This window comes from Escherichia sp. KTE172 (assembly GCF_000408845.1).
Taxonomy (GTDB): domain Bacteria; phylum Pseudomonadota; class Gammaproteobacteria; order Enterobacterales; family Enterobacteriaceae; genus Escherichia; species Escherichia coli.
This window is the reverse complement of the sequence record NZ_KE137316.1, coordinates 4,289,570-4,347,240: the sequence shown is the minus strand read 5'-3', so window position 1 is coordinate 4,347,240 and position 57,671 is coordinate 4,289,570. Positions and strand designations below refer to the sequence as shown.

At 50.8% G+C, this 57,671-nt stretch carries 54 protein-coding genes (2 of these 54 running past the window's edge); 22 read left to right on the top strand and 32 right to left on the bottom strand.

Annotated elements, in window-relative coordinates:
• The 3 genes from G434_RS03750 to cof all read right to left on the bottom strand — a co-directional run.
• Positions 1 to 892 carry the 5' portion of a SmdA family multidrug ABC transporter permease/ATP-binding protein gene (locus G434_RS03750; protein ID WP_001235623.1) on the bottom strand. It extends 881 nt beyond the left edge of the window, so the window shows 892 of its 1,773 coding nt (coding positions 1–892); it begins with the start codon at positions 890 to 892; its stop codon lies beyond the left edge, outside the window.
• A gap of 29 nt (positions 893 to 921) precedes the next feature.
• A complete protein-coding gene (gene decR / locus G434_RS03755) occupies positions 922 to 1,380 on the bottom strand; it encodes a DNA-binding transcriptional regulator DecR (RefSeq protein WP_000884589.1) in 459 nt (152 codons plus the stop codon).
• 152 nt (positions 1,381 to 1,532) lie between these two features.
• Complete coding sequence (gene cof, locus G434_RS03760) at positions 1,533 to 2,351, bottom strand: HMP-PP phosphatase (RefSeq protein WP_001309304.1); 819 nt, start codon at positions 2,349 to 2,351, stop codon at positions 1,533 to 1,535.
• A gap of 99 nt (positions 2,352 to 2,450) precedes the next feature.
• Here cof and G434_RS03765 point away from each other — a divergent pair, with 99 nt between their 5' ends.
• Positions 2,451 to 4,151, top strand: coding sequence for an SgrR family transcriptional regulator (locus G434_RS03765; RefSeq protein ID WP_001238217.1), 1,701 nt, complete (start codon positions 2,451 to 2,453; stop codon positions 4,149 to 4,151).
• Positions 4,152 to 4,215: 64 nt separating this feature from the next.
• Entirely contained in the window at positions 4,216 to 4,911 is a 696-nt protein-coding gene (gene queC / locus G434_RS03770) for a 7-cyano-7-deazaguanine synthase QueC (protein ID WP_000817227.1), read from the top strand.
• A 51-nt stretch (positions 4,912 to 4,962) separates the two neighbouring features.
• Here the strand turns inward: queC and fadM are convergent, their stop codons facing one another.
• The 9 genes from fadM to bolA all read right to left on the bottom strand — a co-directional run bounded on the left by fadM (position 4,963) and on the right by bolA (position 15,291).
• Positions 4,963 to 5,361: a long-chain acyl-CoA thioesterase FadM gene (gene fadM, locus G434_RS03775; RefSeq protein WP_001194531.1), complete on the bottom strand. Its 399-nt coding sequence runs from the start codon at positions 5,359 to 5,361 to the stop codon at positions 4,963 to 4,965.
• A gap of 93 nt (positions 5,362 to 5,454) precedes the next feature.
• Positions 5,455 to 5,826 (bottom strand): helix-hairpin-helix domain-containing protein, encoded by a 372-nt coding sequence (locus G434_RS03780; RefSeq protein WP_000680291.1) that lies wholly within the window; start codon positions 5,824 to 5,826, stop codon positions 5,455 to 5,457.
• A gap of 150 nt (positions 5,827 to 5,976) precedes the next feature.
• Positions 5,977 to 7,848 carry a peptidylprolyl isomerase gene (gene ppiD, locus G434_RS03785; RefSeq protein ID WP_000969372.1) on the bottom strand — a complete coding sequence of 624 codons (1,872 nt, stop codon included), beginning with the start codon at positions 7,846 to 7,848 and terminating at the stop codon, positions 5,977 to 5,979.
• A 191-nt stretch (positions 7,849 to 8,039) separates the two neighbouring features.
• A complete protein-coding gene (hupB, locus tag G434_RS03790; protein WP_254892905.1) occupies positions 8,040 to 8,330 on the bottom strand; it encodes a nucleoid-associated protein HU-beta in 291 nt (96 codons plus the stop codon).
• A gap of 190 nt (positions 8,331 to 8,520) precedes the next feature.
• A complete protein-coding gene (gene lon, locus G434_RS03795) occupies positions 8,521 to 10,875 on the bottom strand; it encodes an endopeptidase La (protein ID WP_001295325.1) in 2,355 nt (784 codons plus the stop codon).
• A gap of 187 nt (positions 10,876 to 11,062) precedes the next feature.
• The gene (gene clpX / locus G434_RS03800) at positions 11,063 to 12,337 is read right to left on the bottom strand and encodes an ATP-dependent protease ATP-binding subunit ClpX (protein ID WP_000130305.1); all 1,275 of its coding nucleotides are present in this window, start codon (positions 12,335 to 12,337) and stop codon (positions 11,063 to 11,065) included.
• Positions 12,338 to 12,462: 125 nt separating this feature from the next.
• Positions 12,463 to 13,086, bottom strand: coding sequence for an ATP-dependent Clp endopeptidase proteolytic subunit ClpP (gene clpP / locus G434_RS03805; RefSeq protein ID WP_000122253.1), 624 nt, complete (start codon positions 13,084 to 13,086; stop codon positions 12,463 to 12,465).
• Positions 13,087 to 13,331: 245 nt separating this feature from the next.
• Complete coding sequence (tig, locus tag G434_RS03810; protein WP_001198386.1) at positions 13,332 to 14,630, bottom strand: trigger factor; 1,299 nt, start codon at positions 14,628 to 14,630, stop codon at positions 13,332 to 13,334.
• Positions 14,631 to 14,973: 343 nt separating this feature from the next.
• Entirely contained in the window at positions 14,974 to 15,291 is a 318-nt protein-coding gene (gene bolA, locus G434_RS03815) for a transcriptional regulator BolA (RefSeq protein WP_000973448.1), read from the bottom strand.
• Positions 15,292 to 15,595: 304 nt separating this feature from the next.
• Between bolA and G434_RS03820 the strand changes: the two genes are divergently transcribed.
• The 8 genes from G434_RS03820 (at position 15,596) to G434_RS03855 (ending at position 24,461) form a co-directional block, all read left to right on the top strand.
• Positions 15,596 to 16,174, top strand: coding sequence for a lipoprotein (locus G434_RS03820; RefSeq protein WP_000473501.1), 579 nt, complete (start codon positions 15,596 to 15,598; stop codon positions 16,172 to 16,174).
• A 43-nt stretch (positions 16,175 to 16,217) separates the two neighbouring features.
• On the top strand, positions 16,218 to 17,693 hold the full coding sequence (ampG, locus tag G434_RS03825) for a muropeptide MFS transporter AmpG (protein ID WP_000098456.1): 1,476 nt from the start codon (positions 16,218 to 16,220) through the stop codon (positions 17,691 to 17,693).
• A 459-nt stretch (positions 17,694 to 18,152) separates the two neighbouring features.
• Positions 18,153 to 19,100 (top strand): cytochrome o ubiquinol oxidase subunit II, encoded by a 948-nt coding sequence (gene cyoA, locus G434_RS03830; protein WP_001239436.1) that lies wholly within the window; start codon positions 18,153 to 18,155, stop codon positions 19,098 to 19,100.
• Positions 19,101 to 19,121: 21 nt separating this feature from the next.
• Positions 19,122 to 21,113 carry a cytochrome o ubiquinol oxidase subunit I gene (gene cyoB, locus G434_RS03835; protein WP_000467180.1) on the top strand — a complete coding sequence of 664 codons (1,992 nt, stop codon included), beginning with the start codon at positions 19,122 to 19,124 and terminating at the stop codon, positions 21,111 to 21,113.
• A complete protein-coding gene (locus tag G434_RS03840) occupies positions 21,103 to 21,717 on the top strand; it encodes a cytochrome o ubiquinol oxidase subunit III (protein WP_000179819.1) in 615 nt (204 codons plus the stop codon). Before cyoB ends, G434_RS03840 begins: the two co-directional genes overlap by 11 nt.
• Positions 21,717 to 22,046, top strand: a complete 330-nt coding sequence (locus tag G434_RS03845; RefSeq protein WP_000019869.1) for a cytochrome o ubiquinol oxidase subunit IV — start codon at positions 21,717 to 21,719, stop codon at positions 22,044 to 22,046. Before G434_RS03840 ends, G434_RS03845 begins: the two co-directional genes overlap by 1 nt.
• An 11-nt stretch (positions 22,047 to 22,057) precedes the next feature.
• The gene (cyoE, locus tag G434_RS03850) at positions 22,058 to 22,948 is read left to right on the top strand and encodes a heme o synthase (protein ID WP_000971326.1); all 891 of its coding nucleotides are present in this window, start codon (positions 22,058 to 22,060) and stop codon (positions 22,946 to 22,948) included.
• A 148-nt stretch (positions 22,949 to 23,096) separates the two neighbouring features.
• Positions 23,097 to 24,461, top strand: a complete 1,365-nt coding sequence (locus G434_RS03855) for an MFS transporter (protein WP_001000990.1) — start codon at positions 23,097 to 23,099, stop codon at positions 24,459 to 24,461.
• 127 nt (positions 24,462 to 24,588) lie between these two features.
• Here G434_RS03855 and yajQ read toward each other — a convergent pair whose 3' ends face one another.
• Positions 24,589 to 25,080: a nucleotide binding protein YajQ gene (yajQ, locus tag G434_RS03860; RefSeq protein WP_001138904.1), complete on the bottom strand. Its 492-nt coding sequence runs from the start codon at positions 25,078 to 25,080 to the stop codon at positions 24,589 to 24,591.
• Positions 25,081 to 25,247: 167 nt separating this feature from the next.
• Here yajQ and panE point away from each other — a divergent pair, with 167 nt between their 5' ends.
• The gene (panE, locus tag G434_RS03865; RefSeq protein ID WP_000705865.1) at positions 25,248 to 26,159 is read left to right on the top strand and encodes a 2-dehydropantoate 2-reductase; all 912 of its coding nucleotides are present in this window, start codon (positions 25,248 to 25,250) and stop codon (positions 26,157 to 26,159) included.
• Positions 26,122 to 26,712, top strand: a complete 591-nt coding sequence (gene yajL / locus G434_RS03870; RefSeq protein ID WP_001276309.1) for a protein deglycase YajL — start codon at positions 26,122 to 26,124, stop codon at positions 26,710 to 26,712. The genes panE and yajL overlap by 38 nt, the downstream gene beginning before the upstream one ends.
• A gap of 53 nt (positions 26,713 to 26,765) precedes the next feature.
• Here yajL and G434_RS03875 read toward each other — a convergent pair whose 3' ends face one another.
• Complete coding sequence (locus tag G434_RS03875) at positions 26,766 to 28,214, bottom strand: tRNA 4-thiouridine(8) synthase ThiI (RefSeq protein WP_000668662.1); 1,449 nt, start codon at positions 28,212 to 28,214, stop codon at positions 26,766 to 26,768.
• A 205-nt stretch (positions 28,215 to 28,419) separates the two neighbouring features.
• Here G434_RS03875 and xseB point away from each other — a divergent pair, with 205 nt between their 5' ends.
• The 5 genes from xseB to G434_RS03900 all read left to right on the top strand — a co-directional run bounded on the left by xseB (position 28,420) and on the right by G434_RS03900 (position 34,279).
• Positions 28,420 to 28,662 carry an exodeoxyribonuclease VII small subunit gene (gene xseB / locus G434_RS03880; RefSeq protein ID WP_001124935.1) on the top strand — a complete coding sequence of 81 codons (243 nt, stop codon included), beginning with the start codon at positions 28,420 to 28,422 and terminating at the stop codon, positions 28,660 to 28,662.
• Positions 28,662 to 29,561 (top strand): (2E,6E)-farnesyl diphosphate synthase, encoded by a 900-nt coding sequence (gene ispA / locus G434_RS03885; protein WP_000347217.1) that lies wholly within the window; start codon positions 28,662 to 28,664, stop codon positions 29,559 to 29,561. Before xseB ends, ispA begins: the two co-directional genes overlap by 1 nt.
• A gap of 24 nt (positions 29,562 to 29,585) precedes the next feature.
• The gene (dxs, locus tag G434_RS03890) at positions 29,586 to 31,448 is read left to right on the top strand and encodes a 1-deoxy-D-xylulose-5-phosphate synthase (protein ID WP_000006832.1); all 1,863 of its coding nucleotides are present in this window, start codon (positions 29,586 to 29,588) and stop codon (positions 31,446 to 31,448) included.
• A 54-nt stretch (positions 31,449 to 31,502) separates the two neighbouring features.
• Positions 31,503 to 32,477, top strand: a complete 975-nt coding sequence (yajO, locus tag G434_RS03895) for a 1-deoxyxylulose-5-phosphate synthase YajO (RefSeq protein ID WP_001199801.1) — start codon at positions 31,503 to 31,505, stop codon at positions 32,475 to 32,477.
• A 230-nt stretch (positions 32,478 to 32,707) separates the two neighbouring features.
• Complete coding sequence (locus G434_RS03900; protein WP_000978309.1) at positions 32,708 to 34,279, top strand: pentapeptide repeat-containing protein; 1,572 nt, start codon at positions 32,708 to 32,710, stop codon at positions 34,277 to 34,279.
• 176 nt (positions 34,280 to 34,455) lie between these two features.
• On the opposite strand, the gene pgpA is transcribed toward G434_RS03900, so the two are convergent.
• From pgpA to nrdR, 6 genes are all read right to left on the bottom strand, one after another.
• On the bottom strand, positions 34,456 to 34,971 hold the full coding sequence (gene pgpA, locus G434_RS03905) for a phosphatidylglycerophosphatase A (RefSeq protein WP_000154043.1): 516 nt from the start codon (positions 34,969 to 34,971) through the stop codon (positions 34,456 to 34,458).
• Positions 34,949 to 35,926, bottom strand: coding sequence for a thiamine-phosphate kinase (gene thiL / locus G434_RS03910; protein ID WP_000742099.1), 978 nt, complete (start codon positions 35,924 to 35,926; stop codon positions 34,949 to 34,951). Before thiL ends, pgpA begins: the two co-directional genes overlap by 23 nt.
• Positions 35,927 to 36,003: 77 nt before the next feature.
• Positions 36,004 to 36,423 carry a transcription antitermination factor NusB gene (gene nusB / locus G434_RS03915; protein WP_000801125.1) on the bottom strand — a complete coding sequence of 140 codons (420 nt, stop codon included), beginning with the start codon at positions 36,421 to 36,423 and terminating at the stop codon, positions 36,004 to 36,006.
• 19 nt (positions 36,424 to 36,442) lie between these two features.
• Positions 36,443 to 36,913 (bottom strand): 6,7-dimethyl-8-ribityllumazine synthase, encoded by a 471-nt coding sequence (gene ribE / locus G434_RS03920; protein WP_001021161.1) that lies wholly within the window; start codon positions 36,911 to 36,913, stop codon positions 36,443 to 36,445.
• Positions 36,914 to 37,001: 88 nt separating this feature from the next.
• On the bottom strand, positions 37,002 to 38,105 hold the full coding sequence (gene ribD / locus G434_RS03925; RefSeq protein WP_001150417.1) for a bifunctional diaminohydroxyphosphoribosylaminopyrimidine deaminase/5-amino-6-(5-phosphoribosylamino)uracil reductase RibD: 1,104 nt from the start codon (positions 38,103 to 38,105) through the stop codon (positions 37,002 to 37,004).
• A 3-nt stretch (positions 38,106 to 38,108) separates the two neighbouring features.
• On the bottom strand, positions 38,109 to 38,558 hold the full coding sequence (nrdR, locus tag G434_RS03930; protein ID WP_000543535.1) for a transcriptional regulator NrdR: 450 nt from the start codon (positions 38,556 to 38,558) through the stop codon (positions 38,109 to 38,111).
• 150 nt (positions 38,559 to 38,708) lie between these two features.
• Here nrdR and G434_RS03935 point away from each other — a divergent pair, with 150 nt between their 5' ends.
• Together G434_RS03935 and tsx are read left to right on the top strand one after the other, a co-directional pair.
• Positions 38,709 to 39,248: a SadB/YajI family lipoprotein gene (locus G434_RS03935; RefSeq protein WP_001309302.1), complete on the top strand. Its 540-nt coding sequence runs from the start codon at positions 38,709 to 38,711 to the stop codon at positions 39,246 to 39,248.
• A 298-nt stretch (positions 39,249 to 39,546) separates the two neighbouring features.
• Positions 39,547 to 40,431 (top strand): nucleoside-specific channel-forming protein Tsx, encoded by an 885-nt coding sequence (gene tsx / locus G434_RS03940; protein WP_001295328.1) that lies wholly within the window; start codon positions 39,547 to 39,549, stop codon positions 40,429 to 40,431.
• Positions 40,432 to 40,468: 37 nt separating this feature from the next.
• Here the strand turns inward: tsx and yajD are convergent, their stop codons facing one another.
• The 6 genes from yajD to queA all read right to left on the bottom strand — a co-directional run bounded on the left by yajD (position 40,469) and on the right by queA (position 46,410).
• Positions 40,469 to 40,816 (bottom strand): HNH nuclease YajD, encoded by a 348-nt coding sequence (gene yajD / locus G434_RS03945; RefSeq protein WP_000974813.1) that lies wholly within the window; start codon positions 40,814 to 40,816, stop codon positions 40,469 to 40,471.
• A 128-nt stretch (positions 40,817 to 40,944) separates the two neighbouring features.
• Positions 40,945 to 41,916 (bottom strand): protein translocase subunit SecF, encoded by a 972-nt coding sequence (gene secF / locus G434_RS03950; RefSeq protein WP_000046637.1) that lies wholly within the window; start codon positions 41,914 to 41,916, stop codon positions 40,945 to 40,947.
• Between the two features lie 10 nt (positions 41,917 to 41,926).
• On the bottom strand, positions 41,927 to 43,774 hold the full coding sequence (secD, locus tag G434_RS03955) for a protein translocase subunit SecD (protein ID WP_000934822.1): 1,848 nt from the start codon (positions 43,772 to 43,774) through the stop codon (positions 41,927 to 41,929).
• Positions 43,775 to 43,801: 27 nt separating this feature from the next.
• Positions 43,802 to 44,134, bottom strand: a complete 333-nt coding sequence (yajC, locus tag G434_RS03960; protein WP_000007629.1) for a preprotein translocase subunit YajC — start codon at positions 44,132 to 44,134, stop codon at positions 43,802 to 43,804.
• A 22-nt stretch (positions 44,135 to 44,156) separates the two neighbouring features.
• Entirely contained in the window at positions 44,157 to 45,284 is a 1,128-nt protein-coding gene (tgt, locus tag G434_RS03965; RefSeq protein WP_000667319.1) for a tRNA guanosine(34) transglycosylase Tgt, read from the bottom strand.
• A gap of 55 nt (positions 45,285 to 45,339) precedes the next feature.
• Positions 45,340 to 46,410 carry a tRNA preQ1(34) S-adenosylmethionine ribosyltransferase-isomerase QueA gene (queA, locus tag G434_RS03970; RefSeq protein ID WP_001266492.1) on the bottom strand — a complete coding sequence of 357 codons (1,071 nt, stop codon included), beginning with the start codon at positions 46,408 to 46,410 and terminating at the stop codon, positions 45,340 to 45,342.
• Positions 46,411 to 46,628: 218 nt separating this feature from the next.
• On the opposite strand from queA, the gene acpH reads away from it, so the two are divergent.
• Positions 46,629 to 47,210 (top strand): ACP phosphodiesterase, encoded by a 582-nt coding sequence (gene acpH / locus G434_RS03975; protein ID WP_001009885.1) that lies wholly within the window; start codon positions 46,629 to 46,631, stop codon positions 47,208 to 47,210.
• Between the two features lie 20 nt (positions 47,211 to 47,230).
• On the opposite strand, the gene G434_RS03980 is transcribed toward acpH, so the two are convergent.
• The 6 genes from G434_RS03980 to phoB form a co-directional block, all read right to left on the bottom strand.
• Positions 47,231 to 48,700 carry a hypothetical protein gene (locus tag G434_RS03980; protein ID WP_000155935.1) on the bottom strand — a complete coding sequence of 490 codons (1,470 nt, stop codon included), beginning with the start codon at positions 48,698 to 48,700 and terminating at the stop codon, positions 47,231 to 47,233.
• Between the two features lie 188 nt (positions 48,701 to 48,888).
• Entirely contained in the window at positions 48,889 to 50,706 is a 1,818-nt protein-coding gene (gene malZ, locus G434_RS03985; protein ID WP_001305478.1) for a maltodextrin glucosidase, read from the bottom strand.
• 155 nt (positions 50,707 to 50,861) lie between these two features.
• Positions 50,862 to 52,235 (bottom strand): proline-specific permease ProY, encoded by a 1,374-nt coding sequence (gene proY, locus G434_RS03990; RefSeq protein WP_001295329.1) that lies wholly within the window; start codon positions 52,233 to 52,235, stop codon positions 50,862 to 50,864.
• A gap of 75 nt (positions 52,236 to 52,310) precedes the next feature.
• Positions 52,311 to 53,630, bottom strand: coding sequence for a branched-chain amino acid transporter carrier protein BrnQ (gene brnQ / locus G434_RS03995; protein WP_000149639.1), 1,320 nt, complete (start codon positions 53,628 to 53,630; stop codon positions 52,311 to 52,313).
• Between the two features lie 406 nt (positions 53,631 to 54,036).
• A complete protein-coding gene (phoR, locus tag G434_RS04000; protein ID WP_000893631.1) occupies positions 54,037 to 55,332 on the bottom strand; it encodes a phosphate regulon sensor histidine kinase PhoR in 1,296 nt (431 codons plus the stop codon).
• 57 nt (positions 55,333 to 55,389) lie between these two features.
• The gene (gene phoB / locus G434_RS04005; RefSeq protein WP_000113933.1) at positions 55,390 to 56,079 is read right to left on the bottom strand and encodes a phosphate response regulator transcription factor PhoB; all 690 of its coding nucleotides are present in this window, start codon (positions 56,077 to 56,079) and stop codon (positions 55,390 to 55,392) included.
• Between the two features lie 189 nt (positions 56,080 to 56,268).
• Between phoB and sbcD the strand changes: the two genes are divergently transcribed.
• Both sbcD and sbcC read left to right on the top strand, forming a co-directional pair.
• A complete protein-coding gene (gene sbcD / locus G434_RS04010) occupies positions 56,269 to 57,471 on the top strand; it encodes an exonuclease subunit SbcD (protein WP_016238985.1) in 1,203 nt (400 codons plus the stop codon).
• A protein-coding gene (gene sbcC, locus G434_RS04015; RefSeq protein ID WP_000698903.1) for an exonuclease subunit SbcC crosses the window boundary here: on the top strand, positions 57,468 to 57,671 show its 5' end (the start). 2,940 nt of this gene lie beyond the right edge of the window; the window shows 204 of its 3,144 coding nt (coding positions 1–204); the start codon lies at positions 57,468 to 57,470; its stop codon lies off the right edge, out of view. The genes sbcD and sbcC overlap by 4 nt, the downstream gene beginning before the upstream one ends.

Sequence of the window (57,671 nt, the reverse complement as noted above, 5' to 3'; positions counted from 1 at the left end):
ACATCCATGCCAGCGCCAGCATTGGCCAAATCATCAGACCTAAATACATCATAAAACTGGTGAGCTGGCCCAGCGTTAAACTACCCTGCACCACCATCCAACTACCGCCGCCAATCGCCAGCAAGTTCGCCATACCAATCGCGATATAGATGGTCGGGTCGAAACGAGCATCAATACGCGCCACCCGCATGTTTTTTTTGCCGGTATCTTCGGCATCCGCGGCAAATAACGCCGACTGGCGATCTTCCAGACCAAAAGCTTTGATCATGCGGATACTGGTGAGGCTTTCCTGGGTGCGGTCATTAAGACTGGAAAACGCCGCCTGCGCCAGCTTAAAGCGTTCATGCAAGGCATCGCCGTTGCGCTTAATCATGATCGCCATCACTGGCATCGGCAACAGGGCAAATAAGGTCAACTGCCAGCTAATTTGCGTAGACATCATAATCAACACAGCGCAGCCCATTACCAGTGAATCCACCAGCGTCAGCACCCCTTCTCCGGCGGCAAACACGACGCGATCGACGTCATTGGTCGCACGAGCCATGAGGTCACCCGTGCGATGACGCAGGTAAAACTCAGGATGCTGCCGGCTTAGCTGGCGGTAATAATCTTCACGCAGTTCAACAGCCAGTTGATAAGACGCACCAAACAGCAATACGCGCCAGACGTAACGCAGGAGATAAACCACAACGGCAATCAGCACCATGGTGGCGATCCACATCAGGATCTGCCCGGTAGTAAAGTGTTGTTCTGTCACGCCATCGACAACAATACCAACCACTTTTGGCGGAACCAGTTGCAGCATCGCGATAATGACAAGCAAGGCGACAGCCCCGAGATAGCGACGCCATTCCCGACGGAAATACCAGCTTAATTGAGCAAATAATCGCACGCGTTGTGTCCTGACCTGATTCTGGATATTTATTCGATGGGTAAAGAAGTGGTGTATTTAATCTGTTCCATCGCGAAGCTGGAAGTGACGTCCGACAGCCCCGGCACGCTGTTTACCAGACGCTTATAAAACTCGTCGTAGCGTTTCATGTCGGCAACCTGGACGCGCATCAGATAATCGTATTCACCGGCCATGCGCCAGAACCCCAGCACTTCTGGCATTTCGGTAACCACCGTGACAAAGCGGCAATACCATTCGCTGCTGTGATGTTGCGTTTTTATCAGCACAAAGGCGGTCAGGCCGAGGCCTATTTTTTCCGGATCCAGCAGGGCGACTTTGCCGATAAGGATACCGTCGTCCTCCAGCCGTTTCAGACGCTTCCAGCACGGGGTGGTTGTCAGATTAACGGCTTCAGCCAGTGCCTGCAAAGAGAGGGTGCAATCCTGCTGTAGTAAGGCCAGCAGCTTACGGTCAATTTTATCTAACATAGCCCTTCCACGGAGAATTTTTTTCTCTTTTAATTCTATTTTAAAGGTGAAATCGCGACAATTTATTCTGTGCGGTTTAAACACCACGGCACAAAATGACAAATTCAACGCAAAAAAAACCGGGCAATTGCCCGATGCTGGAAGGGATCTCGTTATTCGGGGGAATAAGGTAGATGTGGATAGTCCAGCCAGTGCGTCAAATAGTGAGAGACAGCCTGATTTCGGCAATGTCCAATCACCGGTAAATGCGGGAGCTCCGCGCGCAATTGCGGCATCGCATTGCCCATAATAAATCCGCTACCGACGCAGCCTAACATTTCGCGATCGTTCATCGCATCACCAAAGGCCATGCAATCGCGCAACGATAAACCTAAATGTTGGGTCAGCACCGTCAATGCAGCGCCTTTATTGCAGCCCACCGGCAGCACTTCGAGGCAATCCGTGGCGGAAAAACACAAATGTGCACGCTCGCCTAATGCTTCGTATAGCTGGATCTGCAAGCGTGTAAGATCGTCGTGATCGCCACAGAAGCAGATCTTGGTGACGCTGCCGAGTGGCATTTTTTTGACATCGATTATCTGATAACGAAAACCGCTATAGACAAATGCCTGCAACAACGCAGGGATCTCTTTCCCGGTAAACCAACCGTCGTCATTGAAGATATGCATGCTGGCTCGGGTATCCCATTGCTGATACAGCACCAGCTCCGCGACATCCGCAGGTAAATCATCACGATGTAAAAGTTCACCTTCCAGAGAATGCACGCGCGTTCCGTTGCCGGTAATCAAATATGCATCCAGCGATAGCGCCCCGAGAATATGCTGCATCTCCAGCGCATGACGCCCCGTGGCAAAAGTGAGGGTAATGTCGCGTTCACGCAGTCGCGCCAAAGTAGAGAGGGTTTTCTCACCTAAATGATGGTCAGGCATCAATAAAGTGCCATCCATATCAAATGCTGCCAGACGAGCCATTTCTTTCTCCACTCTGTGACACGGTTAATGGTGATTGAGTATCACCTGATATATACGGAAGTAATAGTGAATAGTTAAATAATATTGTTCCGGGTTTATATGCGACTGCTCAACCGTCTTAACCAGTATCAACGTCTGTGGCAACCTTCCGCCGGAAAGCCGCAAACCGTCACCGTCAGCGAACTGGCCGAACGCTGTTTTTGCAGCGAACGCCATGTTCGTACGCTGTTACGCCAGGCACAGGAGGCGGGATGGCTGGAGTGGCAGGCGCAGTCAGGACGCGGAAAGCGCGGGCAACTACGCTTTCTGGTCACGCCAGAATCGCTACGCAATGCGATGATGGAACAGGCGCTGGAAACCGGAAAGCAGCAAGATGTGCTGGAGCTGGCGCAACTGGCCCCAGGTGAGCTGCGCACTCTGTTACAGCCGTTTATGGGCGGACAATGGCAAAACGATACGCCCACGTTGCGTATTCCCTACTATCGCCCGCTCGAACCGCTACAACCGGGCTTTTTGCCCGGCCGTGCCGAGCAGCATCTCGCCGGACAGATATTTTCCGGCCTGACCCGCTTCGATAATAATACCCAGCGCCCGATTGGCGATTTAGCGCATCACTGGGAAACCTCTGCTGACGGGTTACGCTGGGACTTTTATCTTCGTTCAACCCTACACTGGCATAACGGCGATGCAGTAAAAGCCTCACACTTACACCAGCGATTATTGATGCTGTTACAACTGCCAGCACTGGATCAATTATTTATTAGCGTGAAGCGTATTGAAGTCACCCATCCGCAGTGTCTGACCTTCTTTTTACATCGCCCCGATTACTGGCTTGCGCACCGGCTGGCGAGCTATTGCAGCCATCTGGCGCATCCGCAATTCCCCCTGATCGGCACTGGTCCTTTTCGCTTAACACAATTCACAGTGGAACTGGTGCGCCTGGAGAGTCATGATTATTACCATTTACGTCATCCGCTGCTTAAAGCGGTTGAGTACTGGATAACTCCGCCGCTTTTCGAAAAAGATTTGGGAACCAGTTGTCGGCATCCCGTGCAAATCACTATCGGCAAACCGGAGGAGTTGCAACGGGTCAGCCAGGTCAGTAGTGGCATCAGTTTAGGTTTTTGCTATTTAACGTTGCGCAAAAGTCCCCGACTGTCCCTCTGGCAGGCGCGAAAAGTGATCTCCATTATTCATCAATCCGGTTTATTACAAACGTTAGAAGTCGGAGAAAACCTGATCACCGCCAGTCATGCATTACTGCCAGGCTGGACTATTCCGCAATGGCAAGTACCGGATGAGGTCAAACTACCGAAAACCTTGACACTGGTTTATCACCTACCGATAGAACTTCATACCATGGCAGAACGTCTACAGGCGACACTGGCAGCGGAAGGCTGTGAACTCACAATTATTTTTCATAACGCAAAAAACTGGGACGACACGACCCTACTGGCACACGCAGACCTCATGATGGGCGACAGATTAATTGGCGAAGCACCGGAATATACCCTGGAGCAATGGCTGCGTTGCGATCCACTATGGCCACATGTTTTCGACGCTCCAGCATATGCACATTTGCAATCGACACTGGACGCGGTGCAAGTAATGCCTGATGAGGAAAACCGATTTAATGCCCTAAAAGCGGTTTTTAGCCAGTTAATGGCAGACGCGACGCTGACGCCGCTATTCAACTATCACTATCGCATTAGTGCCCCTCCCGGCGTGAACGGTGTGCGACTGACACCGCGCGGCTGGTTTGAATTTACCGAAGCCTGGCTTCCCGCGCCGTCGCAATGAATAGCTGGTCCGGGTTAATCGCAGGCGTTACCATAACGCTTTTATTGTTCAAGCAGGATTATCTATGAAACGTGCTGTCGTTGTGTTCAGTGGAGGCCAGGATTCCACCACCTGTCTGGTGCAGGCATTACAACAATATGATGAAGTCCATTGCGTGACGTTCGATTACGGTCAGCGGCATCGCGCAGAAATCGACGTGGCACGCGAACTGGCGCTGAAACTGGGGGCACGCGCGCATAAGGTTCTTGATGTAACGCTGCTTAACGAGCTGGCGGTCAGCAGCCTGACACGTGACAGCATTCCGGTGCCTGATTATGAACCTGAAGCTGATGGCATCCCGAATACGTTTGTCCCAGGGCGTAATATTTTGTTCCTGACACTGGCGGCAATATATGCGTATCAGGTAAAAGCAGAAGCCGTAATTACCGGCGTCTGCGAAACGGATTTCTCCGGTTACCCGGATTGCCGCGATGAGTTTGTGAAAGCACTAAACCATGCCGTCAGTTTAGGCATGGCGAAAGATATTCGTTTTGAAACTCCGCTGATGTGGATTGATAAAGCGGAAACCTGGGCGCTGGCAGATTATTACGGCAAACTAGATTTAGTCCGTAACGAAACGTTGACCTGCTATAACGGCATTAAAGGCGACGGTTGCGGTCATTGTGCGGCGTGTAATTTACGCGCCAACGGTTTGAATCATTATCTGGCCGATAAACCGACGGTGATGGCAGCGATGAAGCAGAAAACCGGGTTGAAGTAATTATTCCGGGTGTCGCCGGATGCGGCTTGAGCATCCGGCACCACAAAACGTTTACTTAACCATCTGCTCCAGCTTTTCGCGCAATTCCCCTTCCAGAGCTAATGCTTTCTGCGTTTTAAGATCAATACAAACAAACGTAATAAGCGCATCCGCTACCACCTGCCCTTCCGGCTCCAGTGTAATGGCCTGGCTTAAGATGCCGCTTTTACCGTTTAATTGCTGCAACTGACTGGTAATGGTTAACAGGTCGCTTAATACCGCCGGGCGACGATAGTTAATATTGATATTGACCACGACGAAGGCGATGTTATGGGCCGTCATCCACTGAAAACTGTCGCTATTTTCCAACCCATCCCAGCGGGCTTCTTCGAGAAACTCAAGGTAGCGAGCGTTGTTAACGTGCTGGTAAACATCGAGATGATATCCACGAACTTTGATTTGTGTTTGCATAGCGCAATAACCTTACGTTGTTGTTATAAGTACAGAGGCCATAACTGGTATGACCTCTTCAGTCTGGCAAAAAATTGCCACTATGCAAATTAATTACAGGGTTAATACCGCCAGATTACGTTCCACCAGCGAATTGCCCATCCCCGGCACCTGCTTTAGATCCTCCACCGTTTTAAACGGACCGTACTCTTCGCGATAACTGACAATCGCCTGCGCTTTCTTCAGGCCAACGCCATTCATCGCGCGGGCTAACTCTTCCGCGCTGGCATTATTAATGCTGACCCGGGAGCCTTCTTCGTCACTGGCTTTCGCCGGTACTGCTGCTTTACTTTGTGCTGCAGGAGCTTCCGCTTTGGTTTCTACCGTTGTCGGTTTCGCCGCAGGAGCTGCCGCCAGCGCGCTATGAGACATTCCGGCACAAGCCAGAGACAGGGTAATGAGCAGTGCTTTAATTCCGTGTTTCATACTGTTTTCTCCTTGTTTGTTAACAGTGGAAACACCTTAACGGCAGTGAAAACAGGAAACAAATGGCAATGTTCAGAAATGGAAAAGGCCGCGAAAGCGACCTTTTCTTGTTACAGCTGCAAAGCATTTTTTTGCGAGGCGCCTTCAGGATTATTGCTGTTCCAGCGCATCGCCAATTTTGATTTTCGCCTCTTTACGCAGGTTACTCATCAGCGCTTCAAAGACGATTTGTGCGTTGTTCTGGGTGATACCCTGCACCATCGCTTTTTTCTGATCTTCCGGCATTGAACCTTGTTTCACTTCATCCAGCGCCAGCAGAACCACATTACCTTGCATATCGGTCGCCATACCGTAGCTCGGTTTGTCTTTCGCTGGCAGTGGTAGTGCAAACGCCGCCTGGCTAATCGGGTCACGACCGGAACGGCTTAAGGTTTTCGGCTCGCCAAATTTCAGACCGGCAGCCTGCATAGCTTCCGCACCTTTGCCGGCTTTCAAATCAACCAGCAGTTTCTCAGCATCCACTTTCGCCTGTTGTTCAGCTTTGTTGTGCTGAACCAGTGCCTTAACTTGTTCCTGAACATCTGCCAACGGTTTCACCGCTTCCGGTTTGTGCTCGCTGATGCGCAGCACGAATGCGCGGTCGCCGTCTACGGTGATGATGTCAGAGTTGATGCCCGGCGCGCCGTTTTCACCTACCAGACCGCCGTTGAAGATAGCGTCGGCAACTGGCTTGAAGTTCAACTCTTCCGGCAGGTTATCTTTGCTGAACCAACCCGTCTGAGTGGCTTTAACGCCGGCTGCTTGCTCTGCACCGGCCAGAGACTCGGTGTCGTTGCTTGCCGCATCGCTCACTTTCTGCTGCAGCGCATAGTACGCATCGAGGGCTTTTTCGTGTTTCACTTTCGCCGCAATGTCGTCACGTACTTCGTCTAACGATTTCACTTTCGCTGGCTGAATGTCGTCCAGACGTACAATCAGGAAACCGACCGAAGATTTGATGACACCAGACAGTTGGCCTTTTTCTTTCAGACCAGCATTTTTCAGTTCGTCCGGGATAGTGGCATCTTCTAACCAACCCATATCGCCGCCGTTACGAGCAGAGATAATATCGGCAGATTTTTCTTTGGCTAATGCAGCAAAATCACCGCCTTTATTCAGCTCATCAAGTACCGCTTTCGCTTCATCTTCAGTTTTGGTCTGGATGATGCTGTAGCGGGTACGCTGCGGCTGGGTGAATTGATCCTGATGCTGATCGTAGTAGCTCTGGATATCCGCATCGCTAACCGGTTGCTGCATCGTTGCGGCATCCAGCTTGATGTAACTCACGCGGAATTGTTCCGGCGTCATGAAATTGTTTTTGTTTTGTTCGTAGTAGCTGGCAATTTCCTGTTCGGTCACAGGCTGCTTCGCCGCCAGCGCGTTAACATCGATAGTCGCTTCACGCACCACGCGTTGTTGAGCTACCAGTGCCGCCAGCTCGTCGGTTTCACCTTTCAGCATAAAATCGGTACCGGCAACGCCGTTAATCAGCTGTTGGGTAGTGAGCTGGTTACGCAGCGCCTGGGCGTACTGATCGGCGGTCATCCCCATCTGGTTGAGGATACCGTTATAGCGGCTGTTATCAAATTTGCCGTCAACCTGGAAGGCTGGGGTCGCAAAAATCGCCTGTTTAACCTGCTCATCGCTGATACCCAGTTTCAGCTCACGAGCGTACTGATCCAGCAGCGCCTCGTCGATCAGACGATTCAGCACCTGTTGACGCAGGGTTTTCATATAGCCTTCGTTCGCTGCCAGCTCGGAGTATTGATCGCCCAGCTGTTGCTGCATGCGATTACGCTCGCTGTTGAAGGCATTCTCGAACTGCCCACGGCTGATTTCCTGGTCATTCACTTTTGCGGCGTAGTTATTGCCTCCGCCAATCAGGTAACCACTCACGCCGGTCAATATGAACGACACGATAATGATACCGAAAATAATCTTGAGCACGAGACTGTTTGCAGCCGTGCGTAAGCTGTCCATCATGGTGTAACAACACTCCGCTGTAGATGACTGTGTACCTCACGCAACGTATCGATGCGCGCAAAGGCCTATTGTGACAAGAAACGGGGGCAATTGTCAGCCCACAAGACGCAGAAAGTCACCGAATACAAATAAAAAAGGCACATCAGTAGATGCGCCCTTGAACTTCGTCACATCCCCACTGGGGACAACGCTTAGTTTACCGCGTCTTTCAGTGCTTTACCTGCACGGAAGCTCGGTACTTTAGCGGCAGCGATGGTGATCTCTTTACCGGTCTGCGGGTTGCGGCCAGTACGGGCAGCACGCTCTTTAACGGCAAAAGTACCAAAACCTACCAGTGCTACATCATCCCCTTCTTTCAGAGATTCAGTTACGGAAGCAATAATAGCATCTAACGCACGGCCAGCCGCAGCTTTAGAGATATCAGCCCCTGCAGCAATCTTGTCGATCAATTGAGATTTATTCACTCTTCTCTTCCTCTTTATAATTTATATCGCACTTGAATCCTTCAAGGTACGAACGCGCAGCAGTTATATCAGGCCAGCCATCCCCTTACAACACCCCTTAATAAGGGCAAGCCCGATCCGCCATCTAACTTAGCGAGACAAAAAAAGGCTGGCAAGCCCGAATTAGCCTGCCAGCCCTGTTTTTATTAGTGCATTTTGCGCGAGGTCACTATTTTGCAGTCACAACCTGCATGCCAGACGGTTCATTTTGCAGCGCCAGAGTCAGAACTTCCTCAATGCGCTTCACAGGATGAATGTCCAGATCGGCAATTACGTTGTCAGGAATCTCTTCCAGATCGCGTTTATTTTCGAACGGAATTAGCACTGTTTTAATCCCGCCACGATGCGCTGCCAGTAGTTTTTCTTTCAAACCACCGATCGGCAGTACCTGACCACGCAGAGTGATCTCACCGGTCATTGCCACATCGGCACGAACCGGGTTACCGGTCAGGCAAGAAACCAGCGCGGTGCACATAGCAATACCGGCACTCGGACCATCTTTCGGCGTCGCACCTTCCGGTACGTGGACGTGGATGTCGCGTTTTTCGTAAAAATCAGGGTTGATCCCCAGTTTTTCCGCACGCGCACGAACCACCGTTAACGCCGCCTGAATGGACTCCTGCATCACTTCGCCAAGCGATCCGGTATAGGTCAGTTTGCCTTTACCCGGAACGCACGCGGTTTCAATGGTCAGCAAGTCACCGCCCACTTCCGTCCACGCCAGACCAGTTACCTGACCGACACGGTTTTCGTTATCAGCGCGTCCATAGTCGAAACGCTGAACACCGAGGTAGTCATGCAGGTTATCACCGTTAATTTCGATATGTTTTAATGACTTATCGAGCAGTAACTGCTTAACCGCTTTGCGACACAGTTTGGAGATTTCACGCTCCAGACCACGCACGCCCGCCTCACGGGTGTAATAACGAATAATGCCGATAATGGCGCTATCGTCGACGGTCAGCTCACCTTTTTTCAGTGCATTACGTTCAATCTGCTTCGGCAACAGGTGACGTTTGGCGATGTTCAGTTTTTCATCTTCGGTATAACCGGAGAGGCGAATCACTTCCATACGATCCAGCAGCGGTGCCGGAATGTTCATGGAGTTCGACGTCGCGACAAACATCACGTCGCTGAGATCGTAATCCACTTCCAGGTAGTGGTCGCTGAACGCTACGTTCTGCTCTGGATCCAGCACTTCAAGCAGTGCGGAGGCCGGATCGCCACGCATGTCAGAAGACATTTTGTCGATCTCATCGAGCAGGAACAGCGGGTTTTTCACGCCCACTTTCGCCATTTTCTGGATCAGTTTACCCGGCATAGAACCGATGTAAGTACGGCGGTGACCACGGATTTCCGCTTCATCACGCACGCCGCCCAGCGCCATACGGACATATTTACGCCCGGTGGCTTTGGCAATGGACTGACCAAGAGAGGTTTTACCTACCCCCGGCGGCCCTACCAGGCAGAGGATCGGTCCCTTGATTTTGTTGACACGGCTTTGAACCGCAAGATACTCAAGGATGCGATCTTTCACGCGCTCCAGACCATAATGGTCGGTATCAAGGATTTCCTGCGCCTGACGCAGGTCTTTTTTGACCTTGCTGCGCGCATTCCACGGCACCTGTACCATCCAGTCGATATAACCACGCACTACGGTCGCTTCTGCCGACATCGGAGACATCATTTTCAGCTTCTGCAACTCTGCTTCCGCTTTCTCTTTTGCCTCTTTCGGCATTTTCGCCGCGTCAATTTTGCGCTTCAGGGCTTCGTTTTCGTCCGGCGCGTCGTCCATTTCACCGAGTTCTTTCTGAATAGCTTTCATTTGCTCGTTCAGATAGTACTCACGCTGGGATTTCTCCATCTGCTTTTTAACGCGGTTGCGAATGCGTTTCTCAACCTGCAGCAGATCGATTTCCGATTCCATCATTGCCATCAGATATTCCAGACGTTCGTTAACGTCGGACATCTCCAGAACGGACTGTTTGTCAGCCAGTTTCAGCGGCATATGTGCAGCAATGGTATCCGCCAGACGCGCCGGGTCGTCGATGCTATTCAGCGACGTCAGCACTTCTGGTGGGATTTTTTTGTTCAGCTTGATGTAGCCTTCGAACTGGCTGATTGCAGTACGCACCAGCACTTCCTGTTCCCGCTCATCAATGGTCGGCGACTCCAGATACTCCGCCTTCGCAGAAAAGTGTTCGCCATTGTCAGAGAGCGCAGAAATACGCGCGCGCTGTAACCCCTCGACCAGCACTTTGACGGTGCCGTCTGGCAGTTTCAGCATCTGCAATATAGAGGCCACGGTCCCGACGGTGAAAAGATCGTTTACACCCGGCTCATCCGTTGAAGCTTCTTTCTGCGCGACCAGCATAATTTTTTTATCATGGTCCATCGCCGCTTCCAGACAACGGATAGATTTTTCCCGCCCGACAAATAAGGGGATGACCATGTGCGGATAAACCACCACATCGCGCAGCGGCAATACGGGGATTTCAATGCGTTCAGAACGCTCAGGATTCATAGAGCTCTCTCTTAGTTTAATTTCCGCCAGGTAATCAGATGACACGACTGTGCTTCACGCCATCTATTAACATGTACGTCAGTATATGGGGATGTTTCCCCCACATTCAACGCCGAGAATAGAGGAAAAATTAAAGGGGAGATAAAATCCCCCCTTTTTGGTTAACTAATTGTATGGGAATGGTTAATTATTCACCAGATGCCTGTTGCGCTTCCGGCTTGCCATAAATCAGCAACGGCTTGCTTTGACCATCAATTACCGATTCGTCGATAACCACTTTTTCGACGTCTTCCATGGACGGCAGATCGTACATGGTATCGAGCAGTGCGGCTTCTACGATGGAACGCAGGCCACGGGCACCGGTTTTACGCGCCATCGCTTTCTTAGCGATAGCATCCAGCGCCTCGTCACGGAATTCCAGATCCACGCCTTCCAGATTAAACAGCGCCTGATACTGCTTGGTCAGGGCGTTTTTCGGCTCTTTGAGGATCTGAATCAGAGCTTCTTCGCTCAGTTCATTCAACGTTGCTACAACCGGCAGACGACCAATGAACTCAGGGATCAGACCAAACTTGATCAGATCTTCCGGTTCAACCTGCGCCAGCAGCTCGCCTTCGCTTGCTTTGTCGGACTTCGCTTTTACCGTCGCGCCAAAACCAATGCCGGAGCCGGTTTCTACACGATGGGAAATGACTTTATCCAGACCAGCGAACGCACCACCACAAATAAACAGGATCTTAGAGGTATCTACCTGCAAGAACTCTTGCTGCGGGTGTTTACGCCCGCCCTGCGGTGGAACGGCGGCAACCGTACCTTCAATCAGTTTCAACAGTGCCTGCTGTACGCCTTCACCGGAAACGTCTCGGGTAATGGACGGGTTGTCTGACTTACGAGAAATCTTGTCGATTTCATCGATGTAGACAATCCCGCGCTGCGCTTTCTGTACGTCGTAATCGCACTTTTGCAACAGCTTCTGAATGATGTTTTCAACGTCTTCGCCCACATAACCGGCTTCGGTCAGCGTGGTTGCGTCGGCCATGGTGAACGGGACGTCCAGCAGGCGCGCCAGCGTTTCAGCCAGCAGCGTTTTACCGGAACCGGTCGGACCGATCAGCAGAATGTTACTTTTGCCCAACTCGACACCATTGCTGGTATCGCCGTTGCGCAGACGTTTGTAGTGGTTGTATACCGCGACCGCCAGCACTTTTTTCGCCTGTTCCTGGCCGATAACGTAATCGTCCAGGTGGTTACGAATTTCATGCGGCGTCGGTAGCGCACTGCGTTCACGATGCGGTGCAACTTCTTTAATCTCTTCGCGAATGATGTCGTTACATAAATCAACACATTCGTCGCAGATATACACGGATGGACCGGCAATCAGCTTGCGCACTTCATGCTGGCTTTTGCCGCAAAAAGAGCAATACAGCAATTTGCCTGAGCCATCTTTGCGTTTATCTGTCATGGGTCAAAACCTCTTCTTTGTTCTTTGTGCCGCACACGACGACGCAAATGCCATTCTCAGGCGCAAGCCGCTTACAGCGTTGTGCCGCCCTGGATAAGTATAGCGGCACAGTTGCGCCTCTGGCATCAATTACGATGGGTCAGAATCGAATCGACCAGACCGTATTCCACCGCTTCAGGGGCGGAAAGGAAGCGATCGCGCTCGGTATCACGTTCAATCTGTTCTAATGATTGACCCGTATGAAGCGCCATAAGTTCATTCATGCGCCCTTTAACTTTCAGAATTTCACGGGCATGAATTTCGATATCGGTCGCCTGGCCCTGGTAGCCGCCCAACGGCTGGTGAATCATCACGCGCGAATTCGGCAGGCAGAAACGTTTACCCTTTGCCCCTGCAGTCAGCAAGAAAGCGCCCATCGAGGCCGCCTGGCCCATACAGATAGTGCTGACATCAGGCTTGATAAACTGCATGGTGTCATAGATAGACATCCCGGCAGTAATCACCCCGCCTGGAGAGTTAATGTACAGATAGATATCTTTTTCTGGGTTTTCTGCTTCCAGGAACAGCATCTGCGCCACAATCAGGTTAGCCATGTGGTCTTCAACCTGGCCAGTCAGAAAAATGACGCGTTCCTTAAGTAGACGAGAATAGATATCAAAAGAGCGCTCACCACGTGAGGTCTGTTCAATGACCATCGGCACCAGCGCCATATGGGGTGCAAAGTTATCTCGTTCGCCGCTGTATGACATTTCCGTCTCCTGGATAAAATTGAAAAAACCTGCTGTACCGATTGTAACCTTATGGACGGATTATCAGCTAGTCCCTGTGTTATGGGTACGGCATCACCATATTTCAAGCATAACAATCTTTTGTTGTTACGCTAACACCGAAAGAGGCTTTTCGCACGGTTCCATGCAAAATTCATGACAAAAAAAAGCCCACCACCTGGCGGTGACGGGCCTTTGTGCGAATTTAGCGCGTTATGCTGCGTAAATTACGCCTGCTGGTTCATCAGCTCGTTGAAAGTGGTTTCTTTTTCAGTCACTTTCGCTTTCGCCAGTACAGCCTCAACAGCCTGTTCTTCCAGAGCAACATTGCGCATGTTGTCCATCAGTTCTTTGTTTTTGCTGTAGAACTCGATAACTTCTTTCGGATCTTCGTACGCAGAAGCCATCTCTTCGATCAGGCCTTTCACGCGCTCTTCGTCAGCTTTCAGCTCGTTGGTGCGGATAACTTCGCCCAGCAGCAGGCCAACAACTACGCGACGTTTAGCCTGTTCTTCGAACAGTTCGCGCGGCAGTTCCAGAGCTTGTTTTTCGTTGCCACCGAAACGCTGTGCAGCCTGACGACGCAGAACGTCGATTTCACTGTCGATCAGCGCAGCCGGTACGTCGATGTCGTTAGCTTTTACCAGACCTTCGATCGCCTGAGACTTAACGCGGTTACGGATGGCGCTCTTCAGCTCGCGCTCCATGTTTTTACGCACTTCAGCGCGCAGACCTTCTACGGAACCATCTTCAACGCCGAAACGTTTGATGAATTCTGCAGTCAGTTCCGGCAGTTCACGCTCTTCAACTTTCTTCAGGTTGATAGCGAATTTCGCTGCTTTACCTTTCAGGTTTTCTGCGTGGTATTCTTCCGGGAAGGTCACGTCGATGGTGAACTCTTCGCCAGCTTTGTGGCCTTTGATACCGTCTTCAAAGCCCGGGATCATACGACCCTGGCCCATCGCCAGTACGAAATCAGACGCTTTACCGCCTTCAAACTCTTCGCCGTCTACAGAACCGGTGAAGTCGATGGTTACGCGGTCTTCTGCTTCAACAGCGCCGTCTTTTTCTTTCCAGGTCGCCTGCTGTTTACGCAGAGTATCCAGCATGCCGTCAACGTCAGCGTCGGTCACTTCAACGATCGGTTTTTCAACTTCGATCGCTTCCAGACCCTGCAGTTCAACTTCCGGATAAACTTCAAACTCTACAGAGTAGGTGAAGTCTTCACCCAGCTTGTATTCGCCCGGAACATAAGTCGGTGCGCCAGCCGGATTGATTTTTTCTTTAATGATGGCGTCAATGAAGTTACGGCTCATCAAGTCACCCAGAACGTCCTGGCGTACAGACGCGCCATAACGCTGAGCAACGATATTCATTGGCACTTTGCCTTTGCGGAAGCCGTCAATACGTACTTTTTTCGCAACGTTGACCAGCTCGCTTTTAACAGCGGTCTCGATGCTGTCAGCAGCGATAGTAATCGTTACACGGCGGCCAAGGCCTTGAGTGGTTTCAACTGAAACTTGCATCTTGTTACCTCAAAAAATCACAGTGCTCGGTCAACTCTTACCCCGCAAGCACAGGTTGTTGGCTTCGCGGAACCGGGATGTTCTTATAATCAATCACATTCCCTGTTACCAGAATCATCCCGAAAGCATTCAAATAGGACGCGGCATTATAGCGGCATCACTTTTATGAGTCGAGAACGGTTATTGCGCGCTGTCGCGTATTTTTTCACAATTCCCGGGCAATTTTCGTCTGAATGCTGGGCAAAAAGCGCAAAATCCAGACAAAACAAAACGGCCCGCAGGCCGTTTTTCATAAAATCTTTAGCAACATACTGGAAAAGCGCCGACAGTTGCAAATGCGTTTTTACGCGATGCTTCCTGCTCCACGACAGGGAGGAGAGGCAAAGACGGTGTCCTGCAACCCTTCCCACTCCTTAATAGTGTAAGTATGCAGAGCCAGCGCATGAACGGTAGTAGAGAGTTCCTCCGCTAAAGTACTGTAAATCATTCGATGACGATTCAGAAAACGTTCACCCGTAAAACGATCGCTGACCAGCACAACTTTAAAATGGCTTTCAGAGCCGGCTGGGACATTGTGACGATAGCTTTCATCCACTACTTCGAGGAATACGGGTTGGAACGCCGCCCTTAATTTTTCTTCTATCCGCTCACGTATCATCATGAAATATCTCCTCCGACAACGCTGAGATGTCATCCATCCCTTTAAATACTAGCCGCTTTTACCGTTTCCATTGCAGCTTAACAACAAATATTTAGGTTTCGTCCTGGTTTTTCTGTCAAGCGTATGAAGTTTACTGATTTAAAGATTGAAACACAGGCCTCGCATCAGCGTTTCTTTTACCAGGGGCGATTATTTCGTCAACATGATGAATTTACATGCCTTACCCACTTCCCCTCGCCGTTGGCAATGTTATGATGGCGGGAATTTTTACCAAACACGCTTAAGAGTCTCTGAGAGCCCGAACATGTTCAAAAAAATCCTCTTCCCGTTAGTTGCTCTGTTTATGCTTGCAGGATGCGCAAAACCGCCAACAACTATTGAAGTTTCCCCGACGATGACACTGCCACAGCAGGATCCAAGCCTGATGGGCGTCACCGTAAGCATTAATGGTGCCGATCAGCGTACCGATCAGGCGCTGGCAAAAGTCACCCGCGATAATCAAATCGTTACCCTGACCGCCTCCCGCGATCTGCGTTTCCTGCTGCAAGAAGTGCTGGAAAAACAGATGACCGCGCGTGGTTACATGGTTGGTCCGAATGGCCCGGTTAATCTGCAAATCATCGTTAGCCAACTGTATGCTGACGTGTCCCAGGGCAACGTGCGCTACAACATCGCTACTAAAGCGGATATTGCCATCATCGCTACCGCGCAGAATGGCAACAAAATGACCAAGAACTATCGTGCCAGCTACAACGTTGAAGGTGCGTTCCAGGCCTCCAACAAAAATATCGCCGATGCGGTTAACAGTGTGCTGACCGATACCATCGCTGATATGTCTCAGGACACCAGCATCCACGAATTCATCAAGCAGAACGCGCGTTAATTTCTGCCCTCTGGCCCGGTGCAAGCCGGGCCTGTAGACGCCCATGTCCAGTCAATATTTACGTATTTTTCAACAGCCGCGTTCAGCCATATTGCTGATCCTGGGTTTTGCTTCCGGGCTACCGCTCGCCCTGACATCCGGCACCTTACAGGCCTGGATGACGGTCGAGAATATCGACCTCAAAACCATTGGTTTCTTCTCGCTGGTAGGCCAGGCTTACGTTTTTAAATTCCTCTGGTCACCGCTGATGGACCGCTACACGCCCCCATTTTTTGGGCGGCGGCGCGGTTGGCTGCTCGCCACGCAAATCATGTTATTAGTCGCCATTGCGGCGATGGGTTTTCTCGAACCCGGCACCCAGCTCCGCTGGATGGCGGCACTGGCAGTGGTGATCGCTTTTTGCTCTGCCTCCCAGGATATTGTCTTCGATGCGTGGAAAACCGATGTGCTCCCGGCAGAAGAACGTGGTGCGGGCGCGGCAATCAGCGTGCTGGGTTACCGTTTAGGGATGCTGGTTTCCGGCGGCTTAGCCCTGTGGCTGGCAGATAAATGGCTGGGCTGGCAGGGCATGTACTGGTTGATGGCGGCGCTGTTGATCCCCTGTATTATCGCGACGTTACTTGCACCAGAACCAACCGACACCATTCCTGTGCCCAAAACGCTGGAACAAGCGGTTGTTGCACCTCTGCGCGATTTCTTTGGTCGCAATAATGCCTGGCTTATTTTGCTTCTTATCGTGCTGTATAAGCTGGGCGACGCATTCGCCATGAGCCTGACAACCACGTTTTTGATTCGTGGCGTCGGGTTTGATGCGGGTGAAGTAGGCGTGGTTAACAAAACGCTTGGCTTACTGGCGACCATTGTTGGCGCATTGTACGGTGGGATTTTGATGCAGCGCCTGTCACTGTTCCGGGCGCTGCTGATTTTCGGTATTTTACAAGGTGCGTCTAACGCCGGTTACTGGCTGCTGTCGATTACTGATAAGCATCTCTACAGCATGGGCGCAGCCGTCTTTTTCGAAAACCTCTGTGGCGGGATGGGTACATCAGCCTTTGTCGCGCTGTTAATGACGCTGTGTAATAAGTCATTTTCCGCTACTCAATTTGCCCTGCTCTCAGCGCTTTCTGCTGTAGGGCGAGTTTATGTCGGCCCCGTGGCGGGTTGGTTTGTTGAAGCACACGGCTGGTCGACATTCTATCTGTTCTCCGTCGCCGCTGCCGTACCAGGGCTTATTTTGCTGCTGGTTTGCCGCCAGACGCTTGAATATACACGAGTAAATGACAACTTTATCTCCCGTACCGAATATCCTGCAGGTTATGCCTTTGCCATGTGGACACTGGCGGCGGGCGTCAGCCTGTTGGCCGTGTGGTTACTGCTGTTGACGATGGACGCGCTGGATTTGACGCACTTCTCTTTCCTGCCTGCTCTGCTGGAAGTCGGGGTTTTAGTCGCCCTTTCTGGCGTCGTGCTTGGTGGTTTACTGGATTATCTGGCGCTACGAAAAACGCATCTGACGTAATCTGTAAATATTATTTAGCCGTAGTAATCACTCGCCGTAATTATTACGGCCAAATAAACATCAGCATCGCTTATTAATATTTGTTCTTTTGTGCGGCTTAGCGTCTGGAAATTATTGACGCCATTTATGAATTCTATTTTTCTTACACGATTCAGCTAATGAGTCTTTATTTTCTCACTACCCAGTTGTCACCTTAATGATAATTATTTGTTAAATAATTGTTTTATTTCGCATTGGTTATACCAATTGCCCGCCCAGACTCCTTCTGCACTCCCCTTTTGTTATAACGCCCTTTTGCAACAGCTTCTTAAAATCAACCTGATATGTTTTGCAACATATGTGACCTGGAAGCCAAATCCAAGTAACAGGAATTTAATCATGTTTACAGTAATGTAACCTTCCCGTAAAATGCCCACACACTTTAAACGCCACCAGATCCCGTGGAATTGAGGTCGTTAAATGAGACTCAGGAAATACAATAAAAGTTTGGGATGGTTGTCATTATTTGCAGGCACTGTATTGCTCAGTGGCTGTAATTCTGCGCTGTTAGATCCCAAAGGACAGATTGGTCTGGAGCAACGTTCACTGATACTGACGGCATTTGGCCTGATGTTGATTGTCGTTATTCCCGCAATCTTGATGGCTGTTGGTTTCGCCTGGAAGTACCGTGCGAGCAATAAAGATGCTAAGTACAGCCCGAACTGGTCACACTCCAATAAAGTGGAAGCTGTGGTCTGGACGGTACCTATCTTAATCATCATCTTCCTTGCGGTACTGACCTGGAAAACCACTCACGCTCTTGAGCCTAGCAAGCCGCTGGCACACGACGAGAAGCCCATTACCATCGAAGTGGTTTCCATGGACTGGAAATGGTTCTTCATCTACCCGGAACAGGGCATTGCTACCGTGAATGAAATCGCTTTCCCGGCGAACACTCCGGTGTACTTCAAAGTGACCTCCAACTCCGTGATGAACTCCTTCTTCATTCCGCGTCTGGGTAGCCAGATTTATGCCATGGCCGGTATGCAGACTCGCCTGCATCTGATCGCCAACGAACCCGGTACTTATGACGGTATCTCCGCCAGCTACAGCGGCCCGGGCTTCTCAGGCATGAAGTTCAAAGCTATTGCAACACCGGATCGCGCCGCATTCGACCAGTGGGTCGCAAAAGCGAAACAGTCGCCGAACACCATGTCTGACATGGCAGCGTTCGAAAAACTGGCCGCGCCTAGCGAGTACAACCAGGTGGAATATTTCTCCAACGTGAAACCAGACTTGTTTGCTGATGTGATTAACAAGTTTATGGCTCACGGTAAGAGCATGGACATGACCCAGCCAGAAGGTGAGCACAGCGCACATGAAGGTATGGAAGGCATGGACATGAGCCACGCGGAATCCGCCCATTAAAGGGGTTGAGGAAGAATAAAGATGTTCGGAAAATTATCACTTGATGCAGTCCCGTTCCATGAACCTATCGTCATGGTTACGATCGCTGGCATTATTTTGGGAGGTCTGGCGCTCGTTGGCCTGATCACTTACTTCGGTAAGTGGACCTACCTGTGGAAAGAGTGGCTGACCTCCGTCGACCATAAACGCCTCGGTATCATGTATATCATCGTGGCGATTGTGATGTTGCTGCGTGGTTTTGCTGACGCCATTATGATGCGTAGCCAGCAGGCCCTTGCCTCTGCGGGCGAAGCGGGCTTCCTGCCACCTCACCACTACGATCAGATCTTCACCGCGCACGGCGTGATTATGATCTTCTTCGTGGCGATGCCTTTCGTTATCGGTCTGATGAACCTGGTGGTTCCGCTGCAGATCGGCGCGCGTGACGTTGCGTTCCCGTTCCTCAACAACCTAAGCTTCTGGTTTACCGTTGTTGGTGTGATTCTGGTTAACGTTTCTCTCGGCGTGGGTGAATTTGCGCAGACCGGCTGGCTGGCCTATCCACCGCTATCGGGAATAGAGTACAGTCCGGGAGTCGGTGTCGATTACTGGATATGGAGTCTCCAGCTATCCGGTATAGGTACGACGCTAACCGGTATCAACTTCTTCGTTACCATTCTGAAGATGCGCGCACCGGGCATGACCATGTTCAAGATGCCAGTATTTACCTGGGCATCACTGTGCGCGAACGTTCTGATTATTGCTTCCTTCCCAATTCTGACGGTTACCGTCGCGTTGTTGACCCTGGATCGCTATCTGGGCACCCATTTCTTTACCAACGATATGGGTGGCAACATGATGATGTACATCAACCTGATTTGGGCCTGGGGCCACCCGGAAGTTTACATCCTGATCCTGCCTGTATTCGGTGTGTTCTCCGAAATTGCGGCAACCTTCTCGCGTAAACGTCTGTTTGGTTATACCTCGCTGGTATGGGCAACCGTCTGTATCACCGTGCTGTCGTTCATCGTCTGGCTGCACCACTTCTTTACGATGGGTGCGGGCGCGAACGTAAACGCCTTCTTTGGTATCACCACCATGATTATCGCCATCCCGACCGGGGTGAAGATCTTCAACTGGCTGTTCACCATGTATCAGGGCCGCATCGTGTTCCATTCTGCGATGCTGTGGACTATCGGTTTTATCGTCACCTTCTCGGTGGGCGGGATGACTGGCGTGCTGCTGGCAGTACCGGGCGCGGACTTCGTTCTGCATAACAGCCTGTTCCTGATTGCGCACTTCCATAACGTGATCATCGGCGGCGTGGTCTTCGGCTGCTTCGCAGGGATGACCTACTGGTGGCCTAAAGCGTTCGGTTTCAAACTGAACGAAACCTGGGGTAAACGCGCGTTCTGGTTCTGGATCATCGGCTTCTTCGTTGCCTTTATGCCGCTGTATGCGCTGGGCTTCATGGGCATGACCCGTCGTTTGAGCCAGCAGATTGACCCGCAGTTCCACACCATGCTGATGATTGCAGCCAGCGGTGCAGTACTGATTGCGCTGGGTATTCTCTGCCTCGTTATTCAGATGTACGTTTCTATTCGTGACCGCGACCAGAACCGTGACCTGACTGGCGACCCGTGGGGTGGCCGTACGCTGGAGTGGGCAACCTCTTCCCCGCCTCCGTTCTATAACTTTGCCGTTGTGCCGCACGTTCACGAGCGTGATGCATTCTGGGAAATGAAAGAGAAAGGCGAAGCGTACAAAAAGCCTGACCACTATGAAGAAATTCATATGCCGAAAAACAGCGGTGCAGGTATCGTCATTGCAGCTTTCTCCACCATCTTCGGTTTCGCCATGATCTGGCATATCTGGTGGCTGGCGATTGTTGGCTTCGCAGGCATGATCATCACCTGGATCGTGAAAAGCTTCGACGAGGACGTGGATTACTACGTGCCGGTGGCAGAAATCGAAAAACTGGAAAACCAGCATTTCGATGAGATTACTAAGGCAGGGCTGAAAAATGGCAACTGATACTTTGACGCACGCGACTGCCCACGCGCACGAACACGGGCACCACGATGCAGGCGGAACCAAAATCTTCGGATTTTGGATCTACCTGATGAGCGACTGCATTCTGTTCTCAATCTTGTTTGCTACCTATGCCGTTCTGGTGAACGGCACCGCAGGCGGCCCGACAGGTAAGGACATTTTCGAACTGCCGTTCGTTCTGGTTGAAACTTTCTTGCTGTTGTTCAGCTCCATCACCTACGGCATGGCGGCTATCGCCATGTACAAAAACAACAAAAGCCAGGTTATCTCCTGGCTGGCGTTGACCTGGTTGTTTGGTGCCGGATTTATCGGGATGGAAATCTACGAATTCCATCACCTGATTGTTAACGGCATGGGTCCGGATCGCAGCGGCTTCCTGTCAGCGTTCTTTGCGCTGGTCGGCACGCACGGTCTGCACGTCACTTCCGGTCTTATCTGGATGGCGGTGCTGATGGTACAAATCGCTCGTCGCGGCCTGACCAGCACTAACCGTACCCGCATCATGTGCCTGAGCCTGTTCTGGCACTTCCTGGATGTGGTTTGGATCTGTGTGTTCACTGTTGTTTATCTGATGGGGGCGATGTAATGAGTCATTCTACCGATCACAGCGGCGCGTCCCATGGCAGCGTAAAAACCTACATGACAGGCTTTATCCTGTCGATCATTCTGACGGTGATTCCGTTCTGGATGGTGATGACAGGGGCTGCCTCTCCGGCCGTAATTCTGGGAACAATCCTGGCAATGGCAGTGGTACAGGTTCTGGTGCATCTGGTGTGCTTCCTGCACATGAATACCAAATCAGATGAAGGCTGGAACATGACGGCGTTTGTCTTCACCGTGCTAATCATCGCTATCCTGGTTGTAGGCTCCATCTGGATTATGTGGAACCTTAACTACAACATGATGATGCACTAAGAGCGGCGGTTATGATGTTTAAGCAATACCTGCAAGTAACGAAACCAGGCATCATCTTTGGCAACCTGATCTCGGTGATTGGGGGATTCCTGCTGGCCTCAAAGGGCCGCATTGATTATCCCCTGTTTATCTACACGCTGGTTGGGGTGTCACTGGTTGTGGCGTCGGGTTGTGTGTTTAACAACTACATCGACAGGGATATCGACAGAAAGATGGAAAGGACGAAGAATCGGGTGCTGGTTAAAGGCCTGATCTCTCCTGCTGTCTCGCTGGTGTACGCCACCTTGCTGGGTATTGCTGGCTTTATGCTGCTGTGGTTTGGCGCGAATCCGCTGGCCTGCTGGCTGGGGGTGATGGGCTTTGTGGTTTATGTCGGCGTTTATAGCCTGTACATGAAACGCCACTCAGTCTACGGCACATTGATTGGTTCGCTCTCCGGCGCTGCGCCGCCGGTGATCGGCTACTGTGCAGTAACCGGCGAGTTCGATAGTGGCGCAGCGATCCTGCTTGCTATCTTCAGTCTGTGGCAGATGCCTCACTCCTATGCCATCGCCATTTTCCGCTTTAAGGATTACCAGGCGGCAAACATTCCGGTATTGCCAGTGGTAAAAGGCATTTCGGTGGCGAAGAATCACATCACGCTGTATATCATCGCCTTTGCCGTTGCCACGCTGATGCTCTCTCTTGGCGGTTACGCTGGGTATAAATATCTGGTAGTCGCCGCGGCGGTGAGCGTCTGGTGGTTAGGCATGGCTCTGCGCGGTTATAAAGTTGCTGATGACAGAATCTGGGCGCGCAAGCTGTTCGGCTTCTCTATCATCGCCATCACTGCCCTCTCGGTGATGATGTCCGTTGATTTTATGGTGCCGGATTCGCATACGCTGCTGGCTGCTGTGTGGTAATACAACCTCTCAGTTAAAAAGGTGCTACGGCACCTTTTTTCTTAGCATTAGAAACATATCCCTCTCGAAATATTTACTAAAAAATCCGCATGTTTACCCCATTCGTTTGCCGCTTTACACTAGTCGCGAATTTAAAACAGAGGTGGTAATGAACGATTATAAAATGACGCCAGGTGAGCGGCGCGCGACCTGGGGTTTAGGGACCGTATTCTCGTTGCGCATGCTGGGCATGTTTATGGTTCTGCCGGTTCTGACCACATACGGCATGGCTCTGCAAGGTGCCAGCGAAGCATTAATCGGTATTGCCATTGGTATTTATGGTCTGACGCAGGCCGTTTTTCAGATTCCGTTTGGTCTGCTTTCCGACCGCATTGGTCGCAAACCATTAATTGTCGGCGGACTGGCGGTGTTTGCTGTTGGTAGCGTTATCGCTGCGCTTTCCGACTCCATCTGGGGAATTATTCTGGGTCGGGCGTTACAAGGCTCTGGTGCGATTGCCGCCGCCGTTATGGCGCTGCTTTCCGATCTCACGCGCGAACAAAACCGCACCAAAGCAATGGCGTTTATCGGCGTGAGCTTTGGCATTACCTTTGCCATTGCGATGGTGCTTGGCCCGATCATCACTCACAAACTTGGGCTGCACGCGCTGTTCTGGATGATCGCTATTCTGGCAACAACCGGCATTGCGTTGACCATTTGGGTTGTGCCCAACAGTAGCACTCACGTACTTAATCGTGAGTCCGGAATGGTGAAAGGCAGTTTCAGTAAAGTGCTGGCGGAACCGCGGCTGCTGAAACTCAACTTTGGCATTATGTGTCTGCATATTTTGCTGATGTCGACGTTTGTTGCCCTGCCAGGGCAACTGGCTGATGCGGGATTTCCGGCGGCTGAACACTGGAAGGTCTACCTGGCAACGATGTTAATCGCCTTTGGCTCGGTCGTGCCTTTCATTATCTACGCTGAAGTTAAGCGCAAAATGAAGCAAGTCTTTGTCTTCTGCGTCGGGTTGATCGTGGTTGCGGAAATTGTGTTGTGGAACGCACAAACGCAGTTCTGGCAACTGGTGGTCGGCGTGCAGCTTTTCTTTGTGGCGTTTAATTTGATGGAAGCCCTTCTGCCTTCACTTATCAGTAAAGAGTCGCCAGCAGGTTACAAAGGTACGGCGATGGGTGTTTACTCCACCAGCCAGTTTCTTGGCGTGGCGATTGGCGGTTCGCTGGGCGGCTGGATTGACGGCATGTTTGACGGTCAGGGGGTATTTCTCGCTGGCGCAATGCTGGCCGCAGTGTGGCTGGCAGTCGCCAGTACCATGAAAGAACCGCCGTATGTCAGCAGCTTACGCATTGAAATCCCGGCGGACATTGCCGCAAACGAGGCGTTAAAAGTGCGTTTGCTGGAAACTGAAGGCGTCAAAGAAGTGTTGATTGCAGAAGAAGAACATTCAGCTTATGTGAAAATCGACAGCAAAGTGACGAATCGCTTTGAGGTTGAACAGGCAATTCGTCAGGCATAAAAAACGAGGCGAATTGCCTGCTGCGCTACGCTTACCAGGCCTACAAAGTTCCTGAGTTATAAACCTTTGTAGGCCGAATTAGCTGTTCATGCTGCATTCGGCATGAACAAAACGCACATTGTCGCGATTAATCGCGGAAGTTTTTGAACTGGAACGGCTGACCGAGATCGCCACCACGTACCATCGCCATGACAGCCTGCAAATCATCACGAGATTTACCCGTTACGCGGATCTCATCGCCCTGAATTTGCGCCTGCACTTTCAGTTTGCTGTCTTTGATCATCTTGACGATTTTCTTCTGGGTCGCACTCTCAATGCCCTGTTTCAGTTTCGCTTCCACAAACCAGGTTTTACCGCTATGAACGATATTTTCCGGTACATCCAGCGAACTGCCTTCAATGCCGCGCTTCAGCAGCTTGGCACGCAGAATATCCAGCAACTGATTGACCTGGAAATCGGACTCGCTCAACACTTTGATGGTTTTGCTGGCGTCGTTCAGCTCAAATGAGGCTTCAACATTACGGAAGTCAAAACGGGACTCCACTTCGCGGCTCGCGTTATCGACCGCGTTACGTGCTTCCTGAAGATCAACTTCAGAGACAATATCGAAAGATGGCATCTTTTCCTCTCCCTTCATTTTTGATGCGAAGCATAATACCTGCAAAGTTAAATAACCAACAGTCCTGCACCAGGACGTATCCCTTAATTGTGCATAGTCGCAACAGCATGCACAATTAAGGGATAGCCTTATTGAACACCCGGAGTGGTTGCGGGTGAGGAGGAACAATGAAAATTACCGTATTGGGATGCGGTGCCTTAGGGCAATTATGGCTTACAGCACTTTGTAAACAGGGTCACGAGGTTCAGGGCTGGCTGCGCGTACCACAACCTTATTGTAGTGTGAATCTGGTTGAGACAGATGGTTCGATATTTAACGAATCGCTGACCGCCAACGATCCCGATTTTCTCGCCACCAGCGATCTGCTCCTGGTGACGCTGAAAGCATGGCAGGTTTCCGATGCCGTCAAAAGCCTCGCGTCCACACTGCCTGTAACTACGCCAATACTGTTAATTCACAACGGCATGGGCACCATCGAAGAGTTGCAAAACATTCAGCAGCCATTACTGATGGGCACCACCACCCATGCCGCCCGCCGCGACGGCAATGTCATTATTCATGTGGCAAACGGAATCACGCATATTGGTCCGGCACGGCAACAGGACGGCGATTACAGTTATCTGGCGGATATTTTGCAAACCGTGTTACCTGACGTCGCGTGGCATAACAATATTCGCGCCGAGCTGTGGCGCAAGCTGGCAGTCAACTGTGTGATTAATCCACTGACCGCCATCTGGAATTGCCCGAATGGTGAATTACGTCATCATCCGCAAGAAATTATGCAGATATGCGAAGAAGTCGCGGCAGTAATCGAACGCGAAGGGCATCATACTTCAGCAGAAGATTTGCGTGATTACGTGATGCAGGTGATTGATGCCACAGCGGAAAATATCTCGTCGATGTTGCAGGATATCCGTGCGCTGCGCCACACCGAAATCGACTATATCAATGGTTTTCTCTTACGCCGCGCCCGCGCGCATGGGATTGCCGTACCGGAAAACACCCGCCTGTTTGAAATGGTAAAAAGAAAGGAGAGTGAATATGAGCGCATCGGCACTGGTTTGCCTCGCCCCTGGTAGTGAAGAGACTGAAGCCGTCACCACTATCGACCTCTTGGTTCGTGGCGGAATCAAAGTCACCACTGCCAGCGTCGCCAGCGATGGCAACCTGGCCATTACCTGCTCGCGCGGCGTGAAGCTGCTGGCGGATGCGCCGCTGGTCGAAGTGGCTGACGGTGAATATGACGTGATCGTGCTGCCTGGTGGCATTAAAGGCGCAGAGTGTTTTCGCGATAGCACTCTGCTGGTTGAAACCGTTAAACAGTTCCACCGTTCCGGGCGTATCGTCGCGGCTATTTGCGCCGCGCCAGCCACCGTGCTGGTGCCGCACGATATCTTCCCGATTGGCAATATGACCGGCTTCCCGACGCTGAAAGACAAAATACCCGCCGAACAATGGCAGGACAAGCGCGTCGTCTGGGATGCACGGGTAAAATTGCTGACCAGTCAGGGGCCGGGTACAGCTATCGACTTTGGTCTGAAAATTATCGACCTGCTGGTTGGGCGTGAAAAAGCCCATGAAGTGGCATCACAACTGGTGATGGCGGCAGGGATTTATAATTATTACGAGTAGTGGCGGATGCGGCAAACGTCGCATCTGACCAGATGCGACGTAAAAACCACAAATTACGGGCGATATACCTTCACATTGTTAAAGCCCTGCTCGCGCAGATAGAGCGCCTGCAGGCGGCTCATCACCCCGCGCTCACACCACAACAGCCAGGTTTTGTTCTGGTCGAGATCGCCAAATTTGGTGCTCAGTTTATAGAACGGCAGAGAAACCACATCAATCCCTTCGACTTTCAGCGGCTTATCTTCCTGTTCATCGATAGAACGGATATCGAGGATCACGTCGTTCGGGCCGAAGCCATTGACGGTTTCCACTTCCACCACTTCCTGCTCGGTCTGCTGGGCGATTTCGCGGATATCAACGTTATTCGCTTCCTCAACCACTTTATCGAGAATGCTGAAGTCGAACTTCTCTTCTTCCGCTTCAATCTTCGATTTAACCGCTTTCACCGTCGGGCTTTTGGAGATCACACCGCAATATTCGGGCATCGTGCGGGCAAAGTCTTCAGTGCCAATCTGGCGAGCCAGGTTGATGATGTGCTCTTTGTCGTAAGAAATCAGCGGACGCAGGATCAGCGTGTCGGAGACGTTATCAATCAGGCGCAGGTTAGTCAGCGTCTGGCTAGACACCTGGCCCAGTGCTTCGCCAGTGACCAGCGCCTGTACACCGTAACGTTCAGCCACTTTAGACGCGGCACGCACCATCATACGTTTGAGGATAACACCCATCTGACCGTCGTCGATTTTCTCGAGAATTTCCCCGACGACAGGTTCGAAATTAATAGCGACAAAACGCACGCGGTGGGAGCTGCCAAAGCGGTTCCACAGATAATGCGCCACCTGACGCACGCCAATTTCATGCGCCGCGCCGCCGAGGTTAAAGAAGCAGTAATGCACGCGGCAGCCGCGACGCATCAACATATAGCTGGAAACGCCGGAGTCGAAACCACCGGAAATGAGCGACAGCACATCTTCCTGGGTACCAATCGGGAAACCGCCAATACCTTCATAGCGACCTTTAATCAGCAGGAGACGATCGTCTTCCACTTCCAGATGGACAGTGACATCCGGGTTAGTCAGCTTCACGCGCGCGGATTCAATATGCTGATTTAAACCGCCGCCGACGTAACGTTCCACATCAATCGAGCTAAAATCATGTTTGCCGCGGCGCTTCACGCGTACGCAGAAGGTTTTCCCTTCCAGCTGATCGCGATACTGAACCAACGCTTTCTCAAAAATATCGTGCATGTCGGTAAACGGCACGTCTTCGACTTCGAGAATATGGTGGATACCCGGAATACGGGTCAGGGCGTCGCGAATGGCCAGACGCTGGTTTTCATCTTTTGCGCGAACTTCGATGTTATCCCAGTGGCGGACGACAGCGAGCGTCTCATCATAGTGCTTTAAAACGTTACGAATGTTCCCGGTAAGGATTTTTATAAAGCGCAAGCGCACAGATTGGCTTTTGATGGTGATTTCCGGGAACAATTTAATGATAAACTTCATGGCGGCAATGGTTCGTTGGCAAGCCTTAAGCGACTTGTATAGGGAAAAATACAGCAGCCCACACCTGCGGCTGCATCCAGGCGCGGAAGTATACCACTAACATCGCTTTGCTGCGCACATCACCTTACCATTGCGCGTTATTTGCTATTTGCCCTGAGTCCGTTACCATGACGGGGCGAAAAATATTGAGAGTCAGACATTCATTATGCCGAAGAAAAATGAGGCGCCCGCCAGCTTTGAAAAGGCGCTGAGCGAGCTGGAACAGATTGTAACCCGTCTGGAAAGTGGCGACCTGCCGCTGGAAGAGGCGCTGAACGAGTTCGAACGCGGCGTGCAGCTGGCACGTCAGGGGCAGGCCAAATTACAACAAGCCGAACAGCGCGTACAAATTCTGCTGTCTGACAATGAAGACGCCTCTCTAACCCCTTTTACACCGGACAATGAGTAATGGACTTTCCGCAGCAACTCGAAGCCTGCGTTAAGCAGGCCAACCAGGCGCTGAGCCGTTTTATCGCCCCACTGCCCTTTCAGAACACTCCCGTGGTCGAAACCATGCAGTATGGCGCATTATTAGGTGGTAAGCGCCTGCGACCTTTCCTGGTTTATGCCACCGGTCATATGTTCGGCGTTAGCACAAACACGCTGGACGCACCCGCTGCCGCCGTAGAGTGTATCCACGCTTACTCATTAATTCATGATGATTTACCGGCAATGGATGATGACGATCTGCGTCGCGGTTTGCCAACCTGCCATGTGAAGTTTGGCGAAGCAAACGCGATTCTCGCTGGCGACGCTTTACAAACGCTGGCGTTCTCGATTTTAAGCGATGCCGATATGCCGGAAGTGTCGGATCGCGACAGAATTTCGATGATTTCAGAACTGGCGAGCGCCAGCGGTATTGCCGGAATGTGCGGTGGTCAGGCATTAGATTTAGATGCGGAAGGCAAACACGTACCTCTGGACGCGCTTGAGCGTATTCATCGTCATAAAACCGGCGCATTGATTCGCGCCGCCGTTCGCCTTGGTGCATTAAGCGCCGGAGATAAAGGACGTCGTGCTCTGCCAGTACTCGACAAGTACGCAGAGAGCATCGGCCTTGCCTTCCAGGTTCAGGATGACATCCTGGATGTGGTAGGAGATACTGCAACGTTAGGAAAACGCCAGGGTGCCGATCAGCAACTTGGTAAAAGTACCTACCCTGCACTTCTGGGTCTTGAGCAAGCCCGGAAGAAAGCCCGGGATCTGATCGACGATGCCCGTCAGTCGCTGAAACAACTGGCTGAACAGTCACTCGATACCTCGGCACTGGAAGCGCTAGCGGACTACATCATCCAGCGTAATAAATAAACAATAAGTATTAATAGGCCCCTGATGAGTTTTGATATTGCCAAATACCCGACCCTGGCACTGGTCGACTCCACCCAGGAGTTACGACTGTTGCCGAAAGAGAGTTTACCGAAACTCTGCGACGAACTGCGCCGCTATTTACTCGACAGCGTGAGCCGTTCCAGCGGGCACTTCGCCTCCGGGCTGGGCACGGTCGAACTGACCGTGGCGCTGCACTATGTCTACAACACCCCGTTTGACCAATTGATTTGGGATGTGGGGCATCAGGCTTATCCGCATAAAATTTTGACCGGACGCCGCGACAAAATCGGCACCATCCGTCAGAAAGGCGGCCTGCACCCGTTCCCGTGGCGCGGCGAGAGCGAATATGACGTATTAAGCGTCGGGCATTCATCAACCTCCATCAGTGCCGGAATTGGTATTGCGGTTGCTGCCGAGAAAGAAGGCAAAAATCGCCGTACCGTCTGTGTCATTGGCGATGGCGCTATTACCGCTGGCATGGCGTTTGAAGCGATGAATCACGCGGGCGATATCCGTCCTGATATGCTGGTGGTTCTCAACGACAATGAAATGTCGATTTCCGAAAATGTTGGCGCGCTCAACAACCATCTGGCGCAACTGCTTTCCGGTAAGCTTTACTCTTCACTGCGCGAAGGCGGGAAAAAAGTTTTCTCTGGCGTGCCCCCCATTAAAGAGCTGCTCAAACGTACCGAAGAACATATTAAAGGCATGGTAGTGCCTGGCACGTTGTTTGAAGAGCTGGGCTTTAACTACATCGGCCCGGTTGACGGTCACGATGTGCTGGGGCTTATCACTACGCTTAAGAACATGCGCGACCTGAAAGGACCGCAGTTCCTGCATATCATGACCAAAAAAGGTCGTGGTTATGAACCGGCAGAAAAAGACCCAATCACCTTCCACGCCGTGCCTAAATTTGATCCCTCCAGCGGTTGTTTGCCGAAAAGTAGCGGCGGTTTGCCGAGCTATTCAAAAATCTTTGGCGACTGGTTGTGCGAAACGGCGGCGAAAGATAACAAGCTGATGGCGATTACTCCGGCGATGCGTGAAGGTTCCGGCATGGTCGAGTTTTCACGTAAATTCCCGGATCGCTACTTCGACGTGGCAATTGCCGAGCAACACGCAGTGACCTTTGCGGCGGGTCTGGCGATTGGTGGCTACAAACCCGTTGTCGCGATCTACTCCACTTTCCTGCAACGCGCCTATGATCAGGTGCTGCATGACGTGGCAATTCAAAAGCTTCCGGTCCTGTTCGCAATCGACCGCGCGGGCATTGTTGGTGCTGATGGTCAAACCCACCAGGGCGCTTTTGATCTCTCTTACCTGCGCTGCATACCGGAAATGGTCATTATGACCCCGAGCGATGAAAACGAATGTCGCCAGATGCTCTATACCGGCTATCACTATAACGATGGCCCGTCAGCGGTACGCTACCCGCGTGGCAACGCGGTTGGCGTGGAACTGACGCCGCTGGAAAAACTGCCAATTGGCAAAGGCATTGTGAAGCGTCGTGGCGAGAAACTGGCGATCCTTAACTTTGGTACGCTGATGCCAGAAGCGGCGAAAGTCGCTGAATCGCTGAACGCTACGCTGGTCGATATGCGTTTTGTGAAACCGCTTGATGAAGCGTTAATTCTGGAAATGGCCGCCAGCCATGAAGCGCTGGTCACCGTAGAAGAAAACGCCATTATGGGCGGCGCAGGCAGCGGAGTGAACGAAGTGCTGATGGCCCATCGTAAACCAGTACCCGTGCTGAACATTGGCCTGCCTGACTTCTTTATTCCACAAGGAACGCAGGAAGAAATGCGCGCCGAACTCAGCCTCGATGCCGCCGGTATGGAAGCCAAAATCAAGGCCTGGCTGGCATAATCCCTACTCCACTCCTGCTATGCTTAAGAAATTATTCATGGCAGGAGTGGCAGCATGCAATACAACCCCTTAGGAAAAACCGACCTTCGCGTTTCCCGACTTTGCCTCGGCTGTATGACCTTTGGCGAGCCAGATCGTGGTAATCACGCATGGACACTGCCGGAAGAGAGCAGTCGTCCCATAATTAAACGCGCGCTGGAAGGCGGCATAAATTTCTTTGACACCGCCAATAGCTATTCCGATGGCAGCAGCGAAGAGATCGTTGGTCGCGCACTGCGGGATTTCGCCCGTCGTGAAGACGTGGTCGTTGCCACCAAAGTGTTCCATCGCGTTGGTGATTTGCCGGAAGGATTATCCCGTGCGCAAATATTGCGCTCTATCGACGACAGCCTGCGCCGTCTCGGCATGGATTATGTCGATATCCTGCAAATTCATCGCTGGGATTACAACACGCCGATCGAAGAGACGCTGGAAGCCCTGAACGACGTGGTAAAAGCCGGGAAAGCGCGTTATATCGGCGCGTCATCCATGCACGCTTCGCAGTTTGCTCAGGCACTGGAACTACAAAAACAGCACGGCTGGGCGCAGTTTGTCAGTATGCAGGATCACTACAATCTGATTTATCGAGAAGAAGAGCGCGAGATGCTGCCACTGTGTTACCAGGAGGGCGTAGCGGTGATTCCATGGAGCCCGCTGGCGCGGGGTCGTCTGACACGTCCGTGGGGAGAAACTACCGCACGACTGGTGTCTGATGAGGTGGGGAAAAATCTCTATAAAGAAAGCGATGAAAATGACGCGCAGATCGCAGAGCGGTTAACGGGCGTCAGTGAAGAACTGGGTGCAACACGAGCACAAGTTGCGCTGGCCTGGTTGTTGAGTAAACGGGGCATTGCCGCACCGATTATCGGAACTTCGCGGGAAGAACAGCTTGATGAGCTGCTGAACGCGGTGGATATCACCTTGAAGCCGGAACAGATTGCTGAACTGGAAACGCCGTATAAACCGCATCCGGTCGTAGGATTTAAGTAAATTTCGCTTTTCAGCCATTTTATCTGCTGAATTCCCCATCGTCTGCGATGATGGGGACAACGTACCTCCCATCATCTTCTGTAACCATAATCCACCTCTGCAAGAGAAATTCTTCGTGAATGAGTTTGCAGCTATTCATCATCTTCATCCCTTTGAGCGATTTTTGATAGTTTCTCCAGGTAATACTCCCTAAAACTGTCTTATTTAGTCAACGTAAGAGGATTACAATCATGATGAAAACTATCACCAAACAACCGATCCTGTTTACTGATGTACCGGTTGCAGATTTAAGAAACTCAATGAAGCACGATTTAAATCAAAATCTTATCGAAAGGCTATGGAACAAAATTCGTGATTTTTTTCTGGACAGTGATAAACAAAAGGCATTTAAATCGATTCATAAATACATCAATACATTGTCAGTTCTAAATTATAATTCAGCGTTAACTCCAGATCCCAATTTTAATATAGATGCATCGTCAGATTTAGACTCATATTTAAACCTGAAATTTGATAACCTCTCGCCCAAACAAAAGCAGACCACGCTTTGTTGTTTCTGGAATAAAATTGCATCCTCATTGCCAGAGCCATACAACAGCACCATCAAACATAACATTATTTTTTATAAAGTCGGAGAAAATCTGATGATACGTGGAACTATCTCTATTGTTAACGAGGTAGTAAAGACTTATTCACTCCCAATAGAAAAGGATGACAATGGATATTACGATTTCAGCGGTCTATATCTAGCACACAGCAATATTTCCGGTAAAGATCCCAATAAAGATCCCGCTATAGATTTCGGTATAGATCTGGGAAACTGTAACTGCTCAAATGTCAACTTCGAACATACTTATTTTGATAGCGTCAAGTTTACAAATACGAATTGTACAAATGCGAATTTTAACAGTTGTAGATTTATCAAATGCGATCTAACAAATATGAATTGCACTGGCGCAATTCTTGATAATGCGGTGATATATGGTAAAGAAAAAGAACCTGAGATGCAATATCCAGAAGCAGATCAAATAATACAAAGGATAACTTATCAGAAATCACATGGGAATGAAACGAAAGGGATGATTCTAACTAACTGCTCCTGTGTTAAAACCACTTTCAATTGGGCAGATTTATCAGAAAGTGATTGCCAAAATGTGGACTTTAGCGAGGCTAATCTTTCAAACACTATTCTTCCTGACATCGTCAGGATGAAAGGCACGAAACTTTACCGTACCGACCTTTTTAATCCGATATTAAAAGCAGAAGCAGAATCAACAGAAGAAAAAGATATTAGCCCATTAGCAAAAATTATTCTTGACTATATTGAATCAGATAAAAACCCTGAGTCATTAAAATTTGATGAAAAATCAACAACCACTAAAATAATACAAGATATCGATAATTTTATTTTCTATAATCAGCATTTAAAGAGCATATTCAATCAAGCAATGAATCTTGAAGGAAAAATAAGCAGAAAAAAATACAATGAGATTTTTAACTATAAACAAGAACAAGCCAGACAATATTTCATCGACCAGTATAAAATAACAAAAAATGATTATTTAAAGAAAATACCTTTAACTGCACAATTAATTGCAAAATACAAAATGGATGATCAATTGGACCAACTTTTGGTTACCCGTGAAATTCAAGATGAAATAAAACCAAAGATTCAAGACAAAATAGATGAACTTTCTAAAAATTTATTCAACACTATAAACAAAACCATTAAGGATAATTTTGATGATATTTTTCGGCAACAGTCAGAATATATGAGTAATTATTATGAGTTCGTCGACTGACGATATTTCAGTGTCATTGAATTATGAGTGACAAAGTTACACCTTGAAATATCTCCGCATAATATATTCGGTGATGTCGGATTTTACTTTAACAGAGTGCCTCAAAATTGGGGCACTGTTCATTTATAAATCAAACCGGGTGGTCTGGAATCGCCTACACCTCCCGGTCAATGGCATTAAAGAATACCCAGCGGCCAGTGATGACCGATAAAGTACAGGATGCCTGCGGAAATTACCCCGGCGACAATATCGTCGATCATGATCCCCATGCCGCCATGTACATTGCGGTCAAACCAGCGGATCGGCCACGGTTTCCACATATCCAGGATACGGAAAATCACAAACCCGGCGGCGACCCACTGCCAGTCATTGGTCGGCAGCGCCATGAGCGTGATCCACATACCAATAAATTCGTCCCAGACAATGCTGCCGTGATCGTGCACGCCCATATCTTTTGCGGTCTGATGACAAAGATAGACGCCGATACAGATCCCCAGCATCACCACCAGCGAGTAGAGCTGCCAGGGCAAAAAGGTCATCAGATACCAGAACGGAATCGCTGCCAGCGAGCCCATCGTCCCAGGAACGATCGGGCTTAATCCACTTCCGAATCCGACAGCAAGCAGATGCCACGGATTACTCATCTTCAGGCGACTTTTCGCGACATCTTTATGGCGTGGCAAAATGGTCATATCCTTTCCAGTCTAACGTGACAGGTTCGCCGTCACGAATAAAACAAAGCCCTTCGATATCGGCGGTCATTTGCCCGATACAGGTAAACGGTACGCCCAGATGTCCGAGAGCCACATCCAGCGCGCCACGGTTCAGTTCCGGCACCGTGAAACACAACTCGTAATCTTCACCGCCAGAGAGCGCCCAGCGCAGCGCCTGTTCCGGTTCAACATGGCGAGAAAGCGCATCAGAAAACGGCAGCAATGCCAGGTCAATACGTGCGCCGCAGTCGCTGGCTTTCACGATATGCCCGAGATCGGAAATCAGACCGTCAGAGAGATCGATAGCTGAATTTGCCAGATCGCGCAGTGCCTGTCCCTGTAAAATACGCGGAGATGGACGGAGATGACGTTTGATCAAGTAGTCCGCATCTTTAACATCGGCAACCTGCAAACGGTTTTGCAAAATCGCCAGCCCGGCGGCGCTATCGCCCGGTGTACCGGTCACATAGATCCAGTCACCCGGTTTCGCCCCAGCGCGCGTTAAGGCTCGTCCCATCGGAACAAAGCCGTGGATACCCAGCGTCATTGATAATGGCCCACGCGTGGTATCGCCGCCAATGAGTTGCATATCGTAATAATTGAGAAGATCAAACAAACTGTCGCTGAAGGACTCAAGCCACGCTTCGTCGACGTCCGGTAAGGTTAATGCCAGCGTCAGCCAGGCTGGATCGGCCCCCATCGCTGCCAGATCGCTTAGGTTCACCGCCAGTGCTTTATACGCCAGATCAGCAGGATCGATATCAGGGAGGAAGTGGTTGCCCGCCACCAGCGTATCAGTGCTGATCGCCAGGGTCTGTTTCTCGGGGATATTGAGAAGTGCGCAATCGTCGCCAATGCCCAGTTCGACATCAAGACGAGAACTTCTTACACGGTCAAAATAACGGGCAATCAGGGAGAACTCGCCACATGCCATACGTTATGCCTCAGCAGGTAAAAAAGAAAAGGCCGGCGATCGCGGAACGGTCTTCCGTGAATCTACCGGCCTGGATATCACTTTTTGTTAGGGCGAATCACAGGTGCTGCTTTATCGAGTACGCCGTTGACGAACTTATGGCTGTCTTCTGCGCCGAACGATTTCGCCAGTTCGATCGCTTCGTTAATGGCCACTTTGTATGGCACATCGCTACGTTTAGACAGCTCATACAGCGCAATGCGCAGTACTGCTTTTTCTACCTGGCCCAGTTCTTCCAGCAGGCGGGACAGGTATGGCTTCATCAGTCCGTCGAGGTATGCGGTGTTAGTCGCCACCCCGGCCAGCAGCTCACGGAAGTACAGGACGTCAACGTCTTTTACATCCTGTTCAGCCAGGAACTGGTATTCAACATCAGCGATGTCGTTCTGGGACAACTGCCAGGAGTAGAGCGCCTGGACGGCACACTCACGAGCGCGGCGACGAGCAGCAGGTTTCACGGATTTCCCCTTACTAATTTCAGGCCTTGATGGCTTTCAATACATTAATCATTTCAAGCGCGGTCAGTGCAGCTTCTGCACCTTTGTTGCCAGCTTTGGTGCCAGCACGTTCGATCGCTTGTTCAATGCTTTCAGTGGTCAGAACCCCAAAAGCAACCGGAATTTCGCTGTCCTGGGCAACATGCGCCAGGCCGTTGCTTGCACCACCAGCGACATATTCAAAGTGGGCAGTGCCACCACGAATAACCGTACCCAGCGCAATCACCGCGTCGTATTTACCGGTTTTAGCCAGTGCACCCGCCGCCAGCGGCAGCTCATAGGCACCAGGCACCCAAACAACGGTAATGTTTTCATCTTTTACCTGACCGATACGTTTCAGTGCGTCAATTGCACCTTCCAGCAGGCTGTCATTGATAAAGTTGTTGAAACGCGCGATGGTGATGGCGACGCGAGCGTCCGGGGTAGCAACGTTAGCTTCAATAATGTTCATTTTCTTCCTTCGGGTTCGAGTATGGCCCCGCAGGGGGGCGGATTTTAGCATAATATTTCGTGCGCTGCTTCCCTTTCGAGCCGGGAGATCATGCACCCACTAAATGCAGGCAAACATCCGGGCCTACATGACGTATCTCTTTGAATTTAAATTGGAGGGCGTCAGCTAATTTCTCAAGCCCTGGTAGTATGCATAATCCACGGGCGTCGCTGCCTAATAGTTTAGGTGCGATATAGACAATCAGCTCATCGACTAAACCCGCCTGCAGCAATGCGCCAGCGAGCGTTGGCCCCGCTTCCACCCAGATGCTGTTAATTTGCTGTTTACCCAGTTGCATCATTAGTACAACCAGATCCAGATGACCTTTATGCTCTGGAATCAGCAAGGTACGCACCGTTTCCGGCCACTCACGAGAATCTTCCTGCGTACGCGCGAACCAGGTTTCGCCGGGCTGCTGCACAATGCGATGTTCCGGCGTCACGCGATTTTGGCTATCAATCACAATACGTACCGGCTGGCGGAGATTGTGTTGCGGGTAGAGCCCCTGAGTTTGTTCATCCAGTTCAGACCAACGCACCGTTAAGGCCGGATCATCCGCCAGCACCGTGGCACTGCTGGTTAAAATGGCATGACTTTGTGCGCGCAGTCGTTGTACGTCGCGCCGCGCCTGAGGCGAAGTGATCCACTGGCTTTCGCCGCTCGCCATCGCCGTGCGGCCATCAAGCGATGCGCCAAGTTTTAATTGAATATAAGGAAAGCCGGTGCGCATCCGCTTGAGAAAGCCTTTATTCAATTGCTCGGCTTCACTCATCATCAGCCCGTGGCTGACGTCAATGCCAGCCTGTTGCAGACGATATAGCCCTCGCCCAGCGACCTGCGGGTTAGGATCTTGCATCGAGGCAACCACGCGCGCCACACCTGCGGCAATTAATGCATCACAGCAAGGCGGCGTACGGCCGTGATGGCTGCAAGGTTCGAGTGTCACATACGCAGTCGCACCTTTGGCTTTTTCTCCAGCCATACGCAACGCATGTACTTCGGCGTGTGGTTCACCAGCACGGTGATGGTAACCTTCACCGACAATTTCGCCATCTTTGACAATGACGCACCCGACATTCGGGTTGGGATGCGTGGTAAAACGTCCTCGTTGCGCCAGCTTTAGCGCCCGCGCCATGTAATACTCGTCCTGCACGGCTTAGTCCTCCAGGCGCGCGATCTCTTCGCCAAATTCTTTGATATCTTCGAAACTGCGGTAGACAGAGGCAAAACGGATATAGGCGACTTTATCGAGCTTTTTCAATTGCTCCATCACCAGATTGCCAATCATCTTGCTCGGCACTTCGCGCTCACCGGTGGCGCGCAGCTGCGATTTAATATGATTGATTGCCATTTCGACGTCATCGGAACTCACCGGACGTTTTTCCAGCGCCCGCAGCATTCCGCTACGCAATTTCTCTTCATTAAACGGTTCACGCACGTCGTTGCTTTTTACAACACGCGGCATAACCAGCTCCGCCACTTCAAAGGTGGTGAAACGTTCATTACACACCAGACACTGCCGACGGCGGCGTACAGATGAGCCCTCGCCCACGAGACGAGAGTCAATTACCTTAGTGTCCACGGCGAAACAGAATGGGCAATGCATACGGCGTCCTGACCAGGTGGTTAACAGAAATCTATTTTACCCTGAACTGACGATACAACAAAGGCGCAACGCTTTTGAGATAAAGGATCGATGCTTTCGCTGCTTTTACCCTCTACCATTAGGCTAATTGCGACGAGAAAGGGACGACCTATGAATACTAACGTTTTTCGACTGCTCCTGCTGGGAAGCCTGTTTAGCCTTAGCGCCTGTGTGCAGCAAAGCGAAGTGCGGCAGATGAAACACAGCGTCAGCACACTGAACCAGGAGATGACGCAACTCAATAAAGAAACGGTAAAAATCACTCAGCAAAACAGGCTGAATGCAAAATCCAGCAGTGGGGTTTACCTTCTGCCTGGAGCGAAAACACCAGCAAGACTGGAAAGCCAGATCGGTACTTTACGTATGTCGCTGGTGAATATTACGCCTGATATAGATGGCACCACCCTGACGCTACGTATTGAGGGCGAGTCGAATGATCCCTTGCCCGCATTCAGCGGAACTGTTGAATATGGGCAAATTCAGGGAACAATAGACAACTTTCAGGAAATCAATGTGCAGAATCAATTGATTAACGCCCCTGCCAGCGTCCTCGCCCCCAGCGATGTTGATATTCCGTTACAGTTAAAGGGTATTTCTATGGATCAGTTAGGCTTTTTACGTATCCACGACATTCAACCTGTTATGCAGTAAACGTATCGCGGGGCGATTTTGTGCGTCCCGCAACATCTTTTCCCGTCATTTTGTTACTCCGCTTACATCACCTGGATTGATAGTAAAAGTTTGCAACAAGGGTGAAAGTCAGTACAATCCCCGCCCGAATGTGTGTAAACGTGAACGCAATCGATTACGTAAATGATAGAACTGTGAAACGAAACATATTTTTGTGAGCAATGATTTTTATAATAGGCTCCTCTGTATACGAAATATTTAGAAACGCAATTTGCGCCTTTTTCACTCCCGCAAGGGATTTTCAAACAGTGGCATACATATGAAAAAAACATTACTGGCAGCCGGTGCGGTACTGGCGCTCTCTTCGTCTTTTACTGTCAACGCAGCTGAAAACGACAAACCGCAGTATCTTTCCGACTGGTGGCACCAGAGCGTTAACGTTGTCGGAAGCTATCACACCCGTTTCGGACCGCAGATCCGCAACGATACCTACCTTGAGTACGAAGCATTCGCTAAAAAAGACTGGTTCGACTTCTATGGTTATGCGGATGCGCCGGTATTCTTCGGCGGTAACTCCGATGCAAAAGGTATCTGGAACCACGGTTCTCCGCTGTTTATGGAAATCGAACCACGTTTCTCCATCGACAAGCTGACCAATACTGACCTTAGCTTTGGTCCGTTCAAAGAGTGGTACTTCGCGAACAACTACATTTACGACATGGGTCGTAATAAAGATGGTCGCCAGAGCACCTGGTACATGGGTCTGGGTACCGATATCGATACTGGCCTGCCGATGAGCCTGTCCATGAACGTCTATGCGAAATACCAGTGGCAGAACTATGGCGCAGCGAATGAAAACGAGTGGGACGGTTACCGTTTCAAAATTAAATACTTTGTGCCGATTACCGATCTGTGGGGCGGTCAGCTGAGCTACATCGGCTTCACCAACTTCGACTGGGGTTCCGATTTAGGGGATGACAGCGGTAATGCAATCAACGGTATTAAGACCCGTACCAATAACTCCATCGCTTCCAGCCATATTCTGGCTCTGAACTACGATCACTGGCACTACTCTGTCGTAGCTCGTTACTGGCACGACGGTGGTCAGTGGAACGACGATGCAGAACTGAACTTCGGCAACGGCAACTTCAACGTTCGCTCTACCGGCTGGGGTGGTTACCTGGTAGTAGGTTACAACTTCTAATTGTGAGAATGCCGGATTCCATATCCGGCATTTTTTATCACTTCTTCTTGTTCATCATCGCTTTCAGGTCAGCGAATGGGTTGTACTTCGCTTCACCGACATCTTTCTGCGCATCTTCCCCTGCGATAACGGTCGTACCATACTGATCTGCTTCGGTATATTTTGAATGCTCGTGATCGTGGCAATAAAGACACAATAACTCCCAGTTACTGCCGTCTTCCGGGTTATTGGTATGGTCGTGATCAATGTGGTGAACGGTAAGTTCACGCAGGTTGGAATAAACAAACTCGCGAGAACAGCGACCGCAGACCCACGGATAGATTTTTAATGCTTTTTCGCGATAGCCGCTTTCTAACCGCGCATAGTTTTTAGGGATGATAGCCATGAAAAGTTACCTGGATGAAATGTAGGGTTACGCGCAGTTTCCCAAGATGCGGGGATTTTCGCAATCTCCATACATCAAAAAAAATCCCGATCTTCTGACCGGGATTTTCAACATCAACGGGAACTTGATTACGGCAGAATTGACGGCTGATCCGCCCCTTCTTTTTCCACTTTCTGCTGCAGCATGTGTTCGCGCTTCATACCCAGTTTCAGAGCCAGCGCCGATGCTACGTAGATGGAAGATGCAGTACCGATGGAAACACCGATAAGCATGGTCAGCGAGAAGCCTTCCAGTACCGGACCACCGAAGAGGTACAGCATCAGGATAACCATCAAGGTAGTACCGGATGTGATCAAGGTACGGTGCAGCGTCTGGGTCAAGGACACGTTAAAGATTTCGTAAGGCGTACCGCGACGGATCTTGCGGAAGTTTTCGCGAATACGGTCCGATACCACGATACTGTCGTTAAGCGAGTAACCGATAACCGACATCAACGATGCCACAATGGTCAGGTCAATCTCGATATGGAATAACGACAAAATACCCAGCGTAATGATAACGTCGTGCGCCAGCGCAATAACAACCCCTGCCGCCAGTCGCCACTCAAAGCGGAAACCTACGTACACGAGGATAGATAGCAGCGCCGCCATCAACGCCATCGCACCGGTTTGCGCAAGGTCTGCCCCCACGCTCGGACCGACGAACTCAATACGCTTCACTGCCGCATTCTGATTGGTGGATTCGTTAATCACCTTCAGAACCTGGCTGCCCAGCACCTGACCGCCGGTTTCGCCTTCAGCAGGCGGCATACGGACCATGATGTCGTGGCTGCTACCAAAGTTTTGCAGCATCGGCTCTTCAAAACCGGCTTTTTGCAATGCATCACGCATTACGTCAATTTCAGCCGGTTTTTCGAGCGTAATTTCGATAACCGTACCACCGGTGAAATCCAGCCCCCAGTTAAAGCCGCGCACGCCCATAATAACGATAGCGGCGATTAACAGCAGACCAGAGATGCCAAAAGCCCAGTAGTCCCAGCGCATAAAGTCATAGACTTTACGGCCGTGGTTTAGTTGTTCAACAGTATATTCCTGTGCCACATCGCACTCCTCAGATTGACAGCTTCTTGACGCGCTTGCCGCCATATAGCAGGTTTACGATGGCACGCGTACCGACAATCGCGGTAAACATCGACGTCGCCACACCGATACCGGTAGTAATCGCGAACCCTTTAATTGCCCCGGTACCCACTGCGTACAGGATGATGACTTTAATCAGCGTGGTGATGTTCGCATCGAAGATGGAACTGAATGCGCCACGATAACCTTCATCAATTGCCTGTTGAACAGTACGTCCGTTGCTCAACTCTTCTTTAATACGTTCGTTGATAAGTACGTTCGCATCGACCGCTACCGCAAGGGTTAAGACGATACCCGCGATACCTGGCATACTCAGCGTTGCGCCTGGCAACAGCGACATAATGCCGACAATCAAGATCAAGTTGGCAATCAGAGCACTGGTCGCAATCAGACCAAACTTCTTATAGAAGATGATCATGAACAGAATAGAAACCAGCAGACCGGCAAGGCAAGCCTCCAGCCCCTGCTCAATGTTCTGCATACCCAGGGTCGGGCCAATGGTACGTTCTTCAACAATCTGAATCGGCGCGATCAACGCACCGGCACGCAGCAGCAGTGACAGCTGACGGGCTTCGTTCGGGTTGTTGATGCCGGTGATACGGAAGCTGTTACCCAGACGAGACTGGATGTTGGCGATGTTAATCACCTCTTCCTGTTTCACCAGAACCGCACGACCATTTGCATCTTTCTTACCGCTGTCTTTGTACTCCACAAACAGGGTCGCCATCGGTTTGCCGATGTTGTCCTTGGTGAAGTTAGACATAATGTTACCACCAGCGCTATCGAGCGAGATGTTAACCTGCGGCTGGTTGTATTCGTCCTGGCTGGAAGTGGAGTCAGTGATATGGTCACCGGTCAGAATTACGCGTTTGTACAGCACAACCGGCTGACCTTCGCGGGTCTGTTTCACTTCAGAGTCGCCCGGTACGCGGCCGGAAGCCGCTGCGGCCTGATCAACGTTGGTGTTTACCAGACGGAATTCCAGCGTTGCCGTCGCACCCAGAATCTCTTTCGCACGCGCGGTGTCCTGAATACCTGGCAGTTCAACAACGATACGGTCAGCACCCTGACGCTGAACCACCGGCTCCGCCACACCAAGTTGGTTTACACGGTTACGCAGGATATTAATGTTCTGCTGCACCGCATATTCACGCGCTTCACTCAGGCGAGCATCGCTCATTACCGCACGCAGCTGGTTGCTGCCCTGGCTGCTAATCACCAGGTCCGGATGGCGCTTGCTCAGATACGCAATGGCTTCATCACGAGCTTTAGCATCGCGGAAAGTGATGCTCAGGCCGTAGTTGTTTTCTTTACGAACGGTGGTATACGGGATGCCCTTTTCGCGCAGGTCGCTGCGCAGGCTATCGATGTTTTGTTCCTGGAGTTTGCCAAGCGCGGTGTCCATATCCACTTCCATCAGGAAGTGAACGCCGCCACGCAGGTCAAGGCCGAGCTTCATCGGCTCAGCGTGAATAGCTGCCAGCCAGCGCGGCGTTGCCGGGGCAAGGTTAAGCGCCACGACGTATTTGTCACCCATAACGCCCATTAATGCTTCACGAGCGCGCAGTTGGGTGTCAGTGGAGTCGAAGCGCGCAAGAATAGCGCCCTCTTCCAGTGCCACAGACTTAGCAGTTATTTTTTCTTCTTGTAACGTTTTCTGGACCTGGATCAGCGTTTGCTCACTGGCGGCGACTCCGCGCGCACCAGTGATCTGAACAGCCGGATCCTCACCAAACAGGTTGGGAAGCGCATACAGCAGACCGATGACAATCACCACGATCAGCATGACGTACTTCCACAAAGGATAACGGTTTAACACGGCAATTCCCTTAGGGAAAAATTTTAATTACAGCGCCTTCATGGTGCCTTTCGGCAGGACGGCAGCTACGAAGTCACGTTTAATAACTACTTCAGTGGTGTCATTCAGCGCGATAGCAATGTAGCCGTTTTCCGCTACTTTGGTTACGCGACCAACCAGGCCACCGTTCGTCAGAACTTCATCACCTTTGGCAATGGAGTCCATCAGCTTTTTGTGTTCTTTGGTGCGCTTCTGCTGTGGACGCAGGATCATGAAATAGAAAATCAGACCGAATACCACCAGCATCAAAATCAAAGACATCGGGCTACCTTGCGCCGGTGCACCCGTTGCCGCTACCGCATCAGAAATAAAAAAGCTCATTAAATTTCCCTCATTATTAATATTAATCAACGTTCAAAGGTGGTACTTCTCGCCCCTGACGCTGGTAAAAATCAGTTACGAAGCTCTCTAATTTACCCTCTTCAATAGCCTTGCGTAAACCCGCCATCAAACGCTGGTAGTAACGAAGGTTATGAATGGTATTGAGTCGCGCGCCTAATATTTCGTTGCAACGGTCGAGATGATGCAAGTAAGCGCGTGAATAATTGCGACAGGTGTAGCAATCACACTCAGGATCGAGTGGGCCAGTATCGCTCTTATACTTCGCATTGCGGATTTTCACCACGCCATCGGTCACGAACAAATGACCATTTCGGGCGTTGCGGGTTGGCATTACGCAGTCAAACATATCGATACCGCGACGCACACCTTCAACCAGGTCTTCTGGTTTACCAACGCCCATCAGGTAACGCGGTTTGTCTGCCGGAATTTGCGGGCATACATGCTCCAGAATGCGGTGCATATCTGCTTTCGGCTCACCCACAGCCAGACCGCCGACAGCGTAGCCATCAAAACCGATATCTACCAGACCTTTAACAGAAATATCACGTAAATCTTCGTAAACGCTGCCCTGAATGATACCAAACAGCGCATTTTTGTTTCCGAGACTGTCAAAACGCTCACGGCTACGCTTCGCCCAACGCAGAGACATCTCCATGGAGCGTTTTGCGTAATCCCAGTCAGCAGGATACGGCGTACACTCATCAAAGATCATGACGATATCCGAACCAAGATCGTACTGAATCTCCATCGACTTTTCCGGGTCGAGGAAAATCGGGTCGCCGTTGATCGGGTTACGGAAGTGCACGCCCTGTTCGGTGATTTTACGAATATCACCAAGGCTGAAGACCTGGAAGCCGCCGGAGTCGGTAAGAATCGGGCCTTTCCACTGCATAAAATCGTGCAAATCGCCATGCAGTTTCATGATTTCCTGGCCCGGGCGCAGCCACAGGTGGAAGGTGTTACCGAGAATAATTTGTGCGCCAGTGGCTTCAACTTCTTCCGGCGTCATCCCTTTTACAGTGCCGTAGGTGCCAACAGGCATAAAACAAGGCGTTTCCACTACGCCACGATCAAAGACCAGGCGGCCACGGCGTGCGCGACCGTCGGTGGTGTCCAGTTCAAATTTCATTTTTTCTCCACTACGTCAGAAAAACAGTCCAACGTTTTAAACCAGCGCCGCGGAATTACTCCCCGACGCGCTCATTAATTGCCTGCGGATTGTACGTGATAAACATCGCATCACCGTAACTAAAAAAGCGATATTTCTCTTCTACCGCTGCTTTATAGGCGTTCATGGTGTGTTGATAACCGGCAAAGGCCGAAACCAGCATAATCAGCGTCGACTCTGGCAAGTGGAAGTTCGTCACCAGCGCATCGACCACTTTGTACTGGAAGCCCGGATAGATAAAGATTTGGGTATCGTCGAAGAACGGTTCAATGAGATCGTTTTTCGCTGCCTGAGCCGCGCTTTCCAACGAACGTACAGAAGTGGTGCCAACCGCAATCACCCGGTTACCGCGCGCTTTCGCCGCCAGTACCGCGTCTACCACATCCTGCGGCACTTCAGCGTATTCCGAGTGCATGATGTGATCTTCAATGGTGTCGACGCGCACCGGCTGGAAAGTACCCGCACCAACGTGCAACGTCACAAACGCCATCTCCACGCCTTTGGCGCGCAATTTTTCCAGCAAAGGCTCGTCAAAATGCAGACCAGCGGTCGGGGCTGCAACCGCGCCCGGTTTTTCGCTATAAACGGTTTGATAAAGTTCGCGGTCAGCGTCTTCGTCCGGACGGTCGATATACGGCGGCAGTGGCATATGGCCGATGCTGTTGAGGATATCCAGTACCGAACGATCATCATTAAATTCGACTTCAAACAGTGCGCCGTGGCGCGCGGTCATCGTTGCGTTGATACTTTCGTCATCGCCCAGCAGCAGTTCTGCGCCAGGTTTTGGCGCTTTCGAGGCGCGAATATGCGCAAGAATGCGTTTGTCGTCGAGCATCCGCTCAACCAGCACTTCAATCTTGCCGCCGCTGGCTTTACGCCCAAACAGGCGCGCCGGGATCACGCGGGTATTATTAAAAACCAGAAGATCGCCGGGGTTGAGCTTATCGAGTAAATCGGTGAAAGTACCGTGCGTCAGCGCGCCCGTCGGCCCGTCCAGCGACAGTAAACGACAGCTACTGCGTTCAGGCATGGGATAGTGGGCAATCAGGGATTCGGGCAATTCAAAGGAGAAATCGGTAACGCGCATGACACTGACTCAGACTAAAATAAGAGGCAGGTAGTCTAGTGCCGGGGCGCTCTCCCTGCAACCTTTACCCTCCTTGATGGATGACATAATCTATACACAAAATCATTCAAGATGCATCGAGATGGCAACTGAATGAGTCCCCAGGAGCTTACATTAAGTAAGTGACTGGGGTGAGTGAAGGCAGCCAACGAAGAGGCAGTTTGAAGGATGAAGTGTATATGAATTTTTTAGCTCACCTGCATCTAGCTCACCTGGCGGAAAGCTCGCTTTCCGGCAATTTGCTGGCTGATTTCGTACGCGGAAATCCTGAAGAAAGTTTTCCGCCCGACGTCGTGGCTGGCATTCATATGCATCGACGTATCGACGTATTGACTGACAATCTGCCGGAAGTCCGCGAAGCACGGGAGTGGTTTCGTAGTGAAACCCGCCGCGTTGCGCCTATTACCCTGGATGTCATGTGGGATCACTTTCTTTCCCGCCACTGGTCGCAGCTGTCGCCGGACTTTCCACTACAGGAATTTGTTTGTTATGCCCGCGAGCAAGTGATGACGATTTTGCCGGACTCACCGCCACGCTTTATCAATCTGAACAACTACTTATGGTCAGAGCAGTGGCTGGTGCGCTATCGCGATATGGATTTCATCCAGAACGTGTTAAACGGCATGGCAAGCCGTCGCCCACGTCTGGATGCCCTGCGTGACTCCTGGTACGATTTAGACGCCCATTACGATGCTCTCGAAACCCGCTTCTGGCAGTTTTATCCGCGGATGATGGCGCAGGCGTCACGCAAGGCGCTCTGAAACTTCAAACTCCGGCGTCACTATTTTTTAGCATTCGCATCCAGCGGGGCGGCATAACAACTGTAAGTAAAACATTCGCTGGAATGATTGGCGATATCTTTAAAGTTGCTTTCAGCAACCCCCTCGAACATGAGTACCGTTCTGGATAACTCTCCGTTTTCATTTATATGTGGAAAATCAAATTGGCTACTGAATCGCCATACATCTGTCTTTTCTGGCTCGCTGTTCACAGAGATACGTCGATGGAAGACCCCTCCTGAAAACGTGCGCCAGAACAATAGTTGATCAATATCTTGTAATTTCGCAGTCTTGGATGCTATTTGACGTAGTAAACCTGCATACCGTGGACTGCCATTACGAGCAACATTATGCAAATCCTGACTAAAAGCATCAAACAAACAATAGATGTGATCACTAGTGAAAAAAGGTCTTAATTTTTTTTGTTCTTCATCGCTGTAATCCAGGAGCATCTCATTGATTTCTTCCGGTGAGAATTTTAAGACAAAATTATCCTCAGGATTTGATTCTTTCTTGTTTTTTTCACTATTCTTCTCCTCAATGGTCTTCGCATTTTGTTTCGCAATTATTTCCGCTGTTTTTTTCGCATTTTCTTCCTCAGTTTTTTTCGCAATTTTTTCCGCAATTTTTTCCCGAGTTTTTGATTTTAGACTAACACCATCGATGTCAACCGGTGTTGTTTTCAGATCTCTCTGCGCGTCTTTCAAATTTGTCTTATAGAGATCGGGCACTTTATCGGCAGATAAGTATCCGGATGAAGAAATCTGGTGTGTTCGCATGGGGGGCTGTTCACAAAGCATCGAGGCTATATCGGCTCTAAACTCTTTTACATTAAAGTTATCGGCATTAACCTTCCCTGCTATAAACCCCGCATCGGCAATTTTCTTCTCTAATTGTTTTGTACGTTTAGAATAATAAGCGTTGCTATCATAAAACTTTTCAAGAAGGGCCCACTCCTCAAGTTGCCTTATGTGATTTTTCAACTGTTGATGATCTATTTTATATTCATGTGTACTAGAATCATTTTGGTTGCAGGAGTTACAGATTTTTAAGCATAATTTTCCATCATAATTATTATCTATGGTATCAGTGAAAATATAGGACACTTCAATACTCTGCCCGTTCTTATCAGTCATCTCATATGACCATTGCCCCGTTCGTTTCGCATTCTTAATGAGTTCGATGGACTCTACAGGACAACCATGAAGAATGGGCAGAATTTTTTCAGGATGCTTAATGAGTAAAATTATTATATTTACAATATTTGAAAAGAAATCTTTGCTATTTTTTATTTCATCGATTTTTTCCGCTGAAATGTTTACTAAGTTTTCATTTCCGGAAATGAAAAGCAATTTGCCATGGGGGCTTTTTTTAAATTGTTCTTCTGTTTTAGAAAAGACATCCTCTTTAAAAGGCGGCAACTCAGTACCAGTAATAAACGGTTTCAATAAATTCGAATTTGAAATTGTCATATCTTTGCTCCAATACAGGGTTATCCTGGAGCAGGTTGTACATAACCTCATGGGAAAAGAATACCAAAAATCGCTCATATCGAACGGGACAAATATTTAACAAACTCAGCCCTGACATTGAGCAGCTTTTTTTGCGCTGCGTAGTGTCAGGGCTGGTGACTAACGACGTAACAAATAAAACAGATGCTTTAGTTGATCCACACCGTAGCCGAAATGGCAGGCAAAGCCAGAATCCCGTCTGTCAGTTGCCCATGGCCTTCTTTGCGTTGCCATTGCGCGACATTAAGAAACGGTGACGCGGGGAGCACCACTTCACAGGCCTCGCCACGGTTGATTGCCACCAGTACACGTTGCTGATTCAGCACGCGGACAAATACCACCACGTTATCTTCCGCATACAGCACCTGACAGCCGCCACGACGCAGCGCCTGACTTTTCTTACGCAGCGCAATCATTCGCTGGTACAGCGCGAATAACGCCGTATCCTGCTTTTCCACCTGCCAGGGGAACGGTTTACGGCAAAACGGATCGTTTTTACCATCCAGTCCCACTTCATCACCGTAATAAATGCACGGTACACCAGGCCAGGTGAACAGCCAGACCACCGCCAGCGGCAGGCGCGCAATATCCCGACCGAGCAGCGTTTTAAATCGCGCAGTATCGTGGCTATCGAGCTGATTAAACATACGTAATTGTTGTTGATGAGAAAGCCCTGCGCGGTAATTATCCATCCAGGCCATACAGGTTTGGGCGTCAATGTGCTGCGGATCGTAAGAGATATCGGTATTGGCGAGAAATCCCCACAACGGGAAGGTAAAGCCGCGATAGTTCATGGCGGCATCTTCCACATCGGCCTGTAACCATTGCCGTGCATCGCCAAAATGTTCGCCGACAATATACGCTTCCGGCTGTGTTTCTTTCGCCGCTTCGGTGATCCCAGCAACGTGCTGCATATTATTGCGCGCCCCACCCGCCTCCCCCAGCATATGCACCACATCCAGCCGCCAGCCGTCCATACTCCACGGCGCTTTCAGCCAGTGGCGGACAATACTGTCTTCCCCGCGATAAATTTCATTCACCAGACTTTCCGACTGATAATCCAGCTTCGGCAAGCTGGCATAGCCAAGCCAGTCGAGCGCCGTGCCATCATCACTAAACGAGTACCAGTCGCGCCAGGGCGATTCGGGGTTGTGACAAGCTCCCCCCGTGCCACGATTGTGCCTGTCAAACCAGGCATGGGAATCGCCACTGTGGTTAAACACGCCATCCAGCACCAGCCGCATTCCCAGCTGCTGCGTATTGTGGCGTAAGCGCAGCAACGCCCCATCACCGCCAAACTGCGGATCGACATGGCGATAATCCTCGGTATCGTATTTATGTACGCTGGGAGCTTTAAACACCGGATTAAGATACAGCGCCGTCACGCCAAGTTTTTTCAGATACGGCAGTTTTTCGCTGATACCGTCCAGATCGCCGCCATAGAACGTTGATCCGCCCGCCTGCGCCGTGACCGGTTCATCCCAGTCACGCAATATGATCTCTTGTCCGGCTGCGTGATGGTAATAAACATGATCCTGTTCAGCTTCACGAGGAAGACTACGGGCGAAACGATCAGGGAAGATCTGATAAAAAATCTGATCCGCAGCCCATTGTGGGCCGATATCCGGTACATCGACGGCAAACTGCTCCAGTCGTGCTGGCGGCATTCGGCTGAAGCCCTGCGGTGTAAACCAACGCTGGCGATCGTGCCACAGCAATTTGAAACTATAACGCCGCCGAGGTTGCCCGCTGGAGAGATCGATCGCCGCCCGCCATGCGGTGACGCCAAGCTGCGGCTGACTGCGCTGCTTATGCATCGGTACTGACGTTTCTTCGTTGTCGTGTTCTGTACGCAGCATAATGCGCTGCGGTGGGTCTTCGCCCGTCAGCCACAGTGTAATGAGCAGTTGATCTTTGCTTTGTTTAACAAATGGGGGCACCGGCAGGTGCCATGCATTTAACATCATAATTCCCCTGTGATGAAAATCTGATCACCTTGCCATAGCCTAATGCAGGATCACTCATCATCTGAAGGATATTTGGGGGAGGAGGACGGGGGCGGATAACTTTCGGAATAGCCGGATCAGGATTTCCTCCTGAACCGGCTTACAGAACGCAAGGATTACTGGTTTTCAGCCAGCTGACGATCGTGGCGACGCTTAAACATCCAGCCAATCAACAGCACAACAATCCACGCGAAACCGACATACAGCGAGATACGCGTATCCGGGTGATAACCAATCAACCCGATAATAAAGAGCAGGAAAATCAGCCCGCCGATGGTGGTTGCTACCCCACCCGGTACTTTAAATTTCAGCGCCTTAACTTCTTCTGGCGGTAAACGGCGACGGAAGGCGATTTGCGACAGCAGGATCATAATCCACACCCACACCGTGGCGAAAGTTGCCAGCGAAGCGATCACCAGGAAGACGTTTTCCGGCATGATGTAGTTCAGATACACAGCAAACAGAAGCGCGGTAGTCATCACCAGCACCGTAACCCACGGAATACCGCGACGCGAGGTTTTGCTGAAAATTTTCGGCGCGCTGCCCTGCTCTGCCATACCGTGGAGCATACGGCCTACGCCAAATACATCACTGTTAATTGCCGACAGCGAAGCGGTCAGCACAACAAAGTTAAGAATGCTGGCGGCAAAGGTAATGCCCATATGCTGGAACGTCAGCACAAACGGGCTACCGGCAGTGCCAACCTGATTCCACGGGTAGATAGACATAATGACGAACAGCGTACCGACGTAGAACACCAGAATACGCATCGGCACGGAGTTAATCGCACGCGGTATCGATTTCTCAGGATCTTTCGCTTCACCAGCGGTAATCCCGATAATTTCGATCCCACCGTAAGCAAACATCACCATTTGCAGCGACATCACCATCCCAAGCCAACCGTTGCTGAAGAAGCCGCCGTTGCTCCACAGGTTATGAATACCGGTCGGTTGCCCGCCGTTGCCAATCCCCCAGATGATGATGCCGAAACCGGCAACAATCATGATGATAATGGTGGCGACTTTAAAGAACGAGAACCAGAATTCCAGCTCACCGAAGACCTTCACGCTCATCAGGTTTACGGCGCAAATGATCAGCACCACGCTCAGCACCCAAATCCAGTGCGGCACCGTCGGGAACCAGACACCCATATAGATACCAAAAGCGGTCACATCGGCGATGGCGACAATAAGGATTTCAAAGCAGTAGGTCCAGCCGGTAATGTAACCTGCCAGCGGGCCGAGGTTTTCCTGCGCATAACGGGAAAAAGAACTGGCTGCCGGGTTATGTACCGACATTTCCCCCAGCGCACGCATAATGATATACGCCGCGATACCACCGATAATATAGGCCAACAACACGCTCGGACCGGCCATTTTGATGGCGTCTGCCGAACCGTAAAACAACCCGGTGCCAATTGCTGAACCCAGTGCCATAAAGCGTATGTGGCGGGTACTTAGCCCACGCTTTAGCTTGTTCTTACTTTCCATCAATTCCTAACCCATCAACACAATAAAAAACCACGGGGCATCGCAGCCCCGTGGTTAAAACAAATGTTCAGTGATTTAGTGAGCGCTGGAGGTCACCTGACGACCTGCCGCGCGATCCCAGATAATGGCCAGAACCACCATCACCACTGTTGGCATTAACCACGCCAGACCTTGTTCGGCCAGCGGTAAACGCTGCGCCCAGGACGGTAAGATATCGCTGAATGCAGATGCTTTGATCCCGTCGAGAATACCAAAAAGCAGGCTGATAAACATCGGCGGAGCAATCACGCGGGACGAATTATGCCACCATGAGCGTGTAAAACTTAATACAACCAGTGCGATACACGGCGGATAAATAGCGGTCAGCACCGGTACGGAGATCTGGATCAGCTGGCTTAAGCCGAGGTTAGAAACCACCATCGAGAAGCCGCCGAGGATAAACACCAGCGTACGATAAGAGAGCGGTACGTACTGGGCAAAGAATTCTGCACAAGCACAGGTCAGGCCAACTGCCGTGACCAGGCAGGCGATGAAGATTAACGCCGCCAGCAGGAAGCTACCGCCGCCGCCAAAGGTGTGCTGAACGTAAGCATGCAGAATAGCAGCGCCGTTTGCAGACTGATCGACCAGCGACGCGCTGTCTGAACCCAGACGGAACAGTGCCAGGTACAGCAGAGTAAGACCAACACCCGCCATCAGACCAGCCCAGACGGTATAACGGGTCAGCAGACGCGCTTCAGTAACGCCACGAGAACGCGCCGCGTTAACAATAACGATACCAAACACCATCGCGCCCAGCGTATCCATGGTCAGATAGCCGTTGACGAAGCCGTTAGAAAACGCAGCGTTTTGATAAGCCTCAGTCGCCGTGCTGATAGAACCCGCCGGCCAGACAATCGCGGCAACAGACAGGATGACCAGCGCGATAATTTTCAGCGGCGCAAGGAAGTTGCCCACGGTATCCAGCAGCTTGCCCGGATAGAGCGAAACCAGAATAACGATAGCGAAATAGACCAGGCTGTAGATAAACAGCGGCAGTGCGGAATCACCCGTCAGCGGCGCAATGCCCACTTCAAAAGAAACGGTAGCTGTACGCGGCGTAGCGAAAAGCGGCCCCACCGCCAGGTAACAAACCGTTGCCAGCAGCACGCCAGCGACTTTACCGATTGGCGTGCTGAGGCTGTCAACACCGCCGCCAACTTTTGCCAGCGCCACTACCGTTAATACCGGCAGGCCAACGGCAGTAATGAGGAAGCCGAATGCCGCAGTCCAGACGTGTTCGCCTGCCTGTAAGCCGACCATTGGAGGGAAAATAATGTTACCTGCGCCGACGAACAACGCAAATGTCATAAAGCCCAGAGCGATGATATCGCGCGATCTTAATTGATGGGTCATAAATCATACTGCCTGTGGATGTGGTGTTGTAACGTTAAATTTTTGTGCCAATCCCTGGGGATGATACAGCGGTATATTTAAACAATTTTAGCGGGAAATACTCCCAACCAGGCGCGGCGAAGAATAGTTTTTCGATTTACCGCGTTAATGCAGTCAGTATGACAGCACCTGAAGCGCAATTTAAACGCTTATAACGTTTTAAAGCAAGGAGGGATCTAAAAACCAGAGGTATATAGCGATAAGAAATCGCCAACTAGTATAAAACACTATTTCCGTGAAAAAGACATGGCTAATCATGCGAACAAAAAATCGCCAACCGTTGTAAAATCTAACGCCCGTATTTTGACTGCAAAGAAAATAAGCCAGCATCGGCTGGCTTATGGCAATAAAAGATGACAAAGGCGGATTAATCGCTGTTTTTGGCAATTAAACGTTCCGGGATAACAAAACTGAAACGTGTTCCTTTTCCTACTGTACTCTCAATATTCAGGCGACTTTCGTGATGATTCACCGCATGTTTCACGATCGCTAACCCTAATCCGCTACCGCCGGTTTGCCGGGAACGCGCTTTATCAACGCGATAAAAACGCTCGGTCAGGCGCGGAATATGCTCTGGTGCAATGCCCGGTCCGTTATCTTCAACGCTAAATTCGGCACCGTGCGGCACTCGCTGCCAGCGTACGGTGATATGCGTGCCTTCCGGCGTATGATTCACGGCGTTATAGACCAGGTTCGAAATCGCACTGCGTAGCTGATCTTCGTTGCCAGACACCTTGAGGCCGTTATCTATCTCAAAGGTAAATGTCTGTTTTTTCTGACTCAGAGTCTGAGCCTCGCGCTCAACAACGCGCAGCATCATTGGCACATCAACCTTTTCATTGAGCAAATGCGTCGGTGCGGCTTCTATTTTCGACAGCGTCAGCAATTGCTTCACCAGCCCTTCCATCCGCTGGGTCTGCTCGCGCATGGTGTGCAACGCTTTTTCACGTACCGCGCCTTCCAGCGGTTGCTCATCCATCATCTCCAGGTAACCCTGTAACACGGTCAATGGCGTACGTAACTCATGGCTCACGTTGGCAAAAAAGTTACGCCGCGCCCCTTCCAGTTGATGCATTTGCGTCACATCACGCGCCACCATCAGCAACTGTTTGTGGGTATAAGGCATGACGCGAATTTCCAGATGCCGCCCGGTGTTGAGCACCAGATTGAGCGGGCGAGAAAAATCACGCGTTTTCAGATATTGCGTAAACTCCGGATAACGCAGCAGGTTAAGGATGTTCTGCCCGTTATCTTCCGGCCAGCGCAAACCAAGAATTTGTTGCGCCAGACCGTTACACCAGAAAATACCGCCCTCTTCCGTGGTCAGCACCACCGCGTCGGGCAGCGACTCCGCGCCGCTACGAAAGCGTTTAATCAGATTGCCCAGTTCGCGGCGGCGTTTTTTATTTCGCAGCTGCATCTGGTGTAATCCGTATAGCAGCGGTTCCCAGCTACCACGCCCCGGTGGCGGGGTCATACTGCGATCCACCCACAGCCACCATGAAAGGCGCAATAAATTCCAGAAATGCCAGATAAGCAGTCCTGTTACCGATGCCAGCAAAAACCAGGGCAGGTAACCAAAAAATACACCCAGGATGAAAGCCGGGAGGCAGCAAAGTAGCAGCTCCAGCACCAGCCTTTTCCACGACAGCCGTTCCAGCACGTAAGATACTCCAGTTAAGAAATCATAAGCCCTGCTCTGCGTCCGATGAGCAAGGCGTTAAAAGCGGGTTGAAAAACGATATCCTGTACCGCGCACGGTCTGCACCATGCGGTCATGCCCACCGGGCTCCAGTGCTTTACGCAGGCGACGAATGTGGACATCGACCGTGCGGTCTTCCACATACACGTTGGTTCCCCAGACGTGGTTTAACAGCTGCTCGCGGCTGTACACGCGCTCAGGATGCGTCATAAAAAAGTGCAGCAGTTTAAATTCTGTCGGCCCCATCTCCAGCGGCTCTTCGCCCGCCATCACCCGGTGGGATGTCGGGTCGAGACTTAGCCCCTGCATCTCGATCACCTCTTCCACCGCCATTGGCGAAATACGGCGCATTACCGCTTTGATTCGCGCCACCAGCTCCTTCGGCGAAAACGGCTTGGTGATATAGTCATCCGCACCGGTTTCAAGGCCGCGCACGCGATCTTCTTCTTCCCCTCTGGCGGTCAACATCACCACTGGAATATCCCGGGTCATCGACTCGCGCTTGAGGTGTTTGATGAACTGGATACCGGAGCCGCCAGGTAACATCCAGTCAAGGAGAATTAAATCCGGCCAGGGTTCATTCAGTTGATTCACAGCACTGTCATAATCTTCCGCTTCGACCGGCTGAAAGCCATTTTGTTCGAGCACGAAGCAGACCATTTCGCGAATTGGTGCTTCATCTTCTACGACCAGAATACGTCTCGCCATGATTTGCCCTGTTGTAATAAATAGGTTGCGATCATTAATGCGACGTCATTATGCGTCAGATTTATGACAGATTTATGAAAAGCTCGTCGCACATATCTTCAGGTTATTGATTTCCGTGGCGCAGAAAAAAGCAAATGGCACATCTGTTTGGGTATAATCGCGCCCATGCTTTTTCGCCAGGGAACCGTTATGCGCATCCTTCACACCTCAGACTGGCATCTCGGCCAGAACTTCTACAGTAAAAGCCGCGAAGCTGAACATCAGGCTTTTCTTGACTGGCTGCTGGAGACAGCACAAACCCATCAGGTGGATGCGATTATTGTTGCCGGTGATGTTTTCGATACCGGCTCGCCCCCCAGTTACGCCCGCACGTTATACAACCGTTTTGTTGTCAATTTACAGCAAACTGGCTGTCATCTGGTGGTACTGGCAGGAAACCATGACTCGGTCGCCACGCTGAATGAATCGCGCGATATCATGGCGTTCCTCAATACGACCGTGGTCGCCAGCGCCGGACATGCGCCGCAAATCTTGCCTCGTCGCGACGGGACGCCAGGCGCAGTGCTGTGCCCTATTCCGTTTTTACGTCCGCGTGACATTATTACCAGCCAGGAGGGGCTTAACGGTATTGAAAAACAGCAGCATTTGCTGGCGGCTATTACTGATTATTATCAACAACATTATGCCGATGCCTGCAAACTGCGCGGCGATCAGCCTCTGCCCATCATCGCCACGGGACATTTAACGACCGTGGGTGCCAGTAAAAGTGACGCCGTGCGTGACATTTATATTGGCACGCTGGACGCGTTTCCGGCACAAAACTTTCCACCAGCCGACTACATCGCGCTCGGGCATATTCACCGCGCGCAGATTATTGGCGGCATGGAACATGTTCGCTATTGCGGTTCCCCCATACCACTGAGTTTTGATGAATGCGGTAAGAGTAAATATGTCCATCTGGTGACATTTTCAAACGGCAAATTAGAGAGCGTGGAAAACCTGAACGTACCGGTAACGCAACCCATGGCGGTGCTGAAAGGCGATCTGGCGTCGATTACCGAACAGCTGGAACAGTGGCGCGATGTATCACAGGAGCCACCTGTCTGGCTGGATATCGAAATCACTACTGATGAGTATCTGCATGATATTCAGCGCAAAATCCAGGCATTAACCGAATCATTGCCTGTCGAAGTATTGCTGGTACGCCGGAGTCGTGAACAGCGCGAGCGAGTGTTAGCCAGCCAACAGCGTGAAACCCTCAGCGAACTCAGCGTCGAAGAGGTGTTCAATCGCCGTCTGGCACTGGAAGAACTGGATGAATCGCAGCAGCAACGTCTGCAGCATCTTTTCACCACGACGTTGCATACCCTCGCCGGAGAACACGAAGCATGAAAATTCTCAGCCTGCGCCTGAAAAACCTGAACTCATTAAAAGGCGAATGGAAGATTGATTTCACCCGCGAGCCGTTCGCCAGCAACGGGCTGTTTGCCATTACCGGCCCAACCGGTGCGGGGAAAACCACCCTGCTGGACGCCATTTGTCTGGCGCTGTATCACGAAACTCCGCGCCTTTCTAACGTTTCACAATCGCAA

Coding starts and splice junctions, on each gene's coding strand:
- decR (WP_000884589.1), bottom strand. CDS start 1,380: ATGTTAGATAAAATTGACCGTAAGCTGCTGGCCTTACTACAGCAGGAT.
- cof (WP_001309304.1), bottom strand. CDS start 2,351: ATGGCTCGTCTGGCAGCATTTGATATGGATGGCACTTTATTGATGCCT.
- G434_RS03765 (WP_001238217.1), top strand. CDS start 2,451: ATGCGACTGCTCAACCGTCTTAACCAGTATCAACGTCTGTGGCAACCT.
- queC (WP_000817227.1), top strand. CDS start 4,216: ATGAAACGTGCTGTCGTTGTGTTCAGTGGAGGCCAGGATTCCACCACC.
- fadM (WP_001194531.1), bottom strand. CDS start 5,361: ATGCAAACACAAATCAAAGTTCGTGGATATCATCTCGATGTTTACCAG.
- G434_RS03780 (WP_000680291.1), bottom strand. CDS start 5,826: ATGAAACACGGAATTAAAGCACTGCTCATTACCCTGTCTCTGGCTTGT.
- ppiD (WP_000969372.1), bottom strand. CDS start 7,848: ATGATGGACAGCTTACGCACGGCTGCAAACAGTCTCGTGCTCAAGATT.
- lon (WP_001295325.1), bottom strand. CDS start 10,875: ATGAATCCTGAGCGTTCTGAACGCATTGAAATCCCCGTATTGCCGCTG.
- clpX (WP_000130305.1), bottom strand. CDS start 12,337: ATGACAGATAAACGCAAAGATGGCTCAGGCAAATTGCTGTATTGCTCT.
- clpP (WP_000122253.1), bottom strand. CDS start 13,086: ATGTCATACAGCGGCGAACGAGATAACTTTGCACCCCATATGGCGCTG.
- tig (WP_001198386.1), bottom strand. CDS start 14,630: ATGCAAGTTTCAGTTGAAACCACTCAAGGCCTTGGCCGCCGTGTAACG.
- bolA (WP_000973448.1), bottom strand. CDS start 15,291: ATGATGATACGTGAGCGGATAGAAGAAAAATTAAGGGCGGCGTTCCAA.
- G434_RS03820 (WP_000473501.1), top strand. CDS start 15,596: ATGTTCAAAAAAATCCTCTTCCCGTTAGTTGCTCTGTTTATGCTTGCA.
- ampG (WP_000098456.1), top strand. CDS start 16,218: ATGTCCAGTCAATATTTACGTATTTTTCAACAGCCGCGTTCAGCCATA.
- cyoA (WP_001239436.1), top strand. CDS start 18,153: ATGAGACTCAGGAAATACAATAAAAGTTTGGGATGGTTGTCATTATTT.
- cyoB (WP_000467180.1), top strand. CDS start 19,122: ATGTTCGGAAAATTATCACTTGATGCAGTCCCGTTCCATGAACCTATC.
- G434_RS03840 (WP_000179819.1), top strand. CDS start 21,103: ATGGCAACTGATACTTTGACGCACGCGACTGCCCACGCGCACGAACAC.
- G434_RS03845 (WP_000019869.1), top strand. CDS start 21,717: ATGAGTCATTCTACCGATCACAGCGGCGCGTCCCATGGCAGCGTAAAA.
- cyoE (WP_000971326.1), top strand. CDS start 22,058: ATGATGTTTAAGCAATACCTGCAAGTAACGAAACCAGGCATCATCTTT.
- G434_RS03855 (WP_001000990.1), top strand. CDS start 23,097: ATGAACGATTATAAAATGACGCCAGGTGAGCGGCGCGCGACCTGGGGT.
- yajQ (WP_001138904.1), bottom strand. CDS start 25,080: ATGCCATCTTTCGATATTGTCTCTGAAGTTGATCTTCAGGAAGCACGT.
- panE (WP_000705865.1), top strand. CDS start 25,248: ATGAAAATTACCGTATTGGGATGCGGTGCCTTAGGGCAATTATGGCTT.
- yajL (WP_001276309.1), top strand. CDS start 26,122: ATGAGCGCATCGGCACTGGTTTGCCTCGCCCCTGGTAGTGAAGAGACT.
- G434_RS03875 (WP_000668662.1), bottom strand. CDS start 28,214: ATGAAGTTTATCATTAAATTGTTCCCGGAAATCACCATCAAAAGCCAA.
- xseB (WP_001124935.1), top strand. CDS start 28,420: ATGCCGAAGAAAAATGAGGCGCCCGCCAGCTTTGAAAAGGCGCTGAGC.
- ispA (WP_000347217.1), top strand. CDS start 28,662: ATGGACTTTCCGCAGCAACTCGAAGCCTGCGTTAAGCAGGCCAACCAG.
- dxs (WP_000006832.1), top strand. CDS start 29,586: ATGAGTTTTGATATTGCCAAATACCCGACCCTGGCACTGGTCGACTCC.
- yajO (WP_001199801.1), top strand. CDS start 31,503: ATGCAATACAACCCCTTAGGAAAAACCGACCTTCGCGTTTCCCGACTT.
- G434_RS03900 (WP_000978309.1), top strand. CDS start 32,708: ATGATGAAAACTATCACCAAACAACCGATCCTGTTTACTGATGTACCG.
- pgpA (WP_000154043.1), bottom strand. CDS start 34,971: ATGACCATTTTGCCACGCCATAAAGATGTCGCGAAAAGTCGCCTGAAG.
- thiL (WP_000742099.1), bottom strand. CDS start 35,926: ATGGCATGTGGCGAGTTCTCCCTGATTGCCCGTTATTTTGACCGTGTA.
- ribE (WP_001021161.1), bottom strand. CDS start 36,913: ATGAACATTATTGAAGCTAACGTTGCTACCCCGGACGCTCGCGTCGCC.
- nrdR (WP_000543535.1), bottom strand. CDS start 38,558: ATGCATTGCCCATTCTGTTTCGCCGTGGACACTAAGGTAATTGACTCT.
- G434_RS03935 (WP_001309302.1), top strand. CDS start 38,709: ATGAATACTAACGTTTTTCGACTGCTCCTGCTGGGAAGCCTGTTTAGC.
- tsx (WP_001295328.1), top strand. CDS start 39,547: ATGAAAAAAACATTACTGGCAGCCGGTGCGGTACTGGCGCTCTCTTCG.
- yajD (WP_000974813.1), bottom strand. CDS start 40,816: ATGGCTATCATCCCTAAAAACTATGCGCGGTTAGAAAGCGGCTATCGC.
- yajC (WP_000007629.1), bottom strand. CDS start 44,134: ATGAGCTTTTTTATTTCTGATGCGGTAGCGGCAACGGGTGCACCGGCG.
- tgt (WP_000667319.1), bottom strand. CDS start 45,284: ATGAAATTTGAACTGGACACCACCGACGGTCGCGCACGCCGTGGCCGC.
- queA (WP_001266492.1), bottom strand. CDS start 46,410: ATGCGCGTTACCGATTTCTCCTTTGAATTGCCCGAATCCCTGATTGCC.
- acpH (WP_001009885.1), top strand. CDS start 46,629: ATGAATTTTTTAGCTCACCTGCATCTAGCTCACCTGGCGGAAAGCTCG.
- G434_RS03980 (WP_000155935.1), bottom strand. CDS start 48,700: ATGACAATTTCAAATTCGAATTTATTGAAACCGTTTATTACTGGTACT.
- malZ (WP_001305478.1), bottom strand. CDS start 50,706: ATGATGTTAAATGCATGGCACCTGCCGGTGCCCCCATTTGTTAAACAA.
- proY (WP_001295329.1), bottom strand. CDS start 52,235: ATGGAAAGTAAGAACAAGCTAAAGCGTGGGCTAAGTACCCGCCACATA.
- brnQ (WP_000149639.1), bottom strand. CDS start 53,630: ATGACCCATCAATTAAGATCGCGCGATATCATCGCTCTGGGCTTTATG.
- phoB (WP_000113933.1), bottom strand. CDS start 56,079: ATGGCGAGACGTATTCTGGTCGTAGAAGATGAAGCACCAATTCGCGAA.
- sbcD (WP_016238985.1), top strand. CDS start 56,269: ATGCGCATCCTTCACACCTCAGACTGGCATCTCGGCCAGAACTTCTAC.